Source organism: Blautia massiliensis (ex Durand et al. 2017) (assembly GCF_001487165.1).
In the GTDB taxonomy this organism is placed as follows: domain Bacteria; phylum Bacillota; class Clostridia; order Lachnospirales; family Lachnospiraceae; genus Blautia_A; species Blautia_A fusiformis.
This window is the reverse complement of the sequence record NZ_LN913006.1, coordinates 2909638-2967308: the sequence shown is the minus strand read 5'-3', so window position 1 is coordinate 2967308 and position 57671 is coordinate 2909638. Positions and strand designations below refer to the sequence as shown.

The following is a 57671-nucleotide window of genomic DNA, read 5'->3' as shown; positions in this document are numbered from 1 at the left end:
AGGTATATGGATAACCATTGTGATAAGCAAGCATACAGCCAAGCATAAACTCCGGATCGATCTCATGAGCCATGGAAACTGCAAGTGCACTTGCTACCAGCTGGTGATGCATTGCCTGATAACGGCTCTGCTCACATACATCCTTCGGGTCCAGCATTCCTGCACAGAATACCGCACCAAAGTCCTGCGTCAGCATATTGATCTCATTAAAAGTCAGCCAGTATTTTACCTTACCTTTATATCTCTCAAATAAAACCTTTGCAAATCGAAGATAGAAATCGATCATCTTACGATTTTTCCATCCGCCATACTCCAGAGAAAGATGAAGGGGATTCTCATAATGAGAGATCGTTATCAGCGGCTCAATGTTATATTTTCTCAGTTCGTCGATCACATTGTCGTAGAACTTAAGGCCTTCCTCATTTGGAGTTTCCTCATCCCCATTTGGGAACACTCTGGACCAAGAAATAGAAAAACGATATACCTTAAATCCCATCTCTGCAAAAAGAGCAATATCCTCTTTCCAGTGATGATAAAAATCAGTCGCCTGGTGATTGGGATAAAATTCTTCCGGTAACGGTGCCGGCGGTGTAAGACGACGTTCCTTATCCACACTTCCTCCTGTCAGGATATCTGCAATGGACGGGCCTCTGCCATCCTCATCCCAACCGCCTTCATACTGGTTTGCAGCGGTTGCTCCGCCCCAGAGAAAGTTTTCCGGCATACGGTTATAATTTTTCATATTTTAATTTTCTCCTTTTTACAAACATCAGGCGGATCTGTTATCTCCGCCTGATGTTTCGTTGTTATTCTTATACAATAGTCAGGAATTTATCTCCTGCATTTACAGCTGCATCTTCTTTTTCCATGCATACTGCTTTGATATAATCAGAAATATTGGTCACAACAACCGGTGTGATCAGATCATATCCTTCTTTCTTAATGGCATCCATATCGAATTCCACAAGAAGCTTTCCTTTTTTTACCTTATCTCCATCAGAAACATGGGATTTAAAATATTTACCATTTAAATTTACAGTATCAAGTCCGATGTGGATCAGAATTTCTGCTCCACTTTCTGTCACAAACATGATTCCATGTTTGCTGTCCATGATATTTGCCACCGTACCATCTGCCGGTGCATAAACCTTACCTTCTGATGGAATGATTGCTGCTCCGTCACCTAAAACCTTATCAGCAAAAGTTTTATCCGGAACATCGGAAAGTGCTTTTACAGTTCCTGCTACCGGTGCACAAAGCTCGATCTTATCTACAAGCGGAGCACTCTGCTGTGCAGGCTGTTTTTCTGTATCTGTGTTCTGTACTTCATCCTCTGTCTCAGCCTTTACATCCTCAAATCCGAAGATAAGCGTAAGAACAAAAGCAGCTACAAAAGATACCACGATCATAATGATTCCATAAATCAGATTGATTAATCCCTTCTCGCCGATAAACGCCGGGATCGCCATGATACAATTCTGTGCAATGTAAAGAGAAACCTGAAGAAGTCCTCCTACGATACCACCGATTCCGGCTGCGATAGAAGCTGCTACAACCGGTCTTTTCAGTTTCAGTGTAACACCATACAGAGCAGGCTCTGTGATACCCATAAGAGCGGACACACCGGCTGCACTTGCCAGCTGTTTCATGTTGCTGTCCTTGGATCTTACAGCTACTGCAAGAGAAGCTCCGGACTGTGCAAGGTTAGAGCATACCTGAGATACAAAAATCAGTGTATCGGTACCACCGGTTGCAATGGCATTCAGTCCGATCGGTGTCAGCGCATGGTGCATACCGGTCATAACGATGAACGGGAAGGTTGCTGCAAGGATACCTACAATAATGAAACCAAGTTTTACGGACAGGAAGTTGATGGCTACCGCAAGTCCGTTACCAATAATTGTTCCGATCGGTCCAACTACGATCAGGGCGATCGGTGCACTGATCAGAATTACCAGTGTCGGGTTCAGGATCAGTTTTACCATTTTCGGTGTGATCTTATCAACCAGAATCTCAATATAATGTGTGATCCATACCATCAGGATAACCGGAATAACGGAATAAGAATAAGTTGCTTTTGTGATCGGCAGACCAAACAGTGTGATGGCCGCATCACCAGCTACCATAGTTACAAAGGTAGGGCTTAAGTAAACACCGGCAATAAACAGTGCCAGTGACTGGTTCACGCGGAAAACCTTGGCAGCATTTGCTGCGATCAGGAACGGCATGAAGTAGAAAGTAACATCTCCGATAAAACTGATCACCTGGTAGGTACTGCTTGTTTCTGATACCAGATGAAAAGTTGTCAGCAGGGTAAGTACAACTTTGATCATACCGGCTGCAGTCAGGGCAGGGATCATCGGGGTCATACATCCGGTGATGGCATCGATAACTTTTGAAACAACACTCTTTGAGCTGTCAGAGTTCGCTGCCGGTGCATCATCGGTAGGAACGCCTTTGTCTTCCAATGCCTTGTAAACAGCGTTTACTTCGTTTCCTGCGATAACCTGGAACTGATCTTCATGCCAGTTAACGCCGGAGATCTCAGAAAGCTTTAAGATCTCTTTCTCGTTGATCTTCGATCTGTCTTTCACATAGAAACGAAGCCTTGTCATGCAGTGGAACAGACGGGTGATATTATCTTTTCCGCCCAGCGCTGCAATCAGTGTGTCTGCAGTTTTTGCATAGTCCTTTTTCATTTGGGGACCTCCTTTAATAATAAATATTGAAATTTATATTAAAGGTCTTGCCTGAAAAGATACGCACATGGCACGTATTTCAGTAACAATCCATTAACACCTAATTTATAAAACAATCTCTTTTCACAGATTTTTCAGACGTTTATGGTCTTCTGTGATCTTCTGGATATGAATCGTCAGATACAGCATTTCGTCCTCAGTCATAGCGTATTTATATTCCTCTTCCATCATAAGATAGATCATTTTTACACAGCCGTAAGCTTCTCTGTACTGCTCCTTGATGATCTTGAAAAGCTCCTGATTCTCATCATAGTGAAGCTCTTTATGAAGGAATCTCTGGGCAAAATATTTCAGATGCGTGAGAAACCGCTGATAATACAGATTATCCTCCTGAAATTCCATATTGTCATAATACTTCTCCACGATGTCCAGGATCTGATGTACGATAATGGAAATCTGATAGCTGTCCGTCTTGCCGCCATCTTCCGCATTCACAAAATGCAATGCAAAAAATCCTGCTTCATCTGCAGAAAGATCTACCTCGAACATCTCATTTACCTTTTTCAGTAATTCCAAGCCGATCTCATATTCCTTATGATAAAGCTGCTTGATATCCAGAAGCAGCATATTCTGAAGGCGGATTCCGTTTTCAAGTCTGGAGATCGCACCCATGATATGGTCGCTAAGGGAAAAATAAATACTGTCATTTAATTTCATCCCCTCTTTTTCCTTCACTTCATTTACAAAAGCTTCCACAAAATCCAGATATTTTTCCGGAATAGCAGTCAGATAACCCTGTATCTCCTTGCTGATCTGGGCATTTTCCGCAGTAAAGATCTTCTCGATCCTGGACTCCTCCACTTGCTGTCCTTTCTTTTTCTGAAAGGCAATTCCGCAGCCCTTTACAATAACTTCATGTCCCTGTCCATCCCTGGACAGTATCAGATTATTATTCAAAATCTTATGGATAACCATATTCCTGTTCCCCCGCTGCCAGACAAATAAAAAAAGACCATTACAGTATATAGAAAACCTATTCCTATACTACTATAAGGTCTTGCCTGACGATAAATAAATATTTCAGTAACAATCCTTCTGATTCGTAACTATTTAATAACTGTACGTAATAGTATCAGAAAAAATATATGTTGTCTATCTGGAATATTTAATAAAATATTTATAATATTTTTGTGAACTTTGACAAAATCCCCTGATGATCCTGCCATACGGATCAACGGGGGATTTTCTGTTCAGCTTTTTATTCTTCAGATCTCTTTTCCCTTTGTCGCAACGACATGTACAACAAACGGTACAAACAATGTAATAAACGCCGCATATCCAAGGTATGCATATCCCTTTTTAACAACTGTCATCAGACCGAACTGTGCGATGGCAAATGCCAGGAATGTAAAAATCGCTGTGAAAACTGCATTTCTTCCAAGGTGTCCCTGCGCTTTTTTCGCCGGGCTGTCCATACGACGCTCCACTGCATTTACGCAGCGGGTCACAATACCGGAGATCATATTTACTGCTGTGGAAATAGCTCCAAGGATGATCAGCAGAGAAATGATCGGTGTCAGGATACCGGCGCCTACACCGTTCTGGACCAGTACCAGCATCGGTACCGAGGCAGATGCCAGTTCACTTACATATGCAATGGCAAGAAGTCCGAGGATGGAAAGCTCCATTGCACAGAAGTTGCATACAAACATCCAGATCGCTGCTTTGTTGATCTGTTTTTCGTCCGTTACATCCTCCATGTGCTGGTACATAACAGAAACAGATGCCAGCTGGAAGAAGAAATAAAGGACTGCTGAATAGAGGGCCGGTCCAAAGGCTCCGCTCTCGGAGGAAAGTACAGTCATTTCTCCGGAGGACATAGTATGGATGGAAGCTGTGATATCTCCCCACTGTGCAATGATATTCGGAACAAGTACCAGTACAAGACCGATGATGATCAGCACACTTAATGTAGAAGCACATTTTCTTACGACATTGGTTCCGAAAAGCGCGATCACAAAGATAAATGCTGCAATGATCAGTGTACAGAGCCAGTACGGGATCCCGAACAGTGTCTGCAGTGTGGAACCGCCGGTTGCAAAGGCTGCTGCTGATGCAGTTCCGATCATGATCAGGTAACAGATCTCATAGAGATTGGACATAACCGGTTTCGTTTTTCCGTAAAGACTGTCGGAAAAGCTTCTGTAATCGTAGGTTTTGTGTTTATAAGCATAGCGCATTCCATACCAGAAAAACAGTGCATACAATCCCTGTGTCACTGCCGGCAGGATCAGACACCAGATACCGTAGTTGATAAAGTACTGATAGATCTGCGCTCCTGATGCGAATCCACCTCCGAACTGTGTGGTAAATGCGACGAACGCAAGTCCCATAGCCAGAGGCATTTTACTTTGTAATGATTTATTCTGACTCATCTCTCTTTCCCCCATTTTTTATTTATTATATTCGATGACTTTTCCCGGATTCAGGATCAGTTTGTCATCGAAAGCCAGCTTGATGGCTTTATAAAGAGCGATCATTCTCGGGCCAGCAAACTCTTCCAGGAATTCCAGACGTCCGTTTCCGATACCATGCTCACCGGAAAGCTGGCCGCCCAGTTCTTTGGACAGTGCATACAACTCTACCAGGCTTGCGTGGGTGGCTTCTTTCCACTCCTGGTCGCTCATTTCCGGTCCACGGAGCATCTCTGTATGGATGTTACCGTCTCCGCAGTGTCCGCAAGGCTCTACACGGATTCCGTGTGCGCTTGCAATCTTTTTGGCTGCTTTTACATACTCTGCGATCCTTGCTCGTGGAACAACTACGTCACACTCTTCCTGTGCGACAGAATCTGCTTTCATTCCTTCCAGGATTCCGCCTCGGACACTCCATACAGCACCTGCACGCTCCGGCGTTCCTGCGATACAGCAGTCCAGAGCTCCATTTGCCAGAGCTGCTTCCGCTGCTGCCTCTACTGCGCTGTCAAGTTCCTGCTTACTGGAAGCATCATACATAACGATCAGCACTGCTTCTCCCTGTTTTACCGGGAACATTTTGTTTAGATTACGTTCTACGATATCGATCAGTTCTCTTTCCAGAAACTCGATGGCTGTTGGCACAAACGGCAGCTCCAGAACCTTCGGGACCATGTCTGCACATTCCTCAAGACTCCTGAACGGCATTACAAGGGTACAGGTGCAGGTCGGTGCGGGAAGAAGCTTCAGCGTTACCTGAGTCAGGATACATAAGGTTCCCTCTGAGCCGATCACCAGATCTTTTACATCATATCCCGTTGTGTTCTTCACAACGTTGGATGAAAAATTCATGATGGAACCATCCGGCATAACTGCCTCGATACAACGGACGAAATCCCTGGTCAGTCCATATCGTACCGCTTTCATGCCACCGGCATTTGTGATAACATTGCCGCCGATGGAAGCTGTTTTTTCGCCTGGGTCCGGCGGATAAAAAAGTCCTCCTGCTGCAGCGGCTGCCTGGATATCGATGAGAAGTGCTCCCGGCTCCGCTGTGATGGTCTGGTTCTTTCTGTCGATCGGAAAGATCTTGTTCATGCGCATCACAGAAAGCATAATTCCACCATATTTACAGGTTGCTCCGCCTGCAAGTCCGGTTCCTGCGCCGCGGCATACCACCGGGATATTTTCTTTATATGCGTAAGCCATGATGGCTGAGATCTCTTCTTTATTTAAAACCTCCACATAAAGCTCCGGAGGAAAAACTCCGTACTCCGGCATCTCATCACGATAATATTCTTTTGCGATCTCGTCGCCGACCCATACACGATCTGAAGCAGTCACAGAACGGATGTAGTCAAAATCTTCTGAAGTCATTTTTTTATAGGGATATGCCATGACTTAATCCTCCTTCCGATTCTTTATCAGCTCTGTCAGCTCCGGTACAACCTGGTACAGATCGTCCACGATGCAGTAATCTGCAACATTAAAGATCTGTGCCTCCGGATCATTGTTGATCGCTACGATACAGTCAGATCCTGTCATGCAGGAGGTAAACTGGATGGCACCGGATACACCGCAGGTGATGATCAGCTTCGGACGGACAGTTCTTCCGGAAAGTCCGATCTGATGTGCAACATCTCCGAATCCGTTTTCTACCATAGGACGGGTGAAGGCAAGCTGTCCGCCAAGGGCATCTGCCAGTTCTCGGCACATTTCCACATCCTTTTCATTCCGGACACCACGGCCTGCTACTACCAGAACATCCTCTTCCTCAAGGCTCTTTACCTTATCAATGACCCTGGATGACAGAATCTTGATCCTGGAATCTGCCATTTTTTCATTTACCGGACATACAACCACCTGACCATGCGGATTTTTTACTTTTTCTGCCTTGTCCATAACCTTATAACGAACCGTGGCAAACTGTGGCCGTGATTTGGTGATGCCGATCTGAGCCATGATATTTCCGCCGAAAGCCGGTCTGATCTGGATCATATCGGTGTTGGAACGGATATCCAGAGTTGTGCAGTCTGCAGTCAGTCCCGTATGGAATCTGGTGGAAAGCCTCGGCGCAAGAGAACGTCCCAGCGCAGTAGCTCCGATCAGCACAGAGCTTGGTTTGTTTGCTGCGATACAGTCTGCAACTGCGTCTGTATAACAGTCTGCGCGGAAGCCTTCGAAGCCTTCATGCTCATATACGTACACATTGTCTACGCCATACGGCAGAAGCTTTTCCGCATTTTTCTTTGTTCCTTTTCCTCCGACGATCACACAGTTAACCTGATAACCGACTTTGACAGCCATCTTTCTTGCTTCTCCGATCAGCTCAAAGGTAACCGGATGGATCTCTCCTCTCTCCTGCTCCACATAGATAAGAAAGTTTTTCCATTTATCCTTGTCAAAGGATTTCGCCTTCTGCTCAAACCGGATAGCTTTCTCCGGGCAGTTACGAACGCAAAGCCCACACATACGACAGGCATCGCCTACAACAATTCCATTTCCCTCTATGGTAAGGGCCCCAAAAGGACATTTCTCCACGCATACTCCGCAGAGTACGCATTTGTTTATATCAAATTTTAAAAATTCCATGTTCCGCTTCCCCCTATATGATCTTCTTTCCGGTCAGGAGAGCAACAAGCTTGTCTGCCTTTTCCTTTGCAGTTCCTTCCAGATAAACCTGTTTTTCACTTTCCTCCGGCGCAAACATTTTTTCCACAGAGGTGGGGGAACCGATCAGTCCGTAACGGCTCAGATCCTGATCCGGCATATCTTCAAAGCTTAAGATCCGTACCGGACGGTCTGAAGTTGCCTTCTTTAATAAATAGGATGGCAGACGTGGCACGCAGGTATCCTTGTCAATGGTTAAAAGACATGGATACGGAATCTCGGAAACCTGGGAAACACTGACAAGATCCTGACGGACCTGAATGCTTTTTTCATTGACGTCCATGATCTCAGCTACCCATGCAGCATGTGGGATGGTCAGATGCTCTGCAATGGCCGGTCCAACCTGGGCTGTGTCACCATCTGTGGTCTGTCTTCCGCAGATGATCAGATCTGCACCGCCGATCACCTGGATTCCCTGTGCTAACGCATAAGAGGTTGCCAGAACATCCGCTCCCGCAAATTTTCGGTCTGAAAGAATCACGCCCTCATCAGCACCCATGGTATAAGCATCCCGGATCATCTCTTCCGCCTGAGGCGGTCCCATAGTAAGAACGGTTACAGTTCCGCCTGTTTTTTCCCGGATCGCAAGGGCTGTTTCCAATGCAAACAGATCATATGGATTAGTCCTTGTCTCACCGGACATTCGTTTCATGGCACCGGTTTCCGGATCGATATCAACCTTGGAAGTTGCCGGTACCTGCTTCATACATACAACGATCTTCATTTTCTATCTTCTTTCCTGTATTTTCACTTTTATTTTTTGCTTTAAAACGTTAAACAGCTGTATAAGTATAGCATTAACGTGGTATAAAGTCGAGAGGGTTTTGGTAAATTCTGCACAAAAAAGCATTGAAAAAACTTTTAAGCATGCTATAATTACTCTCCGTTATCAAATAAAGCAGACATATGAATCTTTACAATATCACATCGATCAAGGAGCATATATGTAATGGAAGACATCCGTGCAATCTACAGAATTTTCAACAATCTAAAATATGAAATGGAAAATAATGGATGGGTCTATCAGTGGCATTTAGGCGATGAACCTATAAAAGTAACTCATAAATTTAACCCTCCTGTAACACCTGAAGAATTTCAGCTGTTTGAAAAATATTTTCCCAATATGAAACTTCCTGCCTCATACAAAGCTTTTTTATCCTGCTCAAATGGCATGGAACTTTTTTGCGGAGAGGAAGGCAGTTCTTTAGTCAGCTGTACCATTTATTCTTTAAAAAGAGCGCTCAAAGAAAAGGAATCTTGGAATAGTACGCCTATTTTATCTGATCCGGAGTTTACATATCATCTTCCTGTTCTTTGCTTACAGGACATCGGCGATATAACCATGGATCTTCAGGCTGTATCAGAAGGCAGAGACGATTACCTATGCTATCCAGCTCCAGATACTGATCGTTTTAATATCCCTTTTAATGAATGGCTGGAAAGATATATCGTATGCCAGGGGCATGAATTCTGGTATTTCTTGAATCCATAAAACAGAAATTTTATGAATATTTTTCGTAAAAATACCCCGGAAGCCTTACGGTTCCGGGGTATCTTACGTTTGGACACAATGTACCTTGCGGTACTCAATATATATTAAATTAGGATGTTATACTAATTAACGGTTACTCGATAACTGTAGCAACACGTCCTGATCCTACAGTACGTCCACCCTCGCGATACTTTAATCCCGTTTTACCTCATATTTTTTATGGTTTTCTATCCAAAATACAGTGAAAAACGGCTGATTTGCACCATCTATTTTTATTTGCCTGATTTCTTGGCACCGTTTTGGCACCGGAATCCCTGGTCGAAAAGATTCTTTTCTACAGTTGCCCTACTCTCATCTGTCAACTTCATATTGCGCCGACAGTTTCAGGCGGTTATAATCAGAATATGGGTGCTACCATAACGGTAGGCGGTTAGTCCTTCAACAGAGGGTTGCAGAGTGCCACTGGCACTCGTTTTGCAACGACCGAAGTGAAACGGAGACCTGTGACCCTCTGATTACATAGAAACCCAAAAGGGAATCCACTGGAAAGAAGAACTAAGCCAATGAGTATTGTTGACTTCATAGCAGTAGTGAGCTTCGGCCTAACCTGCTTTTGTATCGGATATACATTAGGCAAGGATAATCATAAACCACAAAAATAACCGCCCAGTCTGCAAACTAAGCGGTTATTTTTGATAGATATTCTAAATAGTAAAACGGACTAACCGTCTATCGGTAGCACTCTTTTTTCTATAAGCATATTATCACGCATCTGTAAGAATGTCAAAAAGTTCTTTTTCATAGTATGTAATACGAATTTGAAAATACTTATAAGCCGAAAAAATACACCAGTACCAGCTTGATCACAGCAGCTCCACCAAAGGCAACAACTGCAGTTACAACTAATTGCATAGGTTTTGGGAAATTTTCGAACACAAAAACTTTCCTACTCTTGCTCCGCACCTTGCTTAAAGATCCTGTCGTAAATGCTGCTATCATTATGACTGACACAGATACCAAGGTCTCACAATAGCCGGCAAGCTTTCCTAACACATCATTATACATATATGCACCTGTTTCATGCAGAATCCAGTATAGAACCAATGCACAAACTCCCATGACACTTTGGAGCTTCATTTCCTTAAAAATCTTCTCTTTCTCTGTAGTTGCATAATCTGACATTGTTTTAGCAATTTTTCTTTCTTCTTCGTTCATCATCTCGCTTTTCCTTTCTCCACTGATAATCTCAGGAATGCTGATATCATAATAATCTGCAATATCCACAAGAATACTGATATCCGGCATATTGTTTCCGGTTTCCCATCTGGATACGGTCCTTCCAGAGACATTTAATATTTCTGCCAACTGCTCCTGTGTAATGCCTTTTTCTTTGCGAAGTTTTTTTAAAAAATTCCCGATTTTTACTTGGTCCACCTCAACTCCTCCTTTCATCATCAAATATAGAATCTGTTATCTGCAAATAACACGACACAAAGCGAGAAATGTCGTATTTTCACTAATAGACACAGTTGTCTATGCGTTTTTCATTTTTTCAATTATACAAACTGGAATTTATATAATTATCTCTCTAACTTTCCCCATTTTATAGGCTTTCCCGCCTGTCCATTAGTGAAATGATATGTAGTTTCCCTTATTTTTGCCCTTATGAGATAATCACAAGGGAAATAAGGGAAATTTTTTAGTCATTGCCTACCACTTTATCAAGAAGCCGAACCGATTTTCGTTTCGCATCTCTTGTGGAGTGAGCATAGACGTTCATTGTGGTACTGACATCTGAGTGTCCTAACAATTCCTGCACATCTTTTGGGGCAGCTCCATTTGCTAAAAGGTTGCTTGCATAGGTGTGACGTAACTGGTGGAAATGAAAGCCTTCAAATCCCTCTAATGTTTTTGCTACCTTTCTGCATACCGTTCCCAAAGTAGTCGGAAGTTCCAGACAGCCATCAGGTCTTAAGCAGACGAAAGAAATTTCTTTATAATCTGCCGGGACTTCCTCTGTTCTGTCTAAGCAATAATACTCGTAGTACACTCTGTTTTTCTCTTTGACCTCTTTGTAGTAGTTCGTGTGATAAAGTTCTCCATACTGCATTCGATTTTTTAACTGCTCTTTCCGGGCATTACGGAAAATCTCTACCAGCGTATCTCCAAAATCAACAATCCTCACTTTTTTCCGCTTGGTTGGTCCGATGATATATTTGCGTTTTGAGCCATCATATCGGATGCTGCGTCTTATGGTAAGGCATTGTTCTTCCAGATTTACGTCCTGCCATGCCAAACCACAGGCTTCTCCAATACGAAGCCCGGCATAATAGGCTATCTGGATTGGAAGTATTGCGGCTGGGTTCTTTTTTTGAAGATACGTAAGCAGTCTTTCATAATCTTCTCGTGAAATTGGTTGGATATTTCCGTCCATGTCCTCATCCGAAAACAAATCAACTTCGTCCGTCTGATACCGCAGTTTAATATACTGCATGGGATTGAACGTAATATACTGTTTTGGAAATACTGCAAAGCGGAAGGACTGCTGCATGACTGCGGAAAAAGAATGGATGTAATCTTTGCTGTAACCCTTTTTCTCTTTTCCATCGGGATGAACTCCCCCAAAGGAAAGCAAATCAAAGAAGGATTGCAAATGCTCAGAGGTTACATTTTTTAATTTCCGTTCTGCCAATGGGTGTTTCTTGATATTTCGGATTGTTCCGAGGTAATTCTCCACAGTACCATTGCTGAGCGTACCTGTTTTTAATTCCTCCTCTGCCCACACATCCAGAAGTTGTCCGACTGTGAGATTTTCCGCTTTGGCAACAAATTTCTTTTTTTCATAATCATCCATTGCCTGACGGAGCAGCTTTTCAGTTTCACTTTTGCTTTCTGTTCCAACGCATTCTTTTTGAACAAGATTGCCGCTTGCGTCCTCTACATAGAAGCGGTAGTACCATTTCTTTCCTTTTTTTCTTACAGATCCTTTTGCCATAATCGTATATCTCCTTTCGATATTAGACAATCGGAACTGATGAAATGCTTCGTGCGTGTAAGTATATCATAACTCCGGTTGTCTTACTATACCGATTCGGAATCTTCGTATAAGACTTCTGATAAAAGATTTGCAAGCCTTTGTTCTGCTGTTTTTGGTTTCTTGGAATAGAGCCTTACAACGTCTGCCATCTCATTAAGAGCATTGATGGTAGGAGTGATTTCCCTTAAGAACATAATCTCATTATATTCCTCATTCGATTCAAACCCTATTGTTTTGGCAATATCCGTCTGACCAGCATTCCCCTTGAAATTTTTGCAGGCGAACTGGAAGGAATCCAAAAACAGACCATATTGTTTTAACATCAGCAGTAATAAATCTTTTGAAAAAGCATCTTCTTCTTTGGTAAGGGCAAGCGGTAACTGTTCCAGAATATCTCCCATCGCATCACGAATCTGTAACTCTCTCTTATCCGTAATGTCGGTTTCATATTCATCTGTTTCCCCTTTGAGCCATTCCACAGATACATGGAGTGCTTCCGAAAGACCTTCCAGCACCATTTTTTTCGTATTGTCAATCGAACCATTCTCATAACGCAGGATTGTAGAAGCGGTAACCCCCATCTTTTCTGCGACATAAGGCTGTGTCAGATTCAATTCCAGACGGCGCTGTTTTACTCTGCTGCCTATCAGCTTGCGTAGTTCTTTATCTTTCATGCTGACTGCCTCCTTTTTCGGTATGTATGAATTATAGCATTGTTTTTCTAAAATTGCAATATGCAACATAAAGTTTGTTTTTGATATTTCGTAACGCTTGACAAAAAGATATGAAAAGGATATACTTACATCACAAGAATTGCATAATGCAATTTATAAGGAGGTGATTATATGACGCAAAGAAAAATTGCATTATCCATCGAAGAAGCTGCTGACTATACGGGAATCGGCAGAAATACCTTAAGACAGCTTGTAGAATGGAAGAAACTTCCAGTATTAAAGGTTGGTCGCAAAGTCCTGATTAAAACCGATATTCTGGAAATGTTTATGGAAGCTAATGAAGGTCGTGATTTGAGGGATAGAGGAAATGTAAAAGCCGTAACAAGAACTGCGGCAAATTAAAAAGGCGGCTTCCGAAGAAACCGCCAAAGGTTCTATCAGACCGAAGCCATGATATACCTACACGCAAGAAGATTATACCATGTGCTTCTTCTGATACGCAACCGAGAACTTATGTTTGTGAAGGAAAGGAGAATGTAAGAATGGCAAAATCAACAAAAAGTTATGAAGAACGAATGCTTGAAATGGAAAAGAAGGAACAGGAAAGCCTTGAAAAAGCAAAACGATATGCAGCACAGAAGAAAGAACTTCTAAAACGAAAGAAAGCCGAAGAAAGTAAAAAACGAACCCATAGGCTCTGTCAGGTTGGCGGTGCGGTGGAATCCGTTCTTGGTGCGACTATTGAGGAGGAAGACATCCCAAAGCTGATTGGTTTTCTGAAAAAGCAGGAAGCCAATGGGAAATTTTTCTCAAAGGCAATGCAGAAAGAAACAAATACCGATATGGAGGAAGTGTAATGGCGGATGGGATGAGTTTTTCATTCCCTTCATTGCTTTTTCATGAAGGGCGCACTTATGGACAACCAGAGGTCGTCCCAATAAGTTTGCCACAAGTGGCAACCGGTCTGCGCTCACGCTTGCCGGGCTCGTTCCGTCGGCGGGGCTTTCAGCCAGACCTGCTCATGCCACAGGAGGCACTCTTCGCCAGAGAGGCGCATTCCATGCAGGCTGCTATGCGCAGGGCACTCTTACGCAGAGGGCGTTCTGGCAATGCTGCTTTTTCTAAAATCGAAAGCAATGTTGCCGGAAATCTATACCGGATGTGCAGAAAGGAGGAATCCAGATATGGCGATTTTTCATTACACAATCAAAATAGTCGGACGAAGTAAAGGGAAATCTGTTATCTCCGCTTCCGCATATCTCAATGGGGATGTGATGAAAAACGAGGAAACCGGGAGAATCAGTTATTACACTTCTAAAAAAGAAGTGGTCTACACCAGTCTGATGATGTGTGAAAACGCACCTCCTGAATGGCAGATAGTACCAGAAGAAAATATAAAACGCTTTCAAAAATCTGTCCGCTACAAAAGGTCAGAAGATAAAGAAGCTGCTTTAGAAAAATTCAAAATCACATTTCAGAAACAGAGGTTATGGAATGAGGTATTGAAGATTGAAAAAAATGCAGATGCCCAACTTGGCAGGTCATTTGAATTTGCCCTCCCCAAAGAATGGAGCAGACAGGAACAAATTCAATATACAACCGACTATATCCAAAAAACTTTTGTAGATAGAGGAATGTGCGCTGATTGGAGTATCCACGACAAAGGGGATGGCAACCCCCATGTCCATCTGCTTCTAACTATGCGTCCTTTTAACCCGGATCATTCTTGGGGAAAGAAAGAAGTCAAGGATTGGGATTTTGTCAGAGATAAAAACGGAAATATCGTGATTGATGAATCCCATCCGAACTGGTGGCAGGATAAGAAAAACCCTGACCGTCATGGAATCCGTATCCCTGTATTAGACGAAAACGGAATTCAGAAGATTGGAGCAAGAAACCGCCTGCAATGGAAACGGGTGCTGACCGATGCTACTGGATGGAACAATCCAAAAAATTGTGAACTGTGGCGGAGTGAATGGGCAAAGGTATGTAATGAACATCTGCCTTTGCATAATCAAGTTGATCATCGTTCTTATGAAAAGCAGGGAAAACTCCAGATTCCTACCATCCATGAAGGAGCTGACGCAAGAAAGATTGAACAAAAGTTTTTTGCCGGGCAGGAAATAAAAGGCTCGTGGAAAGTAGCGGAAAATCAAATCATAAAACAACAAAACACGTTATTGCAAAAGATACTAAACACCTTTGGGAAAGTATCGGGTGCATTATCATTATGGAAGGAGCGATTAAATGACATTAGAAGAAAGCCGGGAAATTATACCCTTAATGGAATCCATGATTGGTCAAATCGAAGAACAGCAGAACCTAATGGCAGAAATGATTCTGGAAATGCAGAACCGGGACACTCAACTCTCTCTTATGCAAAAACAGAATCAGAAATTACAAAAATTAAACAACGAGTTATCCGAGCTGCTCAACATTTTGCCAAATACCGAGGAACTGCTTTCCAAGATGGAAGAACAGAAAACGAAGATAGAGCTTTTGGAAAACGAAAATCAGCAATGGCAGAAATTGGCACAGAAGCTGAACAGCGAAAACAGTTTATTACTGAAACAGAACACCGAATTGCTGAACTGGAACAGCAGATAGAGAAAGGACGTGATATAGATGAACGAATCCAGAGAATCAAAGAACGCCGAACAGTTGGAAGAACTTCTGCTCTTGACCGAGGAGATACAAGAAGAACTAGAACAGAAAGAACAGCTTATCGTGGAACTGAAGACGCAGCTCAGCGAATCTCTGACCTTGAACGAGAAATTAAACAAAGAGAACAGAGCCGGGAATATTCAAGCATTAAAGAACGACTTGAAGCTGGCAGACAGAGCATTGCGGATCGAGAAAGAGAAGTTGCGAAGCGCAAACGTCATGATAGAGGAATGTCAAGATAAAATATGCTATTTAACACAGGAACGGGATTATGCCCGGACACATCAGAAAATCGTAGAAATACCGGTAGAAAAGCCGGTACTCTATGAAAAATGTGAAGCCTGTAACCGGACAGCCTATCAGAATGCAAAAGCAAAATACGAAACACAAAAAGAGCGACTTGCAGGACAGTATAAAGCAAAAACGGTAATGTTCCAAACAACCTTGTTCCTTCTTGCATGGTATTCGTTGACAACCACTCTTTTTCAGGCAGTACAGTCAGATATGTTCCTTGTCGATTGTAAATCATTCTTCAATGATTTAGCATCATTCATACAAACCTTTGTCGGATGGACGATTGATGCCGGGCATTCTGCGGCACAGATTAGTACAAAAATTCCAAATGCTTTTATAGCCGGAATGGTATATTGGTTATTGCTAATATTGATTGTAGGAATATGTATGGCAGGAACAGGGATGCTGGCGATACTGATAGAAATAAAGGTTATAGAATTATATAAGAAAAACTGTTGGGATGTTATTACTCTACTAATGATACTGACAAGTGTTGCTATTGTCATTTATTTTGGAGAATCAATCAAAAAAGTACTGTCAGTAAATCTTCTATTGCTTTTCGTACTTTCGCAGGGCGCATATGTTGGAATTAGATGTTATCTTAAAGTTTGGTTAGAAAAAAGACCATATTAGTATTTTCAACTTACTGTATAGACAGTAAAATTACTCCATACCAGCCTAGTGAAAATTTACTGTATGAAAAGAAGTATTACAGAGAAAAAAGGCTGTAAAAACAGGAACAGCCAGCCCGAAAGAATTTACGGACTGGCTGTATCAGCAGAGTAATGTAATTGTGGAGCTGACCGAGATATGAAAAGCTTTCTATCATCAATTTCGCATTATTGCAATAACAGATTGCTTCTTCCATGAATGAATAAGCAATATTGTCATCAAACTTTCAAGCATAAACATAGCAACAGCAAAAAGAGTAAAAGCAACAACCGGAAATACAAATCCCGTAGACATGCCTGCATTTTTCAAAAATATACCGATTGCATATCCGCCGGGGATTCCAACAACAGCAGTTATAAGCAATGCAATCAAAGTAGTAAAAAGACCTTCCATCATAAATGCTTGCTTCAACTGCTTATTTGTCATACCAATAGATTTTAGTGTGCCCATTTCCTGTTTCTGTGATAAAAGATTTGTCACAGTAAGATTGATTTGATTGATGACCGCAAATATCCACAAGATGGCTGCAATCGCATAAGCTAATGTAAAACCTGCACGATTGTCTGATTGGTGTTCTACAATAAAATCTTGAAGGGTTTGTAAGCGAACATCCCTATTGTCAGAAACGAGTAATTTGAGTTCTTGCTCGATTATCTCCTGATATTCAGCTTCTGCTTGTATTTCGATTGCGTATGTACAGTCATAACCTGCAAGTTCTTTGAGCATATTTTCCGGCATTCTGAAAATATAGCCACCCATTCCATCATTGCTGGAAGTGATTGCACCAATTTTGAATGCTTTTGTTATTGTTTTACCACTATGATTTTTGAAATTAAAGGTCACAGTATCCCCAATTTGAGGTTTCCAATGGTAAACATCATAAATACGTTCGGGATCACTTACAACTAATTCTGTATCATCAGTAATATTTCCAGACAAAACCGCTGCATTTAGCGACGCCAAATCCTTTTCATTATAGCCGAGCATCAAGGTGCTATCTGAAATATCATTGTCTGTTGAGAAATCAACTGGTACGGTAGCATAAGTAAATATATTGCTAACTCCCTCTATATCTCCAACACGCTTTACATAATCAGAAAAATATTCTTTCTGCAAGAGAGCATCCAAATTTTCACTTTCGTTTTCTAAATCAATGCTGATTTTGAAATCTCCGTACTTCATATCCCAATAACGAGCCATACTCTCGGCATTAAAAGAACTCTGATAACTTGCTGCAAGGAAAAATATAACTCCGCACAGTCCCAATGATAAAATGGTCAATAGAGATTTTTTTCTGTTTCTGGAAAAGCTGATTTTCGCTAAATATACAGGCGTAATACGATGTCTTTTGTGAGTGCGGTAATTTACAATTCCCACTGGATTTTTCAGGGCGGAAATTGGAGAAGTATTCGCTGCAATTTTTGCTGGTTTACGAACACTAATATAAACAAGCAGTATTCCAAAAAGGCATGCGCCACATAGAGAAACAATAAATGCAAATACTGACCAGCCTTTTGATTGCAGACAATAGCTGATGATCGTTCCCATGATACTACCAATTAAAATCCCCGGAACTGCAAGCATATAACCCTGTTTAAGAACTATTTTATAAATTTGCTTTTTACTTGCCCCTATTGTCCGAAGCTGTCCGAACTCAGCAACTTTTTGTCCAACCGAAATATAGAAAATGCTGTAAATTACAAGTGCGGCAGCTAAAAACAAAATGGCAGCAACTACACCATATACCGCATAATTACTGAAGGACAAAGTTGTATTTACATAATCATAGTAACTGCTGACTGTCCAATTATTCAGTCCAGTCTCCTCTGAAATTTGAGATAATATTTCTGTTGCTTCGTCTTTTGTAAGGGTATCTGCATTTTCAAGCCAAACATATCCATTAAGCAGGTTATTTCCACGTAATTCCCGGCATTTTTCAAGTGAAACAAAAACAGGATAAGCGGTAGAAGTTTTATCATGATAAATACCAACAATAGTATAATTCTTCAAAGTACCATCCAGATTCAACTGAACTATGGCGTTGATTTCCGGAGACTTATTTTCACTGGCAAAAAAGGCATCTGTAACAGCAATTTCACTTGCTTTCTCTGGATATTTTCCGTCAAAGGCAGGAATCAAACTAAGCATGTCATCATCATAATAAATCAGAGACAGTTCTTTAGAATTTTCTTTCACTGTTTTGATATTACAGGAAAGTCCTACACTTTTTACTTCTTCGTTTGCTAACAACTTTTCTTTACTGTCCTGCGTAATGTCAAAGAAAATCCCTTGATGTAATCCTTCGATTTCTTTCTGATTTTGATAAATGATATTTTGCACTGTGAGCAACGACATCATTATCATAGCAACGGCTACAATAATTGCCGAAAGGCAAAATAAGTTTTTCTTCTTATCAAAACGCACACTTTTTCGTGCTAATTTTTTAATTACTGCACTGGTATCATTTTCAAAAGGATAATTCATAATTCCCACCTCCTTTAGCCAACAATTTTACCATCTTCAATCCGTACAATGCGGTCTGCGAGTTGAGCGATCTCGTTGTTGTGAGTAATCATTACAATGGTCTGATTAAATTCTCCGCTGGTATGCTTCAAAAGCCCTAACACATCTGCACTGGTCTTGCTATCAAGATTTCCGGTCGGTTCATCAGCAAGGATAATCGCAGGCTTCGTAATTAAAGCTCGTGCAATCGCTACACGTTGCTGTTGACCGCCTGAAAGATTGTTCGGCATATTTTCCAGTTTATCTTCTAAAGCCAACATATACACAACTTCGTCCATAAATTTCTGGTCTACTGTATCGCCATCCAGTTCCACAGGCAGGACGATATTTTCATATACATTCAAAATCGGAACCAGATTATAATTTTGGAAGATAAATCCGATGTTACGACGGCGGAAAATTGTCAATTCATCATCATTCTTTTTTGCGAGTTCTTCTCCCCGTACAATCACGCTGCCGGAAGTGGGGGTATCAAGTCCTCCCATCATGTGAAGCAATGTAGACTTACCGCTGCCGGAAGTTCCAACTACGGCAACAAATTCTCCCTGTTCCACAGTAAAATTTACACCATTAAGGGCACGAGTAATATTTGGTTCTGTGCCGTAATACTTCTTTAAGTCGATTGTTTGTAAAATGCTCATATTCAAATGCTCCTTTCAAGGCTTTCTATCTGTTGATAAAGCCATTGTAAACCACAAATGTTACACAAATGTCCGAGATAGAAAAAATTTTTATCGAAAATCAGAGTGAAATGTTACAACGCTCGGACATTTCAAAAAAAGTGGTTATATCTTACCTTACAGGAAGCATAATAGAAAATTCTGAGCCTTGCCTCAGCTCTGAAACAACCTTGATATAGCCCCCTTGCCTTGTTACAATCTCACGAGCCAAATACAAACCTATTCCCACACCCTGTTGATCGTGTACTTCTTCCTCACGATAGAAGCGCCGGAAGATGGCAGCCTGATTGCTTTCTGAAATGCCCTTGCCGGTGTCGGTCACTTTGACCTCTACGTACATTTCCCACTGAACCACTGATACAGAAATCTTTCCACCTGACGGAGTGTATTTTACTGCATTGTCCAGCAGATTGAAAAGGGCTTCGCTTGTCCACTTGCTGTCATGGGAGATTATCAAATTTTCCGGGCAATCCACGGATACAGCAATTTCTTTTTTCTCTGCGGCATATACAATACTGCTCATGGCTTGTGCAAGCGTATGGAATAAGCTGCTGTCTTTCTTTTCTAATCGTATTGCTCCGGTTTCCAACCGGGACGTTTTAACCAGTGCTTGGAACAGAAAATCCAGTTTATCAGTCTGACTACGTATGCCTTGTAAAAAGTCCATCCGTTCTTCTTCTGAAACAGGCTTTGTTAAAAGTGTGTCCGTTACCATTTGCAAATTGCTGACAGGCGTTTTAACTTGATGTGAAATATCAGAAATCAGCATTTGAAGCTCCTGTCGTTCCATGTCTACCTTGTGCCGGTTTTTCTGCATAATCTCATACAACCGAATTAAGCGGTGGTTGATACGGGCAAAAAGAGTTTCACTATCATTTGACTTTTGTAATTCCTCGTTTCCATCAATCATGTTGTCCAGCGTCCGGCACAAATTAGAAGTAAAATGAGAAAGGCGTTTTCCAAAAATCAGCACCAATAGCCAAATCCAGAAAAACGCACAGAGTGTCAATGTTCCACCCACTATAAAAATTCGTATATCCTGCATTATACCGCCGAAAATACCGGTAATTACCAGCATAGAGAAAACCATGCCAGCACTAACCAGTCTACAAATTTTCTTAGCAGAAAGGTTATTCAGATTCATTTCTTTTCGCCTCCTGTCCATTGATACCCCATACCATAAACCGTTTTGATATATGTGTCGCCATCCGCTTCAATCTTACTGCGAATACGGCTGATAGAAGTAGTAAGGGTATGTTCATCTACATATTTTTCATCAACATCCCACAGTTTTTCTAAAAATTGTTGGCGAGTAAGTACCTGCTTCGGATTTTTAAGAAATAGGTTCAACATTTTATATTCCATCGCAGAAAGTGCTAATGGTTTCCCGTTCAAACTTGCAAATTGTTCCGAAAAATCCAGAAACAAGCTACCATCCTCGTAAATATCCTTAGCTGGTTTGTGATGCTCCAACATAGCGAACATGGCTTTGATTTTTCGCTGCAAAGCACTAATCGAAAAAGGTTTCGTGATATAATCCACTGCACCAGCTTCATATCCCCGTATCTGATTGCTTTCCTGATCGTTGGCAGTTAGAAATATAACTACTGTATCAGGATGCTCTGGCTTGATAAGACGGCATAGGTCATAACCATTTCCGTCTGGTAAATTTATATCCAGCAATACCAAATCAAAAATGTTTGTTTTTAATGATTCAGCGGCTGTCCTTGCATTCAGAACAGAAGTTATTGTGTAACCGTCCAATTCCAAATTATAAGTAAGCGTTTTATTCAAAAGATTATCATCTTCGACAATTAAAATATGCTTCATATTATCACTTCCTTTTCTTTTTGCAGATAGTATAACAGGCAAATGTCCGAGAATTGTTACAAGGACAAATATATTTTTCATTTTACAGCTTTTTTCTGTGTACTGCAATTTTATAAAAGAAAGGACAGCAGTGTCAAATTGCTGTCCTTTCTTTTATCATAGCTGGTAGTGTATAAGCGTGGGTTCATCATATCGGGTGTGGTATCTTTAACTACAGGAAACTCCCTACAACACTATCTCACTTCTTGCTTAATAAAGTTCTAATGAATCTTCTGTATCCACCCACATCTGTAAATTGCCATCAAGATATAATCTTGCATATTCCAAAGGCTCATCCACAGCCAATGAAGTAAGCGCACATTCTGATCCATATGTGGTTTTTAAATTTTTTTCAGCTTCCCAGCAATCAATGCGAAGCATATATCCAGCACTTGTGTAAACATCAATACTATCGTGGTTTATATTATATTCTGCATAAATTGTTCTCATCGTATCTTATCTCCATTTTCTTTTGATAATCAGTTACAGAGTTAAATATCGAAAACATTTCAATCAGTTCACCATGTCGTTATTGTTATATGTTATATTGTGTTATGAAATTTTCTTTCCCTTAATTTTTCCCATATTAAGGTTCATGAAAAGCAATGGGAAAATGTAACACAAGGGAAAGAGTAAGGGAAAGTTCACTTGCTACAAACTTAGTATTTTCAAGGGTTTGCGAAGAATTTGATAATCAAATATAACAGTTATTAAATTTCCTAAAATATGTGAAATATCAACTGGAATTTGGCTATTTCGTTGCAACAATACTTATCCAATGATTTTTTGCATTTGAATACGTTTTGATCTCTGTAAAACCCGCTTCTTTCAAAGCGGCAACAAGTTGTTTAGATGTGTAAATCTTCATACCATTGATCATCTTTGTCCATTTTTCATCTGCGGCATTCGTTCCGTCACTCTCGTTACAAATCAGGAATATGCCTTCGCTTTTCAGCACACGGTTGACCTCGGAAAAGCATTTTACTAATCCTGGCCAAAAGTAAACTGTTTCGAAGGCAGAAACATAATCAAAAGTCGCGTCAGAAAAGGGTATAGCAGATACATCTCCTTGAACTACATTACATTTCCCTTGTTTAATGGCGAGGGCGTTCAATTTTTGAGATTTTGCCACACTAACCTCAGAATAATCCATTCCTGTCACGTGGCCATTTCTACATCTATCAAGCCAGACCGCAATATTTGCTCCGCCGCCACAGCCGACGTCAAGAACTTCAGCATCAGACTTCGTGGAGATATTTGAGAATCCCCATTGCGATAATTTGGCGTGACCGCTGTTCATCATCTTCGTCATCAATTTTCCGCCGAAGCCTTGTGGCTTACGGGTATTTTCAAAAAATCTCATTACAGAATTCCTCCTCCACAAATACCGGTTTTCTTAATTCGACAAACCGGTATTGCTCAATCGTTTTTCTCCGTTAGGAGAATATACAATCCATAAATAAAAAGAACAAGGAATAAAACCGTAGGAATCAATAATCCATTTTCTAAAATACTTATAATCATTCTTCCAGGTGGCGTTACCCATGCAGTTGCTGGATTTTGCATTGCCGCTATTATCATTCCTACAATACCAACAACACTACTTAATGTTAAAAAACCACCTTTTATATTTCTACTCATAATCATTACCTCCTCGTTAAATACCGATTTATCTCTTACATTTTATCATATTCTATCCCAAAACTCTATTCTTAGATTGCCAAAGAGCAGCCTTCCGACTGCTCTTTCTGGCTCCCCAGGCAAGTCTTTCGTGAATACTTCCTGTTGGCATTTGCTCCATTTGTCGCTTTTCTTCTAATGCCTTCTGCTCCTGTATATCCTGTTGTACCGCATCATCTACAGCATTTTCTCCAAGAACACGCACTACCCGGTCATATCTATCAGAAACATCCTGCAATTGTTGTTTTTCATCAAATAACTGCTCTTTTTCTTCACGCACTGCATCTAACTCTCTTTGTATTTGGTTATATGCTTGCTTTGTTTTCTGATATTTGTGTTTCCATTTTTCTACTTCTTCGGCAAGTTCTTTAACCTGTGCAGCCATCGCAGCAATTTTATTTTTCACCTGAGTAAACAGTGGTTTTATTTTCTTATCCCGGTAGGTTGTTGCACGTTCCAATGCACCAGCTTCTGGAAGTAGAGTTTTCACTGTTCCATATTCCTTTATTTCTTTGCTGACATTATCCATTACCGGCTGTAACCGTTCTCTGCGTTCTTCCAGGCTATGCAGATCTTTCTCGGCTTTTTCCGCACACTTCTCAGCTTCCTCTTTATCTTTAACTGCCTGCTCCTTGTCATCTTTTAAAAGCTGGATATTGTGGTAACAATCCGTCTGAAACTGCAATATCATCGTGATCCGGAACGTGCTGAACAGATCAAACAGATCAAAGGCTGGTAAAAAAATTACTCCTGTGAATAGCAAACATTCGCAGGAGTTTTTTTGGCACCGTTTTGGCACCGCTGGTCTTATTTTTCAATTTTAAATTTATCTTTACTTAGTCTTATTGATAAATTTCCTTTAATCTCCGCATTGAAAATTCATAGATGATTTTACTTTCCACCCAACAGAAAAACCCCGGAAACCTTACGGTTCCGGGGTATCTTACGTTTGGACACAATGTACCTTGCGGTACTCAATATATATTAAATTAGGATGTTATACTAATTAACGATTACTCGATGATTGTAGCAACACGTCCTGATCCTACAGTACGTCCACCTTCACGGATAGCAAATGTAAGACCCTGGCTCATAGCGATCGGATGAATCAGCTCGATTGTCATCTCGATGTTATCTCCAGGCATGCACATCTCTGTTCCCTCTGGAAGGTTGCAAACACCTGTTACGTCTGTTGTTCTGAAATAGAACTGCGGACGATAGTTGTTGAAGAATGGTGTATGACGGCCACCCTCGTCTTTAGTCAGAACGTAAACCTGAGCTGTGAATTTTGTATGGCATGTAAGTGTTCCTGGTTTAGCAAGAACCTGTCCACGCTCGATCTCGTTTCTCTGAACACCACGAAGAAGTGCTCCGATGTTATCACCAGCCTGAGCCTCATCAAGAAGTTTACGGAACATCTCGATACCAGTTACAACAACTTTACGAGTCTCCTCTTTGATACCAACGATCTCAACTTCCTCAGATACGTGAAGAACACCAGCCTCAACTCTACCAGTTGCAACTGTACCACGTCCTGTGATGGAGAATACGTCCTCTACAGGCATTACGAACGGTTTATCTGTGTCACGCTGTGGGTCCGGAATGTACTCATCAACAGCATCCATAAGCTCCATGATCTTGTCTCCCCATGGGCCAGCCGGATCCTCAAGAGCTTTAAGAGCAGAACCCTGGATAACCGGAATGTCATCTCCTGGGAAGTCATACTCGGAAAGAAGATCACGGATCTCCATCTCAACGAGCTCAAGAAGCTCCTCATCGTCTACCATATCACATTTGTTCATGAATACAACGATGTAAGGAACACCTACCTGACGGGAAAGAAGGATATGCTCTTTAGTCTGAGCCATAACACCGTCTGTAGCAGCAACAACAAGGATAGCACCATCCATCTGAGCTGCACCTGTGATCATGTTCTTAACGTAGTCAGCATGTCCTGGGCAGTCAACGTGTGCGTAATGTCTACGCTCTGTCTGATACTCAACGTGAGCTGTAGAAATTGTGATACCACGCTCTCTTTCCTCTGGAGCTTTATCGATATCCTCAAAGTTCTCTACTACGTTTCCTGGAACTCTCTCTGCAAGAACTTTAGTGATAGCTGCTGTTAATGTTGTTTTACCATGGTCAACGTGTCCGATGGTACCAATGTTACAATGCGGTTTTGTTCTCTCAAACTTAGCCTTTGCCATTTTAAAATGTCCTCCTTAAAACTTGGCTCTATCAAAATTAGAGCATTTTTTCAGATTTAAACTTGCTAACCTTGATTATATTGCAAACCAAGGTTATTTGCAAGCATTTTATTTATTTATAGTGGATCAGTCCTTCTTAGAAAGGATCTTCTCCTGTACAGACTTCGGAACCTGCTCATATTTCTCAAAGAACATAGAGTAGTTACCACGTCCCTGTGTTCTGGAACGAAGGTCTGTAGCGTATCCGAACATCTCGGAAAGCGGAACATATCCACGGATCATCTTACCGCCGCCGATATCTTCCATACCCTCGATACGTCCACGACGGGAGTTGATATCACCGATAACGTCACCCATGTAATCCTCTGGTGTAGTAACTTCGACCTTCATGATTGGCTCAAGAAGAATCGGAGCTGCTTTCTGCATAGCATCCTTGAATGCAAGAGAACCTGCAATGTGGAATGCCATCTCAGAAGAATCGACTTCATGGTAAGAACCATCGTATACATTTGCATGTACACCAACTACCGGGAATCCTCCGAGGATACCAGCTTTCATAGCTTCCTCGATACCTTCGCCAATTGCCGGGATGTATTCCTTCGGAATAGCACCACCAACAACTGTGGACTCGAACTTGTACAGCTCTTCTCCGTTGGCATCCATAGGCTCGAATTTAACTTTACAGTGACCATACTGTCCACGACCACCAGACTGTTTAGCATACTTGCTGTCTACATCAACAGGCTTGGTGATTGTCTCTTTGTAAGCAACCTGAGGTGCACCAACGTTAGCCTCAACCTTGAACTCACGAAGAAGACGGTCAACGATGATATCCAGGTGAAGCTCACCCATACCAGCGATAATGGTCTGTCCAGTTTCCTGATCTGTATGAGCACGGAATGTCGGGTCCTCCTCAGCAAGCTTAGCAAGTGCCTCACCAAGTTTGCCCTGTCCAGCTTTTGTCTTAGGCTCGATCGCGAGCTCGATAACTGGCTCCGGGAACTCCATGGACTCAAGGATTACCGGATGCTGCTCGTCACAGATTGTATCACCTGTTGTAGTGAATTTGAATCCGATCGCTGCAGCGATATCACCGGAGTAAACCTTATCCAGCTCCATACGTTTGTTAGCGTGCATCTGAAGAATACGTCCAACACGCTCTTTTTTATCTTTTGTGGCATTCAGTACATAAGAACCGGAGTTCATTGTTCCTGAATAAACACGGAAATAAGCAAGTTTTCCTACGAATGGGTCAGTCATGATCTTGAATGCAAGAGCGGAGAACGGCTCATCATCAGATGAATGTCTCTCAACTTCGTTGCCGTCAAGGTCAACACCCTTGATAGCCGGGATATCTGTAGGAGCCGGCATATACTCAAGGATTGCATCCAGAAGTTTCTGAACACCTTTGTTTCTGTAAGCGGAACCGCAGCAAACCGGTACTGCTGTACACTCACATGTAGCTTTTCTGAGGACAGCTTTCAGCTTGTCTACAGAAGGCTCATCTCCCTCAAGATACTCCATCATGAGGTCATCATCCAGCTCGCAGATCTTCTCGATCAGCTCTGTATGATAAAGTTCTGCATCTTCCTGCATATCCTCCGGGATATCAGTAATGGAGATGTCATCACCCTTCTCATCATTGTAGATGTATGCTTTCATCTCGAAAAGATCGATGATTCCTTTGAAGTCATCCTCTTTTCCGATCGGAAGCTGAAGGCAGATAGCGTTTTTACCAAGACGAGTCTTGATCTGCTCTACTGCACCGTAGAAGTTTGCACCAAGGATATCCATCTTGTTGATGAATGCCATACGAGGTACATTGTAGGTATCAGCCTGACGCCATACGTTCTCTGACTGCGGCTCAACACCACCCTTAGCACAGAAAACGCCGACAGCACCATCAAGTACACGAAGGGAACGCTCAACCTCAACAGTGAAGTCTACGTGTCCTGGTGTATCAATGATGTTGATACGATGCTCAAGAGCACCTGGCTTTGGCTTGCAGTTCTCCTCAAGAGTCCAGTGACATGTTGTAGCAGCGGATGTGATTGTGATACCACGCTCCTGCTCCTGCTCCATCCAGTCCATTGTCGCTGTACCTTCATGAGTATCACCGATCTTGTAGTTAACACCTGTGTAATAAAGAATACGCTCTGTAAGAGTTGTTTTACCAGCATCGATATGCGCCATGATACCGATATTTCTGGTTCTCTCTAATGGATATTCTCTTCCTTCTTTTCCAGCCAATGAATTTTCCTCCTCGAATTAGAAGCGATAGTGAGCAAATGCTTTATTTGCCTCAGCCATCTTGTGCATGTCTTCTTTTCTCTTAACGGATGCACCTGTGTTGTTCATTGCGTCCAGAAGCTCATTAGCCAGTCTTTCTTCCATTGTCTTCTCGCCTCTCTTACGTGAGAACATTGTAAGCCAACGAAGAGCAAGTGCCTGACGTCTGTCTGCTCTTACCTCGATCGGAACCTGATAAGTAGCACCACCGATACGTCTTGCTTTTACCTCGAGAACTGGCATGATATTGTTCATAGCCTCTTCAAATACTTCAATTGCTGGTTTACCAGCTTTTTCCTCTACTCTGGTGAATGCACCGTATACAATTTTCTGAGCAACACCTTTCTTACCGTCTAACATGATGTTATTGATAAGCTTGGTAACCACTTTGTTATTGTACATCGGGTCAGCCAGAACGTCTCTTTTCTGAGTATGTCCTTTACGTGGCACGTTACTTCCCTCCTTAATCATATTGATTATATCATCGGTACTCACGCAGTAAAACTATTGCATGTTCGCACTGGTAAGGTCCTATATTTAACCCGCAACCGACAGGGTATATGGAATACCGTACAAATCCTTATAGTCTTCCGCTGTAATACATTAGATGAATAATATCTTTGTAATCCTCCTGATTATCTGCAATCAGGAAGCGGCGTAGATTTCTGATCTACAAAAATTATTTTTTAACTTTAGGTCTCTTAGCTCCGTATTTGGAACGAGCCTGTTTTCTGTTAGCGACACCTGCGGTATCAAGAGTACCTCTGATGATATGGTATCTTGTACCAGGTAAGTCCTTAACTCTTCCTCCACGGATAAGAACAACGCTATGCTCCTGAAGGTTGTGACCCTCTCCTGGAATATAACTTGTTACCTCGATACCGTTGGAAAGACGAACTCTGGCGATCTTTCTAAGAGCTGAGTTAGGCTTTTTAGGAGTAGCTGTTTTAACAGCAGTACAAACACCACGTTTCTGTGGAGCAGCCTGATCAACTGCTTTCTTTCTTAAAGAGTTGTATGTTTTCTGCAGAGCCGGTGCTGTAGATTTTTTAACAGCTGTCTGACGGCCCTTTCTTACTAACTGGTTGAATGTTGGCATTCCATTTCACCTCCCGATTTATTTCTCCATGGGCTTTCCCATGGGGCCTTGCGGTTGCTATTTACAAATTACGGCATGCGAAAATATAACGTTTCATTCGCACGCTTGCTCATTATAGACCGTAAATACAGGGCTTGTCAAGGTGTTTTATAAAGAATTTTTGCTGATTTTACAGGGGTTTTACACGGTTTTCTCCATAGATGTCACAACCTGCCGGAAATACCCATTTTTCTTCTGCTGATATACCAGAGTATTCCCAGTATTCCTGCTATTAATATAGAAAGAACTGCTCCCGCCTGCAGCCCCGGAGTCCGATATTTCATAGTAACCGTATGTGTCCCGGCCGAAAGCTTTACACCGGTAAGCCCCTGGATGCTTTTCCCATCGACCTTTTTCCCATCTACATAAATCTGCATATCAGGATCATAAAATATGCTGAGAAGGAGCATTCCATCCTTTGCTGCAGCTATGGTACCCTTTCCATTCTTCAGATCCATCTGCCGGGAAGTAAGCATTTCATAGATCTCATCCAGGTCCGATTCCCGGTAAGTTCCCAGAACCGCTTCCTGCATTCCGGTTTCCGCAGTTACATGCACAACCGTATCCGTATCATAAGTGCCAAGATCCAGGAAATTATTATTCCAGTAATCGGATTTCTGCTCCTGGCCGTTGATCGTTACAGTTTCCGGCTCTGTTCCCGGGATATAAAGATACCCATGCTCTCCTTCTTTCAGCGAAATATCAAAATCCACAGTCCCGGCCCATACTGCTTCTGAAGACACCGTCTGCATTTTGTACAGTCTTTTTCCCGCAATACCGCTGAGCAGCCGGTTCTGAACCTCAAGTGGATCTGTTCCTTCCATTGCATAGTCCAGTACGGAATCACTGACCATATATCCTGCTTTCAGTGCTCTCGGATTCTCATAGAGATCAAAGGACTGGCTTTCTCCGATTTTTTTATAAACAGTATGAAGCTTTCTTGTATTCCTGCAAAACAGATATCGTATTCCCAGAAGCATATCCGTCACTTCCGTGGATCCCGCATACTGAAAACGATTTTCCAGATTTTCAAAGCCCATGTTTTTTACAAAATCCCACATTACCTCTGTATTAGTAGAGGAATACATAGATATCCCGTTCAGCTGATACAGCATCTCTTCATTCCTCACAAGAGGATTTACGATGGCGGCACGGTAATCCACCTGATCCACACCGGCAGATTCCAGTAATCCACAAACCTCCTGCTCACTTTCCACATAAATATCACGGTTTGCGGTTCCATTATCTGTAATACTGACGATTCCGTGAATTCCTGTCTCTGCAAGGATCAGCACTGCCAGCACCAGACATCCCAGCTTTCGGATCTCCACACAGCAGAAGGCATGACCGGACAGTTTTCCACAGATACACCGTTCCGTCCACATAACCAGAAAGAATACTGCAAGAACCCCTGCTGTAAGCAGAAGTCCCCAGATATTTCCACTTTTGATCCCCACAACGATACAGAAGCCCTCTGCAGCGATCAGTCCGGCAAAAATTCTTCCTGTGCTTTCATTTTCCACATTTCCCCATGCATCACAGGACATTTTCAACAGCAGAAATATCAGGATGAACACAAAACGATTGGGGATTCCCACAGGTTTATGCAATCCGTGAAAAAGCAAATTCAGCGCTGTGATATGGATCCCCGCAAAATACAAAACGATCAATATACCTGTTACGATTTTTTCTGCTGTGCGGATTTCTTTATTCAGAAAATAAATTCCGGCAAAAAGCAGCACTGCACAGCCACAGTAAAGGTTCACATCTCCCTGGTCGCCGGATTTTACAAAGGACAGGGAATCCTCGCATAGTGCGCCCAGCTGTTTCCAGATATCTCCGTACACTCCCGAAAGTCCGGTGCCTGCCTTTTCCGCCGCTGCAGTTCTGGATACCGCAGCAATTCCGGGGATCAGTGTGATTCCTGCAAATCCGGCTCCGGCAACAGACGCCCCGGCAAATTTCAATAATGAAAAACGGATTTTCTCCGGCCGTCGACCGGATTCTGCCGCAGCCAGCTCTGCCAGATAATAAAAAGCCGCAAATGTGCATAACATAAATCCCATATAATAGCTGGTTAAAATACAGTACCCCAGCACCAGACAATACCCTCGCCATTTTCCGGTATGCACCAGCTGTTCAATAAGATATGCAAGCACCGGAAGAAGCATGATACAGTCCAGCCACATCACATTGCTGTAATAGCCTATAAGAAAATTAGACAGTGCGTACATACAGCCAAGAGAAACTGCCATACTTCCTCTGCCCGGATATTTTTTCCCGGAATACCATGCCATGGATACGCTGCAAAGCCCTGCCTTGATCAGGATCACCGCAGTGACAGCCTCGTTTACATACATGAATTTCATAAACAGCAGTATTAGGAAGCTGAACGGACTGCAGAGATAATAGCAAAACAATCCGTAAAAATTATATCCCATGGCATGTGCAGACCAGGTCCAGCCCGTTCCCTTTCCAAGCTGCTCTGAAAGTTCCCTGTAAAAGGCTGTATACTGATGGACTCCATCTACCACCAGCGCCGAATTTTCTCCAAAAGGATAAACACCCTTCAATGCAAAGCCCAGCGTAAAGATCAGCACCGGAAACAGAAACGCCAGGAGATAGATCCACCCTCTGTTTCCCTGTTTTTTGTTTTTTTCCGCTTTCTGTATTCTTATTGGTCTCATTTCATTTCCTCGTCTGTCTGCAGCAATTCCAGGCCGTTCTGTTCTGGACAGCTGAATTATCTATCGGCTGTTATTTTCTGAAATACTGTTATTTCTTTTCCGTCGTTTTTTCCTACTGTATCATGTTTTTGTGAAATTACTGCGAATTTTTTCAGAGCAAAAGAAAAAAGCTGTCACATCATTGGAGACACAGAAAACTCCGCCGACGTAACAGCTTCTTTCTGAAGGAATCTGTGTACGCTGATCCACAGATCTCTTCATGGGTGTAATTATTAACTTTATGTGATGAGTTTTTTAGTTCCCAGCCTGTATGATACGGATATTCACATATCCTGAAGTGGCTGTTTACAGGTTAAGAACTATTATGGATATATGATAGCATGGCCATATATGTTTGCAAAATTGATATTTCGTGTTTATAATATAGAATATTTTAATATTTATCAAACGGATAAAAGCCTCTACCACACGGTAAAATTCTGTTTTTATAAAACGGTATAGCCTCTGGATTTCAGGCAGGCTCTTACTTCCATGATATCCTCGGTATGGAATACCATGATCGGCTTGCCGGAATCACGGTTAAAGGAGAGGTACAGATAATCCACGCTCACATTACTGTCCTTCAGTGTAAGAAGCAGATCATTCAGATTTCCGGTTTTATCCTCAACCTCCACTCCGATCACCTCGATCACGTGGCAGAGATATCCTGCAGCAATCAGAGCCTCCATTGCCTTATCCGGCTCCGAAACTACCATTCGTACGATTCCGTACTCTGCGCTATCGTTGGTTACAGAGCCCAGAATGTTGATATCCTCGTTCTTCAGGATACCGGTAATGTTCTGCATAACACCCTTTTTATTTTCTGCATAGATGGATAACTGTTTCAGCATGATAAAATCCTCTCTTTCCTATGTGCTTTATTTTGCTGTTCTATCGTATGATAAATCTTCGCACATCTTATCAGGTATGTCAACCAGAGCAAGCCGGATAATAACACAGACCTTCATATTTTAGTTTACCCGGCTCCATAAACACTGATATTTTATGATCAGCATTTAACCCGGCCCGCCTGTTCACCGCATGTGAGCATGGAGATATTTTTCCCGGGTAGCGATACCTCCCCGGATATGTCGCTCCTGCTTGTTTACATCCAGTACCTTGCGAACTTCTATGGCCAGAGCCGGATTGATCACTTTCAGGCGTTCTACGCAATCCTTATGTTTGGTTGTCACTAATTAGAACGGTTTCATCTAAGCCTAAATCACCGAAGATTCGTAAGTAAATATCTACGTTACCATCCTTGTCTACTTCAATTTTCTGGATAATCCGTTTAAGCTGTGCATTGGTCATCTGGTGAACATCGGAAATATCTTCAATCTCTTTAAACGTGCGATTCAAGATTGTTTCCAGTTGTTCACCTTTTGTCAGGTGATAAGCAACCATTTTCAACTCATTCTCCAGACGCTCGATTTCCTGTTTTGTGCCGCCGATTTTTTCATTCAGTTCCTCACGTGTAATGAGGTCATCGGTGTACATATCTATGTATTTCTGACGCATTTTTTGAAGCTTGTGAAGCTGTGCGTTCAATTCCTTTTCGTAATTCAGGTTCTCATCCTTGGCTTTGTAAACCCTCTGGAATTCGCCTGTTACGTGACGAATTACATTTTTCTTTGCTTTCAGCAGCTCGGAAAAGTATTCGGACAGAACTTCAATCAACTCTTCCTCGTCCACTGTCTGAGCATTCGGGCAGCTATCCGCCCCACGTCCATTATGACCGGAACATACCCAGCGAATATAAGTATTCTTATAAGTACGAACAGTTCGTCGAAATGACCAGCCACATTCCTTACATTTAATCAGAGTAGAAAACAAATACTTATTGCTCTGCCGTTCCTTTGTTAATTTAAAAGTCTTGCTTCTGCACTCCAAAATCTCCTGTGCCTTTTCATACATTTCCGGCTCAATAATCCGCAGTTCCGGACGTTCTGTTACCATCCACTCCGTCTCGTCTTTTTCCGTTCTCTGTCCAGTCAGGAAGTCAGCTACTTCCTGCTTGCCGTTGATAATTTTTCCGGTATAAAGTTCATTCGTTAAAATCCGGCACGTCGCATTCTGGCTCCACTGACAATTACGCTTTGTTCGGATACCTTTCGCATTCAGCATGTTTGCAATCTTGGCGGCACCATATCCTTCTTCGATATACCATTTATAAATCTGCCTGATAACAGCTGCTTCTCCCTCGTTGATTGCCAAATTAAAGTAATCTCCAATGGTTTTATCATATCCGTACACAATATTCGGAACTCGTCCTTTTTCAGCATTCATTTTCTTGCCGAATTTCACACGCTTTGAAGTATTGGCACTTTCTTCCTGCGCCAATGCACCGAAGATTGTCAGAACAAATTCACTGTTTCCCATGCTGGTCATGTTGGCCGTCAAAAACTGTGTCTCGATTCCTAATGCTTTCAGTTTGCGGACATTCTGCAGAAGGTCTACAGTATTTCTGGCAAAGCGAGAGATGTCCTTTACTACTACCATATCAAATAGTCCATGTTCAGCATCAGCCATCATGCGTAAAAATTCTTTTCGATTTTTTATTTTCGTGCCTGAAATACCCTCATCTGCATATAATCTAACTAAGTTGTCACCAGTACGCTGGGTGTACTCAGAAAAAAATTGCTTTTGAGCTTCCAGACTGTTGAGCTGGTCGGCTTTATCAGTGGAGACACGGCAGTAAGCTGCTATATTCATATTCAGTGCCTTTCTGTTATATTTAAGTCGTTCTGTTACAACTTTATTATAGCAAAACAAGTAAAAAAAGCAAGAGATAACTTTCACATTTTCCCTTGCCTTTAACCTTATACTTATAATGGACTCCAATTATAATCAATGTTTCCTATTTGAACAACCTTTACATTCGTACATTCAAATTTCTTTTCATTAAAAATAGCATAATTTGTTCCACCATCAACCAACGTACTTTTAAATTTTATTCCATCATATCCTAAGTGCTTGATATAATCACAAATATACTGCGTTGGCACATAATCCAATGCACGGTCAAATCGTCGCATCGGTTTTGCAACCTCATCTCCAATTTTTCGAATGATTTCAATGTTAATTGCAAACCATGTCATATCAAAATCAGGGATAGAAAAAGGACCTATTTTATCAAACAAACTCAAATCCACTATTCGCAAATCTTTTGTTTGAATAAACTCTCCGACAGATACATGATCATAATCCCTTGCTCTTACTTCATGAAAGGTGGTTTCCTCATCACCTGCCAGATACAAGCATTGAATACCTTCTGAATTTGTTCGTCCAGCCGTTGTTAATGCTACTGGTGGCACTCCCATTTTTCTCGTAGAATATCCAGAAGTATAACTATCCTCATCGCATATTCTTGAACGAAATAATTTTAAAGTACCTTTCGGAATATCAATGACCATGTTTTTTAACAAATTCTCTAATTGATCAAAATTAACTTGCTGAGAATGAAATCTATTTACATGCTTGATATTATAACAAAAATCATCCCAATTATAAGTTTTTAGGATACATTGTTGTTCCATTGTATCCGCCGAAAAGAATTCTCGTATTGTAACCTTCTCGTCAAATAACTCTGGTTCATCTTGATACCGTTCACTACAAATAGCTGTAATGATCTGCTGTATATCGTCCCCTGTAACAGAAAACACTTTCCATTTACTCAAAAAATTCTTTAAATAATCTGCCCTTACATCTGACTCGGTAACTTTAAGATGTTTAGCTACCGTAAAAGCATCCATAATTTCTTCCAGATACTCTTCTAAATAATGATCTTCTTCCGTATCATAAATAATACAATCCGTTTTATGTTGGATTTCGCAATCACCATGTCGATTTTCACTTGCAATCATTGAACTGAGCTGCTCATCCAAAAAGCATTCTAATCCAATCTGCATTATTATTTTCCTCCCAAGAAATTGCTGACCAACTCAATATGATGCATAATAGAATATTTCTTAACTGTTCCTAAACCTGGATATTTTCCAGAACTATAACAATCATAAAACCCTTGTAAACCTAATGTATTCTGTACATTATTTTCGTCACACCAGTAAACTAATTTTTCCAGTGCTTCACCAAATTTTCCACCCGGGTCTTCGATTCCCTCATTTGAATCAGAAACAAAATGATGTATCCGCAATTCCTTTTTTTTATCAAAATAAACAACATGAATCGCTACTGCAACCGGAGCAAATCCTGATTCATTAAATTCTTCTCCAACAACAGAATAATCTGCAAATCCAACATAATTTTCATTCTGATAATATAAATGACTATCTGAAAAGAATTCATCCTGATTGTCTATATAATCAATATTTCTAGATTGCTTATTAAAGTTATCTTCAAATAAAACTTTTGAATCTGGAATTACTCGTCTAAAAGCTCTATCATCCGGAATTAACGTAAATCGTGGTAATGTATCTTCGTATGCATCCAAAAAGTCATCCAAGCAATCCCTATTCAAATTTATAATAAGATATTTATTCTTAGATGCTTCACTTTTTATTTCAGATAAAATACCACGATCCATGATATAAGACTTAATCACTTTATCATTTTGGGTTAGTAAATCATACATTTCATTAGCAACCTTGGAATCTTCTTCACGCATTTCCTTCAACTTTTTTGCGAAATCCCCCACTGTTGGATTAAATACTACCGCAATTTCTCTATCATTTTTAACAAATGTTTCTAATGTTTTTAATAATGTTGAAGATGGTTTCACCGGTTCTATTATCGGAATAACTTTTTCGCTAATACGTTTTCCTTCCAGCAATTCTCGCAAAGCAATTAACTCAAATTGTCTTCCACGTAAATACGGAAAATACATTTTACACACCTCCATAGGATTCATTCAAAAATTTCGTTATCTTTTTATAATCATCAGATTTCAAATTCATAAAATATGCCAAAAATTTTAGTTCATAAGGAATCTTACTAAATTCGTCTTTTATAATTTGACTTCTCTTTTTTAAAAGCTTCAAAACTGATAAATATGCTTCTTCTAATGGTATCTCTAAAAACATTTTTTTACACTCTGAATAGTATTTAAATTCTGAAACATCCGGCAAATGTTTATATTTATTAAAAAGGATTTCTTCGTATTCTTGTTTTCTCAATATCTTAAAAAGAATTTCAGCATCTAACTCTACGCTATATGCCTGTGGCTTTTGTATTGTTGTTATAGTTCCACGTTTTTGCAAAATGTAAATACCAACAGGTTTTCCAATCATTTCTATCTTTTTCTTCAATACCTGAAGATTTTCTTTGCAAGTAACAACCGCTACATGATCAAATGCCTTATAATAATCATTTATTTGATTTTCCAATCTATCAAAATTATCCAATTCCGTTTTTATTTCATACACAACTGCTTTACCATTAATCAAAACAAAATCTGCTTTAGACTTTGCAATAGGAATTTCCGTTAATGCGGTTGTCGTATTCACACTATGTATGCCTAATAATAATTTATTCAACAATGTATTTTTATAATAATATTCGTTTCTATAACCTTCTCTTAATACATTATAAATTTGACTTATCAATTCTGAATTTTGCTTTCCTGTACCATTATCGACGTATCTTCTAACAACTTGACTGTATGTTTTATCATATCCATTATCAAAACAGTTGCGAAAAGTACTACGAGAAAAAATTTTATTCAAAATATTTAATTTGTTCTTTTCCATACTTTTCACCTCCGTATACTTTATCAGGTTAATTATATCAAATTTATTTGTCTATATCTACCCTTGTTTTTCTTTATGACACTTTTATTCCTCTCTCCACACACAGCTCAAAAGACACCCTACATTCCTATGTAGAGTGCCCTTCTGTACCATTCATCTGCTCGGGAAGCTCATCCGCTGCTTCTTGTATTGCCTGTTCCACCTTACTTGCATTTGCTTCAATCAATATCTTTAACAGATAGTCGGCGGTTACTTCCGCAGTGTTTGGATTATGGAATCGATAATTAAGTTTTCTCTTTTTCATAGCGGAATTTCCACCTCCTCCCGTATATCCTTGTCCATAACTATGAAAATATTTTTTCAAATAGTCCTACCAAATGTCATTCCTGTTCAACTTCAATAAATGCCGGTCAAAGGGGCACCCCTGTTGTAAACCACCGCTGTAAACAAGCTCCAAAAAATCTAATTCTTTTTGTTTTTTCAGTTTTCTTTCCTCAATACCAAATTACTCTTATATATCTGTTTACTGTTTACAAATTCTACAACTCAAAGCAATAACCATAGATAAAAGCGTAAACAACACGCCAACTACCGTAAACCTGACTGGCATTTTACTGGAAGGATAACTCCATCTGCCGGGCTTCCTCCTCAGTAACCGGATGCCAGTCATTTTCATTTTTTAAGTCTTTTGCGTCTCGTTTACAGTTTTCGTTTACACATACCCACGAACGCTGTGTACCGTAATCCTTGAATCTTGTCATCGTCCCCTGTTTCCAACCCACAATACTTGTATTCATGATTTCACAGATGCGGTCTGTCTCCGCCTTCTTCGGCTTTATATAAGGATTGTCCAGTGCCTCCTTAAACAGCATCAATGAACAGACTTTCCTATCCTCATGTTCATCCAGCCATGCCTGTATCATTCCGGCCTCCGTATCATCCGCCATGAACTCCTGCCGCAATTTATCAAGCTGTGCTTCTGTTTCCTTTGAAAACGCCAATTTAAAATTCCCATTACGGTACAACATCATTGCTTCCGCCCACACCTGATCAATATACTGTCTGGATTCCTTCTCATTTTCGAGGATATGAACCTCCATCTCTGCCCGGTTCGTCTGAACCGGAACGAATCTTCGATTTCCGGTACGGTCAAACGGCAGGAATCGCTTAATATTGGATGTTCCTACAAATACACATTGTCTCGGACGATCAAGAGCATATACTGCATAAGAATCCCGATAAGTCTCTTTCTGCCTGCTCAGAAAGCTCTTTGTTTCCTCAATACTCTTGGAACGTGCCGTTGCAACCATTTCAGACATTTCAATCATCCAGTGACCGCGAAGCTGACAATAAACTTTTTCTGAATCCAGCTTGCCAATGTCATCAGTGAACCAGTCATCCTTTACTGCCATGAAACGAAAAAATGTAGATTTTCCCACGCCCTGACCCCCGACCAGACAGAGCATATATTCAAACTTAATTCCGGGGCGGAACGCACGGGCAATAGCTCCCAGCAAAAACATTTTCATACTTTCATAGGTCAACTCATCCACAGGTGCACCAAGAAAATGATGCAGCACATAGCGGATACGTTCCTGCCCATCCCATTGCAGACTGTTCAAATAATCCCGGACAGGGTGATATTTGTTCCGATCTGCCTGATGGACAATACTTTTCTGCACAATCTTATCCATCGTCAAACCGTAAGTCTCTTCCAAATAAAGCATAATATAGTTCAAATCCATATCTGTGAATGCCGGGCTTATCCGTTCCCACCACACGGGTTTTACAATGTCTGTCTGCTCAGTCAAAATATTGTGCCGGAATACATCTTTTAACAGAGGATCATGTTCTAAAATTAGCTTACAGTTATGCCGATTGTTTTTCACAGCACCCTTCTGTGTCATTTCCAGTTGTTCTCTGATTTCCTCTACTGTCAACTCCGTTTCCATTATATCCATTACTTCGCACAATTCCTGTCGTGTCTGTGGTGATAAAGTCTGAAATTCTCTGTTCAATCGCTGTCACCTCCTTCCCATGAGCTACCACTACGGCAACTCGTTCTTCTAATGTGCCTGATAATAATGTATCCAACAGGTACTCTGTTTCTGATATTTTTTCCAATGCCTCCATAAACAGCGGATGCCAGACATCTTCCATCTGTTTCGGCGGATACTCTTCTTTCCACTGTTTCAACAAATGCAGGTAATCTGCCAGTGCACGGAAATATCTATTTTCTGCCTGCAGATACCTCTGTTCCTGTGTTAGCTGTCGTTTGATTTGTTTTCTCTGTGGCGGGCTGTGCCCCATGTTCTCATAATGTATAGAAAAATCTCTTGCCAATTTCTCTGCCGCCTCTTTTGGTTTTAAATTGTACAAGTGTGCCGTAAAATCAATCACATCCCCATCTGCCTGACATCCGAAACAATGAAAACGCCTGTCCACTTTCATGCTTGGATTCTTGTCACGGTGAAATGGACAGACCGCCATTCCATTCTTGTTTACCCGTATTCCATAGCTTTCTGCAGCCTGCCGGGTAGTCACAGACTGTTTAACTGCTTCAAATATATTCATCCTTTTCCTCTTTTCTTTACATCACAACTCCATATCGTTCCTTCCCAATTTAGTTCTTCCTTCGTGTTCCCATCGCTCTCGGTTCTCCTGTTCCGCAGTAATTTTTGCTTTTGCCAGCCTATCCAGAATGGAACTTCTGGCTTTTTTCTTAATCTGTTCGGTATTCACCTTTTTGACTTCCGGTTTTATCAGCGTGGTCTGGATTGTTTTAACTGCTGTCTGCATAGCTTTTGTAATTTTGGTAATTACTCCGTCCAATCGACTTGCAGCATAAGTTCTTTCTTTTTGGGAAGCCTTGCGCTCAGGGGAAAGCACCCACGCCTTTGACTGTTCTACCAGACGAATGTCTTCTTTATGGGTTTCCACTCTGACCTCATCCGTCACAACCTCCACAGCTTTGTCGTAAGCAATATCTGAAACTTCATCGATCAGAGCTTCCACATCCTCAATTTTCAAAGTAAGTCTATCCAGTATTTCCGTCTGGTTTTTCATCTGTTCCTTTTGCTTAAACAGGATATAATCCTGCTTTTCAAGATAATCTCGCCCTCCATAAGACGGTTCTTCTTCCAGATGCAACCCGTATTTTCGAGTTATATCAAAAAGCATTGTCCGGCAAATAGCATCAAAAGTCTGCTTTCGATTATTATTGCGGCCTTTAGGTTTATCCGGTTTTGGAAGTGGAATCCCTAATTCTTCCAGTGCTTTTTCCTGCTGGGGACAGATTTCCCCGTACTTATTCTCACAATCAAAAACATGACGTTCATGAATGTGCGGCGTTCCTTCGTCCAAATGCAGTGCCCAGTCCAGAATATGGACATGAGAACCGAACCGATTTGTGAACTGCTTTGTAAAATCCTGTACGACTGCAAGTAATATTTCATAGGAAACAGCTTCTTCTACTGTTCCTATTTGAAAAATAGTTTCCTCTGGACAGGTTTTATTGTTCTTTAGTAAATCTTCCACAGATCGGTTACGCTCTGTATGACGGGTTCTTGCATTTCTTTCATTCTGCGCTTCTATATACTTTCCATAATGTTCCTGATAAAAAGTACATTCAATTTCCTCAAAACTGATATCCTGAGAATCATCATCTTCTCTGCTCTGCATTGTGGTATAGCCACGGTAACAGTCCCAGTAAATATTTTCTCTGACTCTTCCAACATCAATATGTTCACTGTTTTCCAAGTTGAAACGGCGATCATTATGCCTTGGATTGTAAGTGCCATTTTTTCCGGAGCGTCCATTGTGTCTTGTTGCTTTCAATAATTTTCTTGCCCTCCTTTTTCACGTTTTTCCAAATTAAATAAGGCAGCGAAGCTGCAAACCTGCGTGAATTTGCGTCAGGTAATACCCAGTACGAGTAGACGCACGCATCAACTCACTGGGCAATGGCTGCCGCCCTTAACCTGCACAAAAGACTTCGCTCTCCGCTCTGCTCCAGATTTAGTTACTATTCTCCGGCACCCTTCCATTCCCCTTTGCCATCCATTCGAAAAAAGCAATTTTACTAACCTTAATTAATCTGCCGCTTCGAAATGCCGGAAAACCGGGTGTATGAACCAGTTCATAAGCCGTTACTCTGGAAATCCCCATAATCCGCTGAATATCAGCCACATCCAGTACAAGAGGCAGTTCATCATAATTGTTTAATCTCTTATTTTCACTCATGTTGTTCCTCCATTTTTGATTTCTTTTTTTTAGCTTCTCGTTGCCGTTTTATCTTTCCTGTTTCCTAAGTCATACTGCTGTCAAGGCATACAACACGTCATCCATTCGGATGCGCTCGCTTCTTTTATCGAAGGTCATGGCGGTTTATCTCAGGTTAGACGATTATAAAGTTGTCAAAACATACTGCATAGTACAAAATTACCACGCATCCGCATCATATCAATCTTATCTTTACTTTTCAATATTTCCGCGATACCATAAATGCAACTAATATTATAGTTTTTAAAATTACCATATAAAGCAGGAGTAAATAGAAATGGCTTATCAATTTATAAGGCAAGAGCCTTGCTATGACCGCATCCTCTTCGTTCTGGCACTGGACAGGGGCAAAATGAAGGAGCGAATTTTAATCGGAACAGAACAGCAAATCCGTTTTCGACTGGACGGAAATAAAGATAACGATGTCATGCATGATATAACGCGCCCTCTCGGACGTTTTCTGATAGATTTTGAATATGATAAAGAAAAGAACTGGAATATATATGGACTTGCTCCCCTACGTGATGCATTGCACACTAACCGTTGGAAACAGCCTGCACTGGAACAGACTGCTGGTGATTTTCTGGCAAAAAAATATCTCACCGGTGATCCGGTGAGAATGTATGCTACATTCCGTATTTGGAATGAATATCTTGTTACAAGGGAATATCGTGACCGTAATACTGCCTGTGATCGTTTTATAGAAAAAATCCAAATTTTGACTCAGGCATTCCAAACAGAAAATGTCATGAATTTTAATTCTGATACCGGAAAACCAGAACGTTTTCATACTGGCAGTCTTTATTTCCGCAACACTCCTGCTGAAATCACTCGACTTGAACTTTGGTTTCCGGATAATAGGCGCAGAACAGAATGCGTAGCTGCCTACAGCTCTTTTTATCCGCTTATCACTTATTACTTGAATCGGCTGAATGACTGGGGCCTTTGTTTCCGTCAGTGCAAAGTCTGTGGAAAATATTTTCTGGCAAAAAACCAGCGTTATGAACTATGCAGTGATAAGTGCCGTAAAGCACAGGCACTTCAAAATAAAAGGGAATTTGATGAACGAGCCAGAGAAAATAACTATGATTTGCTTTATAAAAATGAATGCCAGAATTGGCGTAATAAAATCAATAAATCCAAAAAAACTGCTGATTTTCCGATTGAACGTCTGGAAGAAATGAAAACTGCGTTTGACCTTTTTAAGAAAGAAGCTCTGCGGCGTAAGAAAGCTGTAAAGGCAGGAACAACCAAGCCAACGGAATTCACGGACTGGCTGTATCAGCAGAGCAATATTATCTTGAAACTCAGCGAAATCTGAATCCATCCCTGTAAAGGAAAGGCAGCGAATTTACTCGCTGCCTGCCCTCTCATTAAACTTGTATCCTACACCCCAGACGGTTTGAATATATACCGGGTTGCCCGGATCATCTTCTATCTTCTCACGAATATGGCTGATATGACTCATGACAATATTGTAATCGCCAGAATAGGCTTCTTTCCAGACTACATCATAAATCTGCTCCTTACTAAATACCCTTCCTGGATTTTGTGCTAATAACTGCAGGATTTCAAACTCGGTGTAAGTTAATTCTATTTTTCTATTATCACGAACAACTTCCCTCCGTTTCAAATCAATCGCTATACCCTTATGCCTTATTTTCGATTGAAGTTGTATTTCCTGAAAAAGGAATTTTTCTCTGCCGGAATCTAACACGGAAATAACAGAATTTACCAACTCTTCCTCATCTCCCTCGAATGATACCAGCAATATTTTTCCCACTTAATCATCCTCGTTTCATTTAGCACTAACTTAATGCTTCGCCTCTGAATTATATTCCGCAAATGTTTCCGCTTCCGGATTAAATTCAGTAAATAATTCCTGCATTCTATTTTTGCTTACTTTTTGAAAGCTGCTAATCTTTCCACTTTTGTCTCTCGTTACTTCAATGTACATAGTGCCGTTGCTGTTAGAAAAGATTCCCCTTCCCTCATCATATAAATCTGCTATAATCTTACCATTATAAACCCAGTTTCCTTGAGCATCACAGGATACTCCATAATCAGCATACTCCTGTGGAACAGCAATATTAAGACCTTTTCCCTCTTCACTGCTATATTCGCCCATGTCATCAGCCGCTATGTTCTCACTTCCTCCTTCTTCAAAAACAGATCCTTTCATTTCATCTGCAGTTACAGCTTCTCCGCCGGAACTTTCAACCAATGCCGCCGGTTCTGACCAAAAATCATCTGATAACGGTTCTGCCTTTACGTCTGTGATGGTGCCATAGTTTTCCCTTTGCACTTCAACTCGAAGCGTACCTCCACGTTTGGAACTTATTGTATAAGTACCCGGCTTAAACTCATCCCGGAAATATCCAATGGTCTTTCCATCATACATCAGAAATCCTGTTTCTTTCTGGTAAGTTATTCCCGCTTTTGCATATTCAGAAAGCTGTTCTTCGCTGAATACATTTTCATTACTGTCTTTATTTTCGGTGACCGTTTCTGCTTCCTGCTTCGCATATTCTATATTTTCCGGAGAATATGCCATTGTAATTCCCACTGCATCATCAGATGATTTCGACAACTTCATCCCATCTTTTATTTTTTGAAGATTATCCTCATAAAGTGCAATCGTCTCATCTACCTTTTCCTGTGTCCATACAAACCATCCGTCGCCGCCTGTATAAGCTTTTTCACCAATCATAGACTGCAGAACTTCTTTTTCCTCGTCCAGCCATTTCGCATACTCTTCTGCTGTCCACCATTCCACATCCGAACTTGAAAGTGATTCATCTTCCCGGATATTCACTTCGTTTAAAGCAACTGTTGTTTCACCGTTTTCTTGCGCTGTCTCTGTCTTTTTTTCCAAGGATGATGCGGAAGTTGCAAATCCACCTGTCACGCAAATTACCAATACTGCACTTATAATTACTGCAAACTTAGATGTCTTCTTTATCTTCATAATTGCTCTTATCCTTTCTTCAATCGCATTTTTACTGAAACTGTTACATAATGGTGTCAGTCCGCTCTTTTTTTCTTCCATAGATATTAAAGCAGTTGCATATACCGACTTTATATCCATTCCAAATCTACGGACTACGGTTTCGTCACAGGATAATTCCAAATCTCTGTTAAAAAGAATATACATTACCCACACAAGAGGATTAAACCAATGAATGCATACTGCAGCAATCATTATCAGCTTTGTAAGCATATCAAGCCGTCTGATATGCACATATTCATGTTCCAACACATAACGAAGCTGATAAATATTTTTCCATTCTGTATTTTTCGGCATTAAAATAACTGGGCGAATCACACCATAAGAAAGTGGTGCCGCTATAGTTTCTATCTGCCGAATGGATAAACTCCTTTTTAGTGGATGTTTTTCCTTCCATGCCTCCAAAATATCATTTTCAACAGGCAGCGAAAATCGAAATTCCCGATAACATTTTATATAGGAAACCGCAAAAAATCCAAAACAAAGTAACAGACCTGCCAGCCATATTACACTCAAAATCGAAATGGATTCTGTTCTCTGTACCATAGCCTCTGATAATCCATTTGCTATCTCAGGCATATTCCCATGAATGGGTAAAAATGTTGTCGTTTGCGCCGTTCTCACTGGGTTTATATCAGAATAAATACTCTGCAACAGAGAATAAATACTTGTGACTGATTTTATGGAAAATGGAACTAATAACCGTATTAATGCAATCCACCATAAAATCAAAAATGTTTTCTTCGGTAATCTGTTGATAAGCACAGCCCTTAATACCACAATAAGTAAAATAATAACCGTTCCCAGAAAACTCATTTGCAGCAGGCTCATATGCATCACCTCATTCCAATTCACTGACGATCTGCTTCAGGTTCTTAATCTGCTCCATAGAAAGTTTTTTTCTGCCAAGAAGTGCCGCAAACAACTTGTCAACAGATCCATCATATATCTTATCAATAAGTTCATCTGTTTCCAGATCCTGTACCTGTTCTTTTGCTATAAGCGCATGGCACATAAATCCCGGTTCCGTTCGTTCAATCGCGCCTTTATTGATACACCGCTTAATCAATGTATACGTTGTGTTTTTATTCCAGCCTACTTCTCTGTTTAAAGTATCTGCAACATATTTCGCTGGCACGTCACCATCCTTCCACAGAACATCCATTACCTTTAATTCCGAATCAAAAAGTTTGATATTTTCCTCTGTCACTTGTTTCGCCTCCTATAAGACTACAGTAGTCTGTTCTTGTTTTCAGACTACCACAGTCTTATAGCATTGTCAATACTTCTCCATTAATTATCAAAAAGAAAAAAGACTGTTGTAAAACAGCTGAGTAATTAGCTATTCTACAACAATCCCTTCTTTTGACTTTGAATTTTCACATTCGCAGTAATGCATTAAATTTTGTTTAGTCTTTTAATTATTACCCTCTGGGAGGATATGGATCATTCCCATGGGAATCTCGTGCCCTTATTTTTCCATCGACACCATGGATATATAATTCTCCATGCTGGTTTCTGGATATTTCTCTTCCCAAATTTATCGCTTCTCTCTGTGTATCTGTTACAACAGATGCTCGCTGATTTCCTTCTCCTTTTACCTGCCACTTTCCATCTGGGCGTTTAGTTATATGATGATTCACAGTTTATCACCTCTCAATAATTTCAGTCTATGGAGGCAAGCTGCCACCCTTGCCTCATATCAGTCAAATTACATGCCACTATGTAATTTGTTGATTTACATATAATTAAGCAACGTCTTCAATTTCACATCCGTAAATTGCCACATCCAACTCTTCATCGGTCATTATTCCATGAGCACGACTGTAGTATTTAGGAATTCGTTTATGATATTCCTCTAAGGCATCCGGATGTTCTTTCGAATACTGAATTACTGTTTCGTATTCCCAATGTTCATTATATTTTGGCATATTATGCAGCACATCAGTCTTTTTCATATCTTCCCAGCCTTTTTCAGTCTGCATTCTTTCAATTATGACACCGCAAAGGTACTGATGTGCTTTAAAAAGATAATTTTTTCTTACAATCCACTTAGGAACCATCAACAGTTCCTTACCTTTATAAAACCAACTTTCCTTTGTAACTTGATGCCATGTATTGCTTACCGTATCCCAGGTCCAAAAGGTCTTCTTCCCATCTGCCGGAATATCCCTGCTCTTCATTTGACTTGCGGTGAATTCATTCAATTGTTCATGCAAAATATTGGTAAGAAGATCTGACATACAATCTTCAGCAAACCCATCTACTAAAACGGGAATATCTTCACCTTTACTGATAGTTGGAATAGCATGTACTAAATTTTTTAATTTACTCAGTGCCTCTTCTAACCCATCAGCAGTTTTACCTTTTCCATTCTGCCCATTACCATAACCTAATTTAGTAGCATTCTGTTCATGAGCATGGTCAAACAACTCATCAGAGCGGTTATTTTTTAGAGCTTCAAATAAACAATCAAAAAATGACTGTACACAATTATTTGCCTTTATGCTCCATTCATCTGTTGCGTTTTCCAATACAACCGGATCGATAAAAATACGGTTATCAGAATCCAATTGTACATCGACAAATTCAAAATTCACATGACCTTTACGGTCATCTTTAATATAATCAGAAAGATACATTTCTCTTCCTCCTTTTTTTATTTTATATCTATAAAATCACAAGGAAGAAAAACAGATTTCTTGTGCATTGGCAGTGCACTTTCAAAAAAATATTTGCAAAATCTGATGAAAAGACCTCTATATTATTGTATTTTTTTTTACTCTGTGATAGAATTAACTTTGCGAATTAAATTAAGACAGAGTTTATGACTTATGTCTTTCCATGACACCGGGTGTGGCAACTCGGTGTCTTTTTCTATCCAGTGTTGTTTTAAAAGAATTTTTCTGGATTACATCCTAAAGCACCTTCCAAAATCTTATTTGTAAGATTGACTTTAGTTCTTGAAAAGCTCTTATCACTCAATCTCTTCAAAGAGCTTTTTCCAAATTCATCTTTACTAAGAATCCATATTTGGTCGCGTTTAACGTTCTCACTAACCAATAATGGCTGATGTGTTGTACATATTAACTGTGCATGATACGGATTGCTTTCTTCATTTATAAAAAGAGAAATCATTTCTTTAACTAATGCCGGATGCAAACTATTTTCAATCTCATCCAAAACTAATATACCGCCTTTTTCCAACACATCGAAGAGGTGCGGTAGCGTAGTAAACAATTTAACAGTTCCTAATGACTCATCTCTAAAAAAATCTATCTGGTCAGTTCCAGACTCAATTTCAATACCATGGTCATATAATGCATGTTCCGTTTTTACCCCTACTGTTGTCTTAGTTTGTATAATTTCTCTGTTTTCGAAATCATCAGAATCCACCTTTTGTCTCGCAACTTCCTCTTCCTCGTATTTTACCTGCATTCCTCGAATGGTAGGATCAGCTTTCTTCAATATCTTTACATATTTTTCGATACGTTCTTCAGAAAATGCTTCCAGCTCACCCGGGTTCAAACGTGGAGAGGTCATATTAAATATGTTAATTTCTTTAATAGCGTCCACTAACATATTTGCGAAATCGTTATTCAACATTGCTGCCATCACCAGACACAATGCATCTTCTTTTACAACACGCTTGGTATCTTCAAAGCCTTTAAGTTCTGACTTTACAGTTATGTCTTGAAAAGATGGTGATGTTCTTTCCAGAATTTTTTCAGTCCTACGATATTTCTTCGTTAAAAGCTCATGAACAATCTTTTGCTCTAAGACCGAAAATTCGTAATGATAAGTAACATCATCGATAATCATATCAATACCTAAAGTTGTTGGTAACTCCTGATATGCAATATCGAAAGCAAACTTGGGTATTGGTTTTAACAGTTCTTCACTCGGAAATAATGCTTTTATTTGCGAGCTTTTCATCATCGAGAGCGGTGATAACGCAATCATCCTCTGTATTTCTCTCAATATCTTGCAAAAAAATGTTTTACCGGAACCATTAGAACCATACACATAAGAAACTTTGTTAATAACTTCATCTCCTGATTCAAAAGTGTTCATTGCATATTCTTTCTTACTTCCATCTGCCACACAAGTAAATGTTACCTTTTCTGCAAAAGAAGCAAAGTTTTCAGCTGATATGCTTTTTAATACTGTTGTTCCCATAGTTCCACCTCCATCATACATTATATGCAACCAACTCCATAATGTCAACTGTTATTTTTGTTTTTCCTACATATGTGTCGTTTTTTTGCATTTAACTACTTTTTCATGCATCATAGTTATTATTCATATTATAACAATGTTAAAACGGAGCAGTTTCCTACTCCGTTTCAGCTTATACATATATCAATTCATTCAATACAACTTCTTCTGTTCGATTTCGAATATTCTTCATTCCCTATAATTCTTTGTTTCAGTTCCTTCATGGTTCCGTTCCACCTTCGTTATTGTTATTCTATCACCCACACAAAACGTTCTATATTGTCACTACCTTGTGTACCGTACTCTTACTGATTCCGAATTTCTTAGCTGCCTGCCGCACCGTAGCCTTTGTTTCAACAATATATCCTGCGATCTCAACTGCACGTTCTTCAATATAATCCTTCACTGCCAAGCCCCCGAAGACGCTTTTTTACAGTGTATGCGGAGGCTTTTTCAGGTATGAGCCCTATTCTGTGCAAAGCTCCTTATAATAATTTAATTCTTTTTCGCCTGCTTATAAAGCACAAGACAGACGATCACAAACACAACCGTAACCGCTACGGTAAGCGGAAGCATCATAGAAGAGCCCGCCCCGAGCAGAAGGCCAAATCCCTGTCTCAGTGTCAGGATTCCAAAGATGGAAAAAATAACAAATGCAACTGTATTGAGGATTCCCTCCGGTGCCTTGCTTTTCAGAAGATATCCGATCAGAAGTCCGATCACATCCGCTGCAAAAAGTCCCAGTGAACAGGCAAGCCATACCACAACCGCTGAACTCAGTCCCTCATTGGCACCAAATGTAATTGCGGTAAGCTGTGTCTTATCCCCCAGCTCCGCAACAAAAAATGTACAGAATACAGACAGCGGTGCAAATTTGATCTTACGATCCTTAACATTCTCCTCCTCATCATCGTCACCCTTCAGCGTTGTCACCGCAAAAAACAGGAACGCTGCACCTGCGATCAGACGGATCAGCCAGGTAGGGACCACGGTACTGATAATACCTCCTGCAAGCACTGCCAGTCCGTTGAGCACCAGGACAGCAACACCGGTTCCAAGCAAAATATCCTTCAGCTTGAACCTGGAAGTCATTGCCACCGGCATCAGCTGTGTTTTGTCACCCATTTCCGCAATAAACTGGGTAAAAAGCACTTTCATAAATAACAGCATTTTTCTTCTCCTTTGCATATTCATCCGCTCCGGAGCCATAAAAAAAGACCCACGTATACTCTATCTCTGTAACAGAAATAAAATATACATGAGTCTCATTCTTTAAGATTTGCCAGGTGCATGCACCAGTATGTTGACAAACCACGTCTACACGCGAATTACTCCCTCACGAAATTGATTTTCGTCATTGTAGCAAAGTTGAGAAATTTTGTCAAGAGCATTAGAAAGCTCCGCCTGTGCTGTACAAGAGAACCGGCGATTCATGCCGACACCACTAGAAATCCCTGCCGGCACCGCCACCGCCGAAGCTTCCTCCGTCTCCGGAGCTTCCGCTGTCGTAGCTGTCATAATCATCATCTCTGTCATCGTCATTACCGGAACTTCCGCCGCTGCTTTTTCCCCCTCTTCCCAGGATCCAGCTCAGCGGAAACAGGGAATTAAAGAGCCGGTGCAGTACACTCATACGGCTGAAATTCTTTTTCCAGTAGTCTGCGGTATCCTTTCCCGACAATTTCATTATCAGGCCCTTCAGAATCAGAACCATAGTCACGATAAGAAATACAGGCAGCATCACGCACAGCAGATATGCGCCCACCATGAGCAAAACGATCATCACAAGCCCCAGCGCGATCTCCCAGACAGTTCCCTCATCCTCATCGTCGTCCACATCCTGCTGCACCTTCTCATACCTGGGAGCTGTTATCTTCTCCAGGCCGTATTCCTCACGGATCTCATTTAGCAGTGCATAATAAAGCTCCACGGTACCTTTTTCAAACTGATTGTCTTTATAGGAAGGAACTGCATATTCATCCAGAAGTCGTCCGATCTTTGAATCAGGCAGCTTTCCCTCAAGACCGTAGCCGACAGATACCCAGACTTTACGGTCCGAAACCGAGAGGACGATCAGGACACCATTATTTTTCTTCTTTGAACCAATTCCCCATTTGCGGCCGGTTTCCACTGCATAATCACTGATGTCTTCCCCATCAGTGGTATCCACGGTAAGGACAACCAGCTGCGCTGTGGTATCCTCATAAAGCTGCTCACCAGCCTTGCAAAGCTCTTCCTTCCAGGTATCGCTGAAAACCCCTGCATAATCATTAACATAGAATTCTTTTGTGGCAGACGGGATCTTCCCGAAAGCTGCCAGCGTACTTCCGGACAGCGTCAATACAAAAGCCAGCAGCACAGCCATCCGTCCGATCCATTTTTTCATAGGATATTCTCCCTCTATCCATTCTTTCATTTCATCAGAACAATAGTCTGATCTTATCACTCTGCCAGCATATCCCCTACATCCGGCGTATCTGCTGCTGAATCATCAGCCTCAAAATACGACGCCTTCTCAAAGCCAAGCATGGAACCAAATACATTCCCTGGGAATTTCACAAGCCTTGTGTTATAAGCTTTCACAGCCTCATTATAATCTTTTCTCGCTACAGAAATCCGGTTTTCGCTTCCGGACAGTTCATCCATCAGGCCCACATAAGTAGTATTGCTTTTCAGTTCCGGATAATTTTCCACCACAACCTTCAGACCGGAAAGTGCACTGTCCATCTGCTGATCTGCCTCAGATTTCTCTTCCACGGTATCTGCATTCATCAGCTGGTCCCGCGCCTCCAGAACCCTGTCAACAACCCCCGTCTCATGCTTCGTGTAACTTTTTACCGTGCTGACAAGATTCGGGATCAGATCTGCACGTCTCTGCAGCATGGTATCCACATCAGCCTCTGCAGTTTCCACAGCTTCTTTACTTCCAGCAAGCCCGTTGTAACTGAGCATAAGTCCTCCGGCAAGGACCACGATCACTGCAATAACAGCCAAAAATACTTTCTTCATCTCTTTTCCTCCCTTCCGATATCACAGATAACCTTTCAGCCTGCGATACAGGATTTTTTATATCCCCATTGTACCAGAGCATACAGGATTCCACCAGAAAAACTCACCTTTTCGGTCAGAATTTTTCTGCTATTTCCATAAGTCCCTGATATATTTTTTCGGAAAGCGGAATGGAAACACCAAGTCTCTTCGCTTCTTTCACAATATAGCCGCTGAAGGTTTCCAGCTCCGTCTGTTTTCTCCGGATGCGAAAATCTCTCTGCAGGGAGCTGGTTGCATTATCTGCATGTACATGGCGGAATTTATGGATTACCTCATTGATGTGCTCATCCGTCAACGCAACCCCCTTGGCCTGACCTACACTGGCAGCTTCCCATACAAGCTTCTCATACTGCTGCGCTTTCACCGGATCTCTGCGGAGCTCCCCGATGGTATTATCATAAAAAGCAGTCATCACATTAAAGGCACAGTTGAGGATATACTTTCTCCAGATTTCCACCTCGATATCCCCCTGATCCTTATAGTCAATATCCGCACCTTTCAGGATCCCTGCCACTTCTGCAACTTTCTTCTGCTGCCGTTCATCCGCATCTTTTATTCCAATACAAAGCCACGTAAACGTATCCTGCTGGGAAATGGAAAAATCCTCATTGGCAAAAGCCACCGTATAGATCAGCGAATCCACAACCGTTCCCTTACCAACCAGACGGCGGATGTTTTCTCCCGGGTCCACACCATTCATCACCGGAATGATCACTGTATCATCCGTGACCATGTCCCGGATACTTTCGCACACCTCCGCCAGTGAATAATTTTTTACACAGATAAAAATATAATCCTGCTGTCCCATATCCTGAATTGGAACTACCCGCTCTGGCTTTGCCACGATCTCACCCTTATAATCACTGTGAAGCACCAGGCCTTTTTTCCGGATGCTCTCTGCCCTGGCGCCACGTGCAACCATCGTCACATGAGGATACGCCTTCGCCAGCAGCCCGGCTATGTAACCACCAACACCACCAATTCCGATCACTGCGATCTTTTTCTCTTCTGTATTCATATTTTCTGTTTCCTTTCCTGCTGTTTCTCACTGAGGACTTACCCTCCCCGGAAAAATGTGGATATTCACGATCCGCATTGACAAACAGCATGGATATTCACAATCCGCATTCGCTACCTGCTCATTGTATCAAATATTCCCATACATTTCCAGAAAGCAATTTTCAGTAATATCCTGTTCAAAAAATATAGAAAAATACAGAAACTTTTTATCCCGTCTTTTTTTGTCGCGGATTCTGGTGTATACTGGATATAAATTTTTTACGAAAAAAGCAAAAATGTGAGGTGACAAAAATGGATACCAAACCCGTTTTTCACGGAAGTGATATAGAAAAGATCTGCAGCTACTACAATCTGAAAAAGGAAAACATCGTCAAATTCGGTGCAAATGTCAATCCTCTGGGACTTTCCCCAAAAGCCGGCAGAGCCATTGCAGAACACGTGGATATCCTTTCCTCCTACCCAGACAGAGAATACACATCCCTTCGGAATACGATTTCCAGCTACTGCAATATTCCCGCTGATTTCATCCTTCCGGGAAATGGCTCTAGCGAGCTGATCTCCCTTCTGATCCAGGAGCGTGCCCCGAAGCATACTCTGATCCTTGGGCCTACCTATTCTGAATACTCCAGAGAGCTCTCCTTCTCCGGAAGTACCCAGGAATACTACCACCTTCAGGAAAGCAATGATTTCGAGCCGGACATTCCGGATCTCTGCCGGAAGCTGGAGCAGGGCTATGATTTTCTCATCCTCTGCAATCCCAACAATCCGACCTCCTCTGCCATCACCCAGGAAGAGCTTCGCAGACTTATCGGTTTCTGTGCAGAAAAAAATATCTTCGTGATGATCGACGAAACCTATGTGGAATTTGCCCCGGATATCAACGCCATCACCGCAGTTCCGCTGACACGGGAATTCACCAATCTCATGGTACTCCGCGGCGTATCCAAATTCTTCGCTGCTCCCGGAATGCGCCTGGGCTACGGCATCACCGGAAATATGGACTTTCTTGCAAAAATGCGTGAAAAACAGACACCATGGTCACTTAACAGCCTTGGTGCCTTTGCAGGAGAGATCATGCTGCAGGATGAAGATTATATTAAAGAAACCAGAAATCTGATCCTTTCCGAACGCGACCGGATGATCCGAGAACTGAGGGATACAGACACCTACAAAATCTATCCCGCCTATGCAAACTTTATCCTGCTCCGGATCCTGAAAAACGGACTGACCTCCTATGACGTATTTGAAGCCTGCATCAGACAAGGCATGATGATCCGTGACTGTTCTTCCTTCCAGTGCCTGGACGGGGAATTTGTACGATTCTGTATTATGATGCCGGAGGATAATTCACGACTTGTTAAAGTGCTGAAATCACTGTAGTCCTCAAAGTTTTTCTGTATAACCTGCGTATACAAACGGGGCAGCACTCCGAAAACACCTCAAGAAGCATTTATTTTATGAACTTTTTCATTCTGGCAGCAATCCTTCTGCTGCTCATTCCATCCAGGCCTGTGGAATTCAATCCGGAATATATCTCGATGAAACAGACCAACATCATCCGCGGATTTTTTCTGCTGCTGGTATTCATGATTCACTTCTGCCTGTACATCCAGATGAACGGCCCCACAGACCGGATCTTCCAGTTCTGGCGCCCCCACTCCGGCCAACTGGTAGTCACCCTGTTCCTGCTTTATTCCGGATACGGTGTCTTCGTCTCCATCATGAAAAAAGGCACGCCCTACGTCCGCCGCATCCCAGTTCACCGAGTGCTGCGGACACTGGTGCATTTTGATCTGGCTGTACTGCTTTATCTGACAGCCTATTCTTTCATGGGAAGAACCTTTTCCCTGCAAAAAATTCTCCTGGCACTGCTGGGCTGAGAAAGCCTCAGCAACAGCAACTGGTACATTTTTGTCATGTTGATCCTGTACCTCATCACCTGGCTCGCATTCCGGATCTTAAAAAACAACCCTGTACCCTCTCTGCTTTTCATCACAGTTCTGACCGTGATAAGCATGTACATCCTGTCCCTCCACAAAACCGACTACTGGTACAACACCATGCTCTGCTACCCCGCCGGCATGTGGTACGGATTCTTTAAGGAAAAAATTGATGTAAAATTAAAGGCCACAAAGAATTACATCCTTGCAGCCCTTATACTCCTGGCCCTGCTCCTCGTGGTTTACAAAACCCGCCAGTAGATCTGTATGTATGCCATCGGCGCTGTTGTATTCGCACTGGTGGTTGTGATGTTTACCATGAAAATGCAGCTTGGAAATTCACTCCTGGAATTCGCCGGAAAGCATCTGTTCGGATTGTATATTATGCAGAGACTGCCTATGGCCCTGCTGCAGCATACTGTCGTTGGAGCAAACGCTTATGTTTATGCAGTGGTCTGTTTTCTGCTTATGTATTTGGTGGGGATTGGGTTTAGCTGGGTTTGTGAGATGGGGGATGAGAAAGTACTGGGGAAGATTTTTTCATAGACTTTGTAGGGGGCAGAGCCAGAAAGCTCTGTAACTGTCAGGATATTTTTGTTTGGTGCTGTCAGCTCTGAACAGAAAACGCATACCGCTAAATCAGAATGAATGTACCGCCGATTTCAGAATAGGCGTACCGTTCAAGCAGAATTTGCAGCTGATCAATCCTTATAATTTGCCTTTTATTTCAACCACAACTTTTCCATGTGCTCCCAATGCTCCATATGGACCAAAACATATAACGACTTTTTTTCCGGGTTTAATATAAAACTGAAAGTCTGAATACTTCATTTTCATAACATAAGAATACCCCTGGCCGGAAAGTTTTTTCGAATATGCTGTTGCTATATTTTTCTTTACATTACTTTTCTTTCCAGACGCAACATCTTGAACCGCCAACTTCTTTCCGTCTTTAAGACGATATGTTAAGCCATATTCTCTGCTTTCTCCAACTCCCCCTGCATACCACTCAGAGGCAAATCTAAAGCTTATGTAGCCATTTTGATTATATGTAACACTACATTTACTGATATAGTAAATCTTTTTATAGGATGACTTTTTCAAAGCCTTATAACACTGGAATAAACTATTTCTATATTGCAAAGATGCTTTATAATCCGCAACTAATAACTTATTTATTTTTCTTATTGTAGGACTGTTTCCTTTTATCTGAGGTAATTCATATAAATATTGCGCTGTCAATTTTTTGCAACGTCTAATTTGTTGCTTTTTCTCAATTTTATAGGAAACCTTAGCTGTCGGTGCAGCAAATGCTATTGTATATTCTGTAATATTGCAAACAAGAGCAAGTACAATAACAAGCCCTATACTTACAAAACGCTTCCGGATATTTTTTTTATTCTTCATCCTTATCTTACCTTTTTATACTATACGTTTTACATCGTTCTCAAACCTCAAATTCAAAAATGAAGTGCCTCATATGCACTTATCGTATAGTATTCAAACTTTGGAAATCAACAAATTTCACAACCATCTTTATCAATTATATAATATTTTTTGTCTTTCGAGAAGTCTCGTTGTATATTTTCAATAAATAATAACGCAATCTCGTTATACACTGCATTTTTCATCAATTCCTGAATCTGATCTTTTTCCAGGTCAGAACGTATATTTACAAAGACAAGCAGTTTCTTTCCCATCAGTTCCGACATAATTTTCATATACTGAATAATTTTCTCAGAAAAACTATAATTACCCCCTTTTGTGATTTCCTTAAGATTCATTTGGAAAAATTCCACCGAACATATTATTCAATACTTTTGCTATTTTCATTATAGTTAATAGACAATATGTCTTTTATTTCTTTAATAATTACTATTTCCTTAAATTTTATCTAGCTGAAATATATTTACATTACATAAAGTTTTGGTATAATAGATTTTAACCTAATTATAATCTCGCATATGGATAAAATCAATTTTTGTTTCTTAAGTTAAAACTTTACATTTCCCTTTCATACCTTTTTATTACTCAATACACATTACAAATAGTTTATTTCATCATCAGATATTGTCTTTCCATTCCATGTATAGTACAATATGTTCATCTCTCATTAATATCTACAACTGAGGATTTCCCATGCATATAATCGGTAAAATAAATAAAAACATATACAAATGTGTAACTGAAGATATTACTACAGAAGAAGTTATCATAACAGATAATCAAATTAACCATATAAAAAACAGGCATCCCAACGATTACGAAAATTTTTCTTCCTATTTTTCCGACATTTTGTCTGATCCCGATTTCATTTTAGAAGCAAATAAGCCTAATACCGCTTTTATTTTAAAACAAATAACTGAAAACGACTTAACGGTTCAATTAATACTTCGTTTACAAACCTCTCAAGATCCCAAAGGGTACAAAAATTCTATTATAACGTTTTTAAAAATTGATATTAAAACATGGAATAAATATCTTCGTAACAAAAAAATCCTTTACAGAAAAGATTAAAGTAGATATAATAATCATACAATAACAAAAGGAATTCCCCGTGGTGGTAAACTTTCGTGTCAACCACGCGCCGCCGGTACTGACAAGAGTTTTCTTTTAAGCTCTGAGAGATGCAGGAGAATGGCACGCCTGCCGGGTGATTTC

The 57671-nt window shown here is 40.9% G+C and carries 57 protein-coding genes and 2 pseudogenes (1 of these 59 running past the window's edge); 12 read left to right on the top strand and 47 right to left on the bottom strand.

Translation table 11 applies throughout. The annotated features are described in order from the left end of the window. From BN3261_RS14655 to BN3261_RS14625, 7 genes are all read right to left on the bottom strand, one after another. Positions 1–742, bottom strand: the 5' portion of a protein-coding gene (locus BN3261_RS14655; RefSeq protein WP_059086639.1) for a glycoside hydrolase family 1 protein. It extends 686 nt beyond the left edge of the window; the window shows 742 of its 1428 coding nt (coding positions 1–742); the start codon lies at positions 740–742; its stop codon lies beyond the left edge, outside the window. Positions 743–812: 70 nt separating this feature from the next. Further along, positions 813–2699: a beta-glucoside-specific PTS transporter subunit IIABC gene (locus BN3261_RS14650; protein WP_059086638.1), complete on the bottom strand. Its 1887-nt coding sequence runs from the start codon at positions 2697–2699 to the stop codon at positions 813–815. Positions 2700–2822: 123 nt separating this feature from the next. Next, positions 2823–3674, bottom strand: coding sequence for a BglG family transcription antiterminator LicT (gene licT / locus BN3261_RS14645; protein WP_059086637.1), 852 nt, complete (start codon positions 3672–3674; stop codon positions 2823–2825). 290 nt (positions 3675–3964) lie between these two features. Beyond that, the gene (locus BN3261_RS14640) at positions 3965–5134 is read right to left on the bottom strand and encodes a YkvI family membrane protein (protein WP_059086636.1); all 1170 of its coding nucleotides are present in this window, start codon (positions 5132–5134) and stop codon (positions 3965–3967) included. Between the two features lie 18 nt (positions 5135–5152). After that, positions 5153–6571 (bottom strand): FAD-binding oxidoreductase, encoded by a 1419-nt coding sequence (locus BN3261_RS14635; RefSeq protein WP_021976221.1) that lies wholly within the window; start codon positions 6569–6571, stop codon positions 5153–5155. Between the two features lie 3 nt (positions 6572–6574). Further along, a complete protein-coding gene (locus tag BN3261_RS14630) occupies positions 6575–7765 on the bottom strand; it encodes an electron transfer flavoprotein subunit alpha (protein ID WP_059086635.1) in 1191 nt (396 codons plus the stop codon). A 13-nt stretch (positions 7766–7778) separates the two neighbouring features. Next, positions 7779–8567 carry an electron transfer flavoprotein subunit beta/FixA family protein gene (locus tag BN3261_RS14625; RefSeq protein ID WP_021650628.1) on the bottom strand — a complete coding sequence of 263 codons (789 nt, stop codon included), beginning with the start codon at positions 8565–8567 and terminating at the stop codon, positions 7779–7781. A gap of 225 nt (positions 8568–8792) precedes the next feature. Here BN3261_RS14625 and BN3261_RS14620 point away from each other — a divergent pair, with 225 nt between their 5' ends. Next, entirely contained in the window at positions 8793–9335 is a 543-nt protein-coding gene (locus BN3261_RS14620; RefSeq protein ID WP_015526348.1) for an SMI1/KNR4 family protein, read from the top strand. Between the two features lie 828 nt (positions 9336–10163). Here BN3261_RS14620 and BN3261_RS14615 read toward each other — a convergent pair. The 3 genes from BN3261_RS14615 to BN3261_RS14605 all read right to left on the bottom strand — a co-directional run bounded on the left by BN3261_RS14615 (position 10164) and on the right by BN3261_RS14605 (position 13046). Further along, the gene (locus BN3261_RS14615) at positions 10164–10790 is read right to left on the bottom strand and encodes a helix-turn-helix domain-containing protein (protein ID WP_059086634.1); all 627 of its coding nucleotides are present in this window, start codon (positions 10788–10790) and stop codon (positions 10164–10166) included. Positions 10791–11034: 244 nt separating this feature from the next. After that, complete coding sequence (locus BN3261_RS14610; protein WP_008394179.1) at positions 11035–12330, bottom strand: tyrosine-type recombinase/integrase; 1296 nt, start codon at positions 12328–12330, stop codon at positions 11035–11037. An 86-nt stretch (positions 12331–12416) separates the two neighbouring features. Then, on the bottom strand, positions 12417–13046 hold the full coding sequence (locus BN3261_RS14605) for a helix-turn-helix domain-containing protein (protein WP_015530715.1): 630 nt from the start codon (positions 13044–13046) through the stop codon (positions 12417–12419). Positions 13047–13217: 171 nt separating this feature from the next. Between BN3261_RS14605 and BN3261_RS14600 the strand changes: the two genes are divergently transcribed. The 5 genes from BN3261_RS14600 (at position 13218) to BN3261_RS14580 (ending at position 16637) form a co-directional block, all read left to right on the top strand. Beyond that, entirely contained in the window at positions 13218–13448 is a 231-nt protein-coding gene (locus tag BN3261_RS14600) for a helix-turn-helix domain-containing protein (RefSeq protein WP_004843519.1), read from the top strand. Between the two features lie 140 nt (positions 13449–13588). Continuing rightward, complete coding sequence (locus tag BN3261_RS14595) at positions 13589–13903, top strand: hypothetical protein (protein ID WP_008394181.1); 315 nt, start codon at positions 13589–13591, stop codon at positions 13901–13903. Then, on the top strand, positions 13903–14274 hold the full coding sequence (locus BN3261_RS14590; protein WP_015561462.1) for a hypothetical protein: 372 nt from the start codon (positions 13903–13905) through the stop codon (positions 14272–14274). The genes BN3261_RS14595 and BN3261_RS14590 overlap by 1 nt, the downstream gene beginning before the upstream one ends. Next, positions 14231–15952, top strand: a complete 1722-nt coding sequence (locus BN3261_RS14585) for a MobA/MobL family protein (RefSeq protein WP_015530716.1) — start codon at positions 14231–14233, stop codon at positions 15950–15952. Before BN3261_RS14590 ends, BN3261_RS14585 begins: the two co-directional genes overlap by 44 nt. Then, entirely contained in the window at positions 15930–16637 is a 708-nt protein-coding gene (locus tag BN3261_RS14580) for a DUF6040 family protein (RefSeq protein WP_008394183.1), read from the top strand. Before BN3261_RS14585 ends, BN3261_RS14580 begins: the two co-directional genes overlap by 23 nt. A gap of 195 nt (positions 16638–16832) precedes the next feature. Here BN3261_RS14580 and BN3261_RS14575 read toward each other — a convergent pair whose 3' ends face one another. From BN3261_RS14575 to BN3261_RS14465, 24 genes and pseudogenes are all read right to left on the bottom strand, one after another. Beyond that, positions 16833–19160: an ABC transporter permease gene (locus tag BN3261_RS14575; protein WP_006859032.1), complete on the bottom strand. Its 2328-nt coding sequence runs from the start codon at positions 19158–19160 to the stop codon at positions 16833–16835. Positions 19161–19174: 14 nt separating this feature from the next. Next, entirely contained in the window at positions 19175–19840 is a 666-nt protein-coding gene (locus BN3261_RS14570; protein WP_006859033.1) for an ABC transporter ATP-binding protein, read from the bottom strand. Positions 19841–19991: 151 nt separating this feature from the next. Continuing rightward, the gene (locus BN3261_RS14565; protein WP_006859034.1) at positions 19992–21023 is read right to left on the bottom strand and encodes a sensor histidine kinase; all 1032 of its coding nucleotides are present in this window, start codon (positions 21021–21023) and stop codon (positions 19992–19994) included. After that, positions 21020–21709: a response regulator transcription factor gene (locus tag BN3261_RS14560; RefSeq protein ID WP_009265522.1), complete on the bottom strand. Its 690-nt coding sequence runs from the start codon at positions 21707–21709 to the stop codon at positions 21020–21022. The genes BN3261_RS14565 and BN3261_RS14560 overlap by 4 nt, the downstream gene beginning before the upstream one ends. Positions 21710–21958: 249 nt before the next feature. Continuing rightward, positions 21959–22198, bottom strand: coding sequence for a DUF6061 family protein (locus BN3261_RS14555; RefSeq protein WP_006859036.1), 240 nt, complete (start codon positions 22196–22198; stop codon positions 21959–21961). 301 nt (positions 22199–22499) lie between these two features. Continuing rightward, on the bottom strand, positions 22500–23111 hold the full coding sequence (locus BN3261_RS14550) for a class I SAM-dependent methyltransferase (protein WP_021650335.1): 612 nt from the start codon (positions 23109–23111) through the stop codon (positions 22500–22502). Between the two features lie 56 nt (positions 23112–23167). Further along, entirely contained in the window at positions 23168–23389 is a 222-nt protein-coding gene (locus tag BN3261_RS14545; protein WP_044960621.1) for a hypothetical protein, read from the bottom strand. Between the two features lie 52 nt (positions 23390–23441). Beyond that, positions 23442–24119: a hypothetical protein gene (locus BN3261_RS14540; RefSeq protein WP_015526358.1), complete on the bottom strand. Its 678-nt coding sequence runs from the start codon at positions 24117–24119 to the stop codon at positions 23442–23444. A gap of 322 nt (positions 24120–24441) precedes the next feature. Beyond that, complete coding sequence (gene tuf / locus BN3261_RS14535; protein ID WP_015526359.1) at positions 24442–25635, bottom strand: elongation factor Tu; 1194 nt, start codon at positions 25633–25635, stop codon at positions 24442–24444. A 126-nt stretch (positions 25636–25761) separates the two neighbouring features. After that, a complete protein-coding gene (fusA, locus tag BN3261_RS14530; RefSeq protein WP_255363785.1) occupies positions 25762–27885 on the bottom strand; it encodes an elongation factor G in 2124 nt (707 codons plus the stop codon). Positions 27886–27903: 18 nt separating this feature from the next. Further along, positions 27904–28374 (bottom strand): 30S ribosomal protein S7, encoded by a 471-nt coding sequence (rpsG, locus tag BN3261_RS14525; RefSeq protein ID WP_059086633.1) that lies wholly within the window; start codon positions 28372–28374, stop codon positions 27904–27906. Positions 28375–28603: 229 nt separating this feature from the next. Continuing rightward, a complete protein-coding gene (rpsL, locus tag BN3261_RS14520; protein ID WP_015526360.1) occupies positions 28604–29023 on the bottom strand; it encodes a 30S ribosomal protein S12 in 420 nt (139 codons plus the stop codon). Between the two features lie 203 nt (positions 29024–29226). Further along, entirely contained in the window at positions 29227–31749 is a 2523-nt protein-coding gene (locus BN3261_RS14515) for a YfhO family protein (RefSeq protein WP_059086632.1), read from the bottom strand. A 485-nt stretch (positions 31750–32234) separates the two neighbouring features. Then, positions 32235–32639 carry a hypothetical protein gene (locus BN3261_RS14510; RefSeq protein ID WP_059086631.1) on the bottom strand — a complete coding sequence of 135 codons (405 nt, stop codon included), beginning with the start codon at positions 32637–32639 and terminating at the stop codon, positions 32235–32237. Positions 32640–32822: 183 nt separating this feature from the next. Further along, positions 32823–32978, bottom strand: a pseudogene (locus BN3261_RS14505) (sporulation transcriptional regulator SpoIIID); the annotation flags it as partial. Further along, entirely contained in the window at positions 32965–34500 is a 1536-nt protein-coding gene (locus BN3261_RS14500) for a recombinase family protein (RefSeq protein ID WP_059086964.1), read from the bottom strand. The gene BN3261_RS14500 and the pseudogene BN3261_RS14505, both read right to left, overlap by 14 nt. A 113-nt stretch (positions 34501–34613) precedes the next feature. Further along, positions 34614–35696: an RES family NAD+ phosphorylase gene (locus BN3261_RS14495; protein ID WP_059086630.1), complete on the bottom strand. Its 1083-nt coding sequence runs from the start codon at positions 35694–35696 to the stop codon at positions 34614–34616. A gap of 2 nt (positions 35697–35698) precedes the next feature. Beyond that, a complete protein-coding gene (locus BN3261_RS14490) occupies positions 35699–36631 on the bottom strand; it encodes a sce7725 family protein (protein WP_059086629.1) in 933 nt (310 codons plus the stop codon). Position 36632: 1 nt separating this feature from the next. Then, positions 36633–37493, bottom strand: coding sequence for a sce7726 family protein (locus BN3261_RS14485; protein WP_008707128.1), 861 nt, complete (start codon positions 37491–37493; stop codon positions 36633–36635). Between the two features lie 127 nt (positions 37494–37620). Then, on the bottom strand, positions 37621–37797 hold the full coding sequence (locus BN3261_RS17820) for a hypothetical protein (RefSeq protein WP_173681220.1): 177 nt from the start codon (positions 37795–37797) through the stop codon (positions 37621–37623). A gap of 307 nt (positions 37798–38104) precedes the next feature. Continuing rightward, on the bottom strand, positions 38105–39454 hold the full coding sequence (locus BN3261_RS14480) for a virulence-associated E family protein (protein ID WP_110925829.1): 1350 nt from the start codon (positions 39452–39454) through the stop codon (positions 38105–38107). Next, a complete protein-coding gene (locus BN3261_RS14475; protein WP_059086628.1) occupies positions 39363–40067 on the bottom strand; it encodes a CHC2 zinc finger domain-containing protein in 705 nt (234 codons plus the stop codon). Before BN3261_RS14475 ends, BN3261_RS14480 begins: the two co-directional genes overlap by 92 nt. 21 nt (positions 40068–40088) lie before the next feature. Then, on the bottom strand, positions 40089–41330 hold the full coding sequence (locus tag BN3261_RS14470) for a plasmid recombination protein (RefSeq protein ID WP_059086627.1): 1242 nt from the start codon (positions 41328–41330) through the stop codon (positions 40089–40091). 180 nt (positions 41331–41510) lie between these two features. Then, complete coding sequence (locus BN3261_RS14465; RefSeq protein ID WP_008707138.1) at positions 41511–41735, bottom strand: helix-turn-helix domain-containing protein; 225 nt, start codon at positions 41733–41735, stop codon at positions 41511–41513. Positions 41736–42051: 316 nt separating this feature from the next. Between BN3261_RS14465 and BN3261_RS14460 the strand changes: the two genes are divergently transcribed. Beyond that, entirely contained in the window at positions 42052–43095 is a 1044-nt protein-coding gene (locus BN3261_RS14460; RefSeq protein ID WP_059086626.1) for a DUF6076 domain-containing protein, read from the top strand. Positions 43096–43125: 30 nt separating this feature from the next. Here BN3261_RS14460 and BN3261_RS14455 read toward each other — a convergent pair whose 3' ends face one another. From BN3261_RS14455 to BN3261_RS14405, 11 genes and pseudogenes are all read right to left on the bottom strand, one after another. Then, complete coding sequence (locus BN3261_RS14455; protein WP_059086962.1) at positions 43126–43548, bottom strand: winged helix-turn-helix domain-containing protein; 423 nt, start codon at positions 43546–43548, stop codon at positions 43126–43128. A 39-nt stretch (positions 43549–43587) separates the two neighbouring features. Next, positions 43588–45612 carry a M56 family metallopeptidase gene (locus BN3261_RS14450; RefSeq protein ID WP_227589185.1) on the bottom strand — a complete coding sequence of 675 codons (2025 nt, stop codon included), beginning with the start codon at positions 45610–45612 and terminating at the stop codon, positions 43588–43590. Positions 45613–45622: 10 nt separating this feature from the next. After that, positions 45623–45991, bottom strand: coding sequence for a BlaI/MecI/CopY family transcriptional regulator (locus BN3261_RS14445; protein WP_008707144.1), 369 nt, complete (start codon positions 45989–45991; stop codon positions 45623–45625). A gap of 214 nt (positions 45992–46205) precedes the next feature. Next, entirely contained in the window at positions 46206–46424 is a 219-nt protein-coding gene (locus BN3261_RS14440) for a DUF2188 domain-containing protein (protein ID WP_059086624.1), read from the bottom strand. A gap of 105 nt (positions 46425–46529) precedes the next feature. Next, positions 46530–47423 (bottom strand): hypothetical protein, encoded by an 894-nt coding sequence (locus BN3261_RS14435; RefSeq protein WP_059086623.1) that lies wholly within the window; start codon positions 47421–47423, stop codon positions 46530–46532. A gap of 250 nt (positions 47424–47673) precedes the next feature. Beyond that, positions 47674–48960 carry an AAA family ATPase gene (locus tag BN3261_RS14430; protein ID WP_059086622.1) on the bottom strand — a complete coding sequence of 429 codons (1287 nt, stop codon included), beginning with the start codon at positions 48958–48960 and terminating at the stop codon, positions 47674–47676. Positions 48961–49279: 319 nt separating this feature from the next. Continuing rightward, positions 49280–49405 (bottom strand): annotated as a pseudogene (locus tag BN3261_RS17485) (sporulation transcriptional regulator SpoIIID); the annotation flags it as partial. Positions 49406–49494: 89 nt separating this feature from the next. Continuing rightward, positions 49495–50169: a TMEM165/GDT1 family protein gene (locus BN3261_RS14420; protein WP_059086621.1), complete on the bottom strand. Its 675-nt coding sequence runs from the start codon at positions 50167–50169 to the stop codon at positions 49495–49497. Positions 50170–50443: 274 nt separating this feature from the next. Then, positions 50444–51385, bottom strand: coding sequence for a TPM domain-containing protein (locus BN3261_RS14415; RefSeq protein ID WP_059086620.1), 942 nt, complete (start codon positions 51383–51385; stop codon positions 50444–50446). A 56-nt stretch (positions 51386–51441) separates the two neighbouring features. Further along, a complete protein-coding gene (locus tag BN3261_RS14410) occupies positions 51442–52008 on the bottom strand; it encodes a LemA family protein (RefSeq protein ID WP_059086619.1) in 567 nt (188 codons plus the stop codon). Positions 52009–52123: 115 nt separating this feature from the next. Beyond that, on the bottom strand, positions 52124–53068 hold the full coding sequence (locus BN3261_RS14405) for a ketopantoate reductase family protein (RefSeq protein ID WP_059086618.1): 945 nt from the start codon (positions 53066–53068) through the stop codon (positions 52124–52126). Positions 53069–53361: 293 nt separating this feature from the next. Here BN3261_RS14405 and BN3261_RS14400 point away from each other — a divergent pair, with 293 nt between their 5' ends. The 4 genes from BN3261_RS14400 (at position 53362) to BN3261_RS14385 (ending at position 55556) form a co-directional block, all read left to right on the top strand. Further along, positions 53362–54450 (top strand): pyridoxal phosphate-dependent aminotransferase, encoded by a 1089-nt coding sequence (locus BN3261_RS14400; RefSeq protein ID WP_015526367.1) that lies wholly within the window; start codon positions 53362–53364, stop codon positions 54448–54450. A gap of 77 nt (positions 54451–54527) precedes the next feature. Then, on the top strand, positions 54528–54950 hold the full coding sequence (locus BN3261_RS17815) for a hypothetical protein (RefSeq protein WP_173722220.1): 423 nt from the start codon (positions 54528–54530) through the stop codon (positions 54948–54950). A 27-nt stretch (positions 54951–54977) separates the two neighbouring features. Continuing rightward, positions 54978–55271, top strand: a complete 294-nt coding sequence (locus BN3261_RS17810) for a hypothetical protein (RefSeq protein WP_329983386.1) — start codon at positions 54978–54980, stop codon at positions 55269–55271. 6 nt (positions 55272–55277) lie between these two features. Beyond that, positions 55278–55556: a hypothetical protein gene (locus BN3261_RS14385; protein WP_059086615.1), complete on the top strand. Its 279-nt coding sequence runs from the start codon at positions 55278–55280 to the stop codon at positions 55554–55556. A 162-nt stretch (positions 55557–55718) separates the two neighbouring features. Here BN3261_RS14385 and BN3261_RS14380 read toward each other — a convergent pair whose 3' ends face one another. Both BN3261_RS14380 and csn2 read right to left on the bottom strand, forming a co-directional pair. Beyond that, the gene (locus BN3261_RS14380; RefSeq protein WP_059086614.1) at positions 55719–56417 is read right to left on the bottom strand and encodes a DUF4163 domain-containing protein; all 699 of its coding nucleotides are present in this window, start codon (positions 56415–56417) and stop codon (positions 55719–55721) included. Between the two features lie 107 nt (positions 56418–56524). Then, entirely contained in the window at positions 56525–56794 is a 270-nt protein-coding gene (gene csn2, locus BN3261_RS14375) for a type II-A CRISPR-associated protein Csn2 (protein WP_059086613.1), read from the bottom strand. Positions 56795–57149: 355 nt separating this feature from the next. On the opposite strand from csn2, the gene BN3261_RS14370 reads away from it, so the two are divergent. Then, on the top strand, positions 57150–57527 hold the full coding sequence (locus BN3261_RS14370) for a PBECR2 nuclease fold domain-containing protein (protein WP_059086612.1): 378 nt from the start codon (positions 57150–57152) through the stop codon (positions 57525–57527). The last annotated feature ends 144 nt before the right edge of the window (positions 57528–57671 follow it).

Bases quoted from the DNA above. Each gene is read 5' to 3' on its own strand.
- BN3261_RS14650 (WP_059086638.1), bottom strand. From the start codon at position 2,699: ATGAAAAAGGACTATGCAAAAACTGCAGACACACTGATTGCAGCGCTG.
- licT (WP_059086637.1), bottom strand. From the start codon at position 3,674: ATGGTTATCCATAAGATTTTGAATAATAATCTGATACTGTCCAGGGAT.
- BN3261_RS14640 (WP_059086636.1), bottom strand. From the start codon at position 5,134: ATGAGTCAGAATAAATCATTACAAAGTAAAATGCCTCTGGCTATGGGA.
- BN3261_RS14635 (WP_021976221.1), bottom strand. From the start codon at position 6,571: ATGGCATATCCCTATAAAAAAATGACTTCAGAAGATTTTGACTACATC.
- BN3261_RS14630 (WP_059086635.1), bottom strand. From the start codon at position 7,765: ATGGAATTTTTAAAATTTGATATAAACAAATGCGTACTCTGCGGAGTA.
- BN3261_RS14625 (WP_021650628.1), bottom strand. From the start codon at position 8,567: ATGAAGATCGTTGTATGTATGAAGCAGGTACCGGCAACTTCCAAGGTT.
- BN3261_RS14620 (WP_015526348.1), top strand. From the start codon at position 8,793: ATGGAAGACATCCGTGCAATCTACAGAATTTTCAACAATCTAAAATAT.
- BN3261_RS14615 (WP_059086634.1), bottom strand. From the start codon at position 10,790: ATGATGAAAGGAGGAGTTGAGGTGGACCAAGTAAAAATCGGGAATTTT.
- BN3261_RS14610 (WP_008394179.1), bottom strand. From the start codon at position 12,330: ATGGCAAAAGGATCTGTAAGAAAAAAAGGAAAGAAATGGTACTACCGC.
- BN3261_RS14605 (WP_015530715.1), bottom strand. From the start codon at position 13,046: ATGAAAGATAAAGAACTACGCAAGCTGATAGGCAGCAGAGTAAAACAG.
- BN3261_RS14600 (WP_004843519.1), top strand. From the start codon at position 13,218: ATGACGCAAAGAAAAATTGCATTATCCATCGAAGAAGCTGCTGACTAT.
- BN3261_RS14595 (WP_008394181.1), top strand. From the start codon at position 13,589: ATGGCAAAATCAACAAAAAGTTATGAAGAACGAATGCTTGAAATGGAA.
- BN3261_RS14590 (WP_015561462.1), top strand. From the start codon at position 13,903: ATGGCGGATGGGATGAGTTTTTCATTCCCTTCATTGCTTTTTCATGAA.
- BN3261_RS14585 (WP_015530716.1), top strand. From the start codon at position 14,231: ATGGCGATTTTTCATTACACAATCAAAATAGTCGGACGAAGTAAAGGG.
- BN3261_RS14580 (WP_008394183.1), top strand. From the start codon at position 15,930: ATGATAGAGGAATGTCAAGATAAAATATGCTATTTAACACAGGAACGG.
- BN3261_RS14575 (WP_006859032.1), bottom strand. From the start codon at position 19,160: ATGAATTATCCTTTTGAAAATGATACCAGTGCAGTAATTAAAAAATTA.
- BN3261_RS14570 (WP_006859033.1), bottom strand. From the start codon at position 19,840: ATGAGCATTTTACAAACAATCGACTTAAAGAAGTATTACGGCACAGAA.
- BN3261_RS14565 (WP_006859034.1), bottom strand. From the start codon at position 21,023: ATGAATCTGAATAACCTTTCTGCTAAGAAAATTTGTAGACTGGTTAGT.
- BN3261_RS14560 (WP_009265522.1), bottom strand. From the start codon at position 21,709: ATGAAGCATATTTTAATTGTCGAAGATGATAATCTTTTGAATAAAACG.
- BN3261_RS14555 (WP_006859036.1), bottom strand. From the start codon at position 22,198: ATGAGAACAATTTATGCAGAATATAATATAAACCACGATAGTATTGAT.
- BN3261_RS14550 (WP_021650335.1), bottom strand. From the start codon at position 23,111: ATGAGATTTTTTGAAAATACCCGTAAGCCACAAGGCTTCGGCGGAAAA.
- BN3261_RS14545 (WP_044960621.1), bottom strand. From the start codon at position 23,389: ATGAGTAGAAATATAAAAGGTGGTTTTTTAACATTAAGTAGTGTTGTT.
- BN3261_RS14540 (WP_015526358.1), bottom strand. From the start codon at position 24,119: ATGATATTGCAGTTTCAGACGGATTGTTACCACAATATCCAGCTTTTA.
- tuf (WP_015526359.1), bottom strand. From the start codon at position 25,635: ATGGCAAAGGCTAAGTTTGAGAGAACAAAACCGCATTGTAACATTGGT.
- rpsL (WP_015526360.1), bottom strand. From the start codon at position 29,023: ATGCCAACATTCAACCAGTTAGTAAGAAAGGGCCGTCAGACAGCTGTT.
- BN3261_RS14515 (WP_059086632.1), bottom strand. From the start codon at position 31,749: ATGAGACCAATAAGAATACAGAAAGCGGAAAAAAACAAAAAACAGGGA.
- BN3261_RS14510 (WP_059086631.1), bottom strand. From the start codon at position 32,639: ATGCTGAAACAGTTATCCATCTATGCAGAAAATAAAAAGGGTGTTATG.
- BN3261_RS14500 (WP_059086964.1), bottom strand. From the start codon at position 34,500: ATGAATATAGCAGCTTACTGCCGTGTCTCCACTGATAAAGCCGACCAG.
- BN3261_RS14495 (WP_059086630.1), bottom strand. From the start codon at position 35,696: ATGCAGATTGGATTAGAATGCTTTTTGGATGAGCAGCTCAGTTCAATG.
- BN3261_RS14490 (WP_059086629.1), bottom strand. From the start codon at position 36,631: ATGTATTTTCCGTATTTACGTGGAAGACAATTTGAGTTAATTGCTTTG.
- BN3261_RS14485 (WP_008707128.1), bottom strand. From the start codon at position 37,493: ATGGAAAAGAACAAATTAAATATTTTGAATAAAATTTTTTCTCGTAGT.
- BN3261_RS17820 (WP_173681220.1), bottom strand. From the start codon at position 37,797: ATGAAAAAGAGAAAACTTAATTATCGATTCCATAATCCAAACACTGCG.
- BN3261_RS14480 (WP_110925829.1), bottom strand. From the start codon at position 39,454: ATGGATATAATGGAAACGGAGTTGACAGTAGAGGAAATCAGAGAACAA.
- BN3261_RS14475 (WP_059086628.1), bottom strand. From the start codon at position 40,067: ATGAATATATTTGAAGCAGTTAAACAGTCTGTGACTACCCGGCAGGCT.
- BN3261_RS14465 (WP_008707138.1), bottom strand. From the start codon at position 41,735: ATGAGTGAAAATAAGAGATTAAACAATTATGATGAACTGCCTCTTGTA.
- BN3261_RS14460 (WP_059086626.1), top strand. From the start codon at position 42,052: ATGGCTTATCAATTTATAAGGCAAGAGCCTTGCTATGACCGCATCCTC.
- BN3261_RS14450 (WP_227589185.1), bottom strand. From the start codon at position 45,612: ATGAGCCTGCTGCAAATGAGTTTTCTGGGAACGGTTATTATTTTACTT.
- BN3261_RS14435 (WP_059086623.1), bottom strand. From the start codon at position 47,423: ATGTATCTTTCTGATTATATTAAAGATGACCGTAAAGGTCATGTGAAT.
- BN3261_RS14430 (WP_059086622.1), bottom strand. From the start codon at position 48,960: ATGGGAACAACAGTATTAAAAAGCATATCAGCTGAAAACTTTGCTTCT.
- BN3261_RS14420 (WP_059086621.1), bottom strand. From the start codon at position 50,169: ATGCTGTTATTTATGAAAGTGCTTTTTACCCAGTTTATTGCGGAAATG.
- BN3261_RS14415 (WP_059086620.1), bottom strand. From the start codon at position 51,385: ATGAAAAAATGGATCGGACGGATGGCTGTGCTGCTGGCTTTTGTATTG.
- BN3261_RS14410 (WP_059086619.1), bottom strand. From the start codon at position 52,008: ATGAAGAAAGTATTTTTGGCTGTTATTGCAGTGATCGTGGTCCTTGCC.
- BN3261_RS14405 (WP_059086618.1), bottom strand. From the start codon at position 53,068: ATGAATACAGAAGAGAAAAAGATCGCAGTGATCGGAATTGGTGGTGTT.
- BN3261_RS14400 (WP_015526367.1), top strand. From the start codon at position 53,362: ATGGATACCAAACCCGTTTTTCACGGAAGTGATATAGAAAAGATCTGC.
- BN3261_RS17815 (WP_173722220.1), top strand. From the start codon at position 54,528: ATGAACTTTTTCATTCTGGCAGCAATCCTTCTGCTGCTCATTCCATCC.
- BN3261_RS14385 (WP_059086615.1), top strand. From the start codon at position 55,278: ATGTATGCCATCGGCGCTGTTGTATTCGCACTGGTGGTTGTGATGTTT.
- BN3261_RS14380 (WP_059086614.1), bottom strand. From the start codon at position 56,417: ATGAAGAATAAAAAAAATATCCGGAAGCGTTTTGTAAGTATAGGGCTT.
- csn2 (WP_059086613.1), bottom strand. From the start codon at position 56,794: ATGAATCTTAAGGAAATCACAAAAGGGGGTAATTATAGTTTTTCTGAG.
- BN3261_RS14370 (WP_059086612.1), top strand. From the start codon at position 57,150: ATGCATATAATCGGTAAAATAAATAAAAACATATACAAATGTGTAACT.